Genomic DNA, 57,671 nt, shown 5'->3' with positions numbered 1-57,671 from the left:
CGCCAGTTGCGGCGCTGCCAGCGCGATGAAACCGATCGGCCCCGCCACGGCGATGCCGAAACCGGTCAGGGCGCTTGCCGTCAGCAGCGCCGTGGCCTGTGTCGCCTGTGTGGGCACCCCCAGGGCCCGCGCGCTGTCCTCGCCCATCTCCATCAGCCGCAGCCGCGGCCCCAGTCCAAGAATGAGGGGGATCAGCACGCCGGTGCCGCAGCTAACAGCGACGACCTGCGTCCAGTCGCGGCCGTTGAGGCTGCCCACGAGCCAGACTTGCGCGGTCATCGCCTCAGTCAGTTCGGCGCGTGTCATCAGGTAGTCGCGCGCCGATAGCAGCATCGCGTTGACGCCGATGCCCACCAGGATCAGCCGGTAGCCCTGCACGCCGCGTTTGAGCGCCAGCAGATAGACCAGGCCGGCCGTGCCCAACCCCCCGATGACCGCGCCGATGGAGGTCTGGGTCATGCCGCCGCCCAGCACCAGGATGGTCAGGACCGCGCCGGTGGCCGCGCCGCTGGTGAAGCCGATGATGTCGGGGCTGCCCAGGGGGTTGCGCGACAGGCTCTGGAACACTGCGCCGGCCACGCCCAGCGCCGCTCCCACCAGGATCGCCGTCAACGCGCGCGGCAGCCGCATGCCCTGCACGAAGAAGACGTCGAGCCGTTCGCCCTCCCCGGTCAGCGCCAGGAGTACCCGCGGCAGCGGGATCTCGTAGTCGCCCACCATCAGGGTTATGGCGAACACGACGAGCGTGGCCGCCACGAGTGTGCCGTAGATGAAGGTCATCCGCGTACGGAGCCGAAACGACACCGCGTCCCCGGCGAGCCGCACCACACGCACGGCGTCGCCACTGTCGCGGCGCCCCTGCCGCGTGCGGTCGGCTGCGGGGGCGGGCTGGCTCTTGGTCGTGCTCAAAGCTGGGCCATCCTGGTGCGGCGAACGAGCGCGATGAACACGGGGGCGCCGACGAGTGCCGTGATAATGCCGACCTCCAATTCCCCGCTGGGCAGCACGATCCGGCCGAGGGTGTCGGCTCCTACGAGCAAGATCGCGGCGAGCACAGCGGAGTAGGGCAACACCCAGCGTTGGTCGGGGCCGGTGATGGCGCGGGCCACGTGCGGAATGGTCAACCCCACGAACCCGATCGGGCCGGCAGCCGCCGTCGCCCCGCCACACAGCAGCACGATCGCCAGCGCCGACACCGCGCGGGTGCGGTTGATGCGCGCTCCCAGGGCGGCGGCCATGTCCTCCCCTAGGGCGATCGCGTTGAGGGAGGACCCGAGAAACAGCGCGATGGCAAGCCCGATGAGCAGGAACGGCAGCACCTGCGCGAAGATGGCCATGTCACGGCCCACCAGCGACCCGACCTGCCAGAACCGGATCTGGTCGAAGACGAAGTCGTTGACGATGACGATGCCGTTCATCAGGCCGATGAGGACGGCCGCCACGGCGGTCCCGGCCAGCGCCAGCCGCACCGGCGTCGCCCCGGTTCGCCCGCGCGATCCCAGGAAATAGACCACGAACGCTGTCACCGCGGCGCCAAGGAAACCGAACCACACATACGAGGTGAGGTCGGTCAACCCGAAGATGAAGATCGCGACGACCACTGCCATGGCGGCCCCGGCGTTGATGCCGAGCAGCCCGGGGTCGGCGATCGGGTTGCGGGTGAGCGCCTGCATGAGTGCCCCGGCCACGCCGAGGGAGGCGCCGATGGCTATTCCGAGGACAGTGCGCGGGAGCCGTAGCTCGAAGATCACGTCCTGGTTGTAGGAGCCTTGGTCGTCGATCAGCGCGTGCCACACCGTGGGGAGCGGGATGGGTTTGGCTCCCACGGAGATGCTGAGCATCACGCACAGCACCAGCACTCCGAGTCCGACGAGCAGGCCGACGACGCGTAGCAGTTGGACGCGGGTGTGCGCCGTGGTGCGCTGGTTCAGGGCCGCGCGAGCTGCCAAGGCGTCATCGGTGTTCTCGCTGTCGGCGATGGCGGAGGAGGGACGTTCCAGGGTCATCGCGCCCCACCCGGGCACCCGGGATGGGGGCGCCGAAACCGTAGATCCACCACTTCCTCCGGAGCGACGTGCATAAACTTAGTAAAGGCTAACCTACATCGTAGGATGGCGGAAGTGCGCATCTCTCACATACCCACCCCCATCACCCCACGTCGGGCCATCGATACTTGACGCATGGGAAAGCAGCGGGAGCGTCCCCGCAGCCACTGGGATGTTCCGACGTGAGCGGGTATGGTTTTCCAGTGGTGTCCTGTCCCGCCGCAAAAGCGGGGAACAGGGGAGGTTCAGGTTTCACGTTTGGGGGGCAGATCGGGGGCATGGAGGTCACCGAAGTTCTACTGCCCGGTGTGGGGATTCGCTACGAGTTCACCACCGCTGAAGGCGAACGGATCGGCATCGTGGCGCACCGTAGTGGTGACGCCGAATTGGTGCGCTACAACGGTCCCGACCCCGACGAGCCCCAGTCATTGCTCAGGCTCACCCCCGAGGAGTCCGACGCCCTCTCTGAGATCCTTGGCGCGCCCCGAGTGGCGGAGCGTTTCGCTGACCTGGCCAAAGAGATCCCGGGGCTGAGCGCAGGCCAGATGGAGTTGCCGTCGGATTCCTCTTTCGTCGGTAAGACGCTGGGGGAGACCCGTGCCCGCACCAGGACAGGTGCTTCGATCGTGGCTTTGGTGCGAGGCGAGGACGTGATCGCCTCTCCCGGCCCTGAGCAGTCCCTCCAGGCAGGTGACATCCTCGTTGTCATTGGTACGCATGAAGGTATCGCGGGTGTCCAAGCCATAATCGACGGCTGAGCGGTGATCGTGCCATGCACGTCTCCGCGACTTTGCTCATGGAACTGGGCGCGGTCTTCCTCGTGCTCAGTTTTCTCGCTGCGGTAGCGCGCCGGTGGGCGTTCTCTCCCGTCCCGCTGTACCTGCTTGCCGGGTTGGCGCTGGGGGAGGGGGGCATCGCCCCGATCCCCGCTGTAGGGGAGTTTGTCGAAACCGGCGCGGCCATCGGCGTCGTCCTGTTGCTGCTCCTGCTCGGCCTGGAGTTCTCCACCACCGAGTTCACCCACAGCCTCCGGCGTCACCTGCCTTCGGCGCTGGTCGACGGCTTGCTCAACGCCGTGCCGGGGGCGTTGCTGGGCTGGGTGCTGGGGCTGAGTTGGGGTGGGTGCCTCGCGCTGGCCGGCATCACCTGGATCTCCTCCTCCGGGATCGTGGCCCGGCTGCTGAGCGACCTGCGGCGCTTGGGTAACCGGGAGACCCCCTCAGTGCTGTCCATCCTGGTGCTGGAGGACATCGCTATGGCGATCTACCTGCCCCTCATGGGGTCGCTGGCTATCGGCGGCACCCTGGGGCAGATGTCCCTGGCGCTCGGTACGGCCCTGTGCGCTCTCGCCCTGGCGTTTTTCGTGTCGCACCGGCTGCACCACGTGTTGGGGCGCTTGGTCGACACCCAGCACTCCGAACAGTTTCTGCTTCGGGTGATGGGGTTGACGCTGCTGGTGGCTGGTCTCAGCGAGTTCGCCCGTGCTTCGGCGCCGGTGGGGGCGTTTTTGATCGGGTTGGCGTTGAGCGGGCCGCTGGCTGATCGGGCGCGCCGGGTGATCGAGCCGGTGCGGGACCTGTTCGCCCTCGTCTTCTTCCTGGCGATCGGGCTGACGATCGACCCGCGCGAGTTGGTTCCGCTGCTACCGGTGGCGCTGGCCTTGGCGGCTGTTACCGCTGTGACCAAGGTGCTCACCGGGTGGTACGCGGCGCGGCGCGAGGGGGCGGCCTTGCGTGGTCGGCTGCGTGCGGGCACCGTGCTGATCGCGCGTGGGGAGTTTTCGATCGTGATCGCGGGTCTGGCGGCGGGGATCGAGCCTTCGCTGGTCCCGTTGGCTGCGGCCTATGTGATCACGCTGGCCATCGCCGGCCCGATCGCCACCTACCTCGTCGGTGTTCTGCCGGCGCGGAAAGCGCCGCGCCGGAGGCAGTCGGAGGCCGGTGCGTGAGTGTGTCCGGGGGTGGGGCCGGTTCACGGGCTGGCCCCACCCCGCTGGACCCCCGATGGGCGGGGAAAGGCGGGAACACCCATCGGGAATTCGGTGAGGGCTCAAGCGGGTCAGTCGGAGTAGGCGACCTCGCAGCGGAAGGTGTCCTGGAGTACGAAGTTCTCAGGGGAGAGCCGGTGGGGACCGTTGACGAGGAGGTCGAACGAGACCGGTTTGTCGGGCGCGATGTCGTTGTTCCACGAGAGGCCGTCCACGTGGACGAGACCGCCGGTTTGGGCCCAGTCCACCCCCTGGGCGTCGGCGATGACCTCATCGTTGACGAAACTCCATCGCAGGACCCAGTCCTGGATCTCCTGGGGCGTGTTGTTCTTCACTGATACGGAGGCGACGTAGCGCAGGGTGGTGCTGGTTGCCCAGGTGTCGGAGACGTGGAAATCGACCTGGCAGGCGGGGGCTGCCGTGGCGTCCTCGGCGGGGGCGGCCACGGTGAGCGCGCCGAGAACAGCGGTGAGTGCGCCGAGCAGGGGGATGGTGCGTAGGAGCCGCACAGCCATGTTCCTTTCTCGCGGAATGCGCACTGGGCGCGTGGCACGAACGCGGCCCGGCCGCTAGCCGGGGAGTGGGAGGAGAGGGGCGGCTGCCGCCGAGCTCGCGTTCGCGTGGGGGATAGGCGCCGTAGAGGCGCAACCAGGCTGTTACCACCCCGCCTTCGGGTCCGCTTCTCACACACATCTTGGGAGCGCTCCCATAATGATGTGATTCTGCTCTCATGTCAACGGCTCGTGATGGCTAAATTACCTCCCGGTGAGGCTGGTTGCGTACCGCCGATGCTCACGGCAGATGGGGCACGCGGATTTCCTTCCGTGCCTCGCGCCGTTCCCGATCGACGGGGCGCGGGAACGGCCGTATAGCGGGGCGGCCCCGCCGTCGCCGGTCCACGGGAACTCAGGAACTGGCCGTGGTGGTACGCGGCGGCGTGAACACCCGAACCGGCGGGGGCTCACCCGCGTAGCGTTCGACCTCCACCAGCGCGTGTTGGCCGGTACACCCCTGGCTCAGCGACGAGGTGCCAACATCGGCGGTGAGCACGTTGGGGTTGCCGTGGACACACGTGGCCTCGCCGGCCTGCGCCCCGGAGGGGTCGTACCAGGCGCCGGTGGAGAGCTGCACCACCCCGGGACGCACGTCGTCACTGATCACGGCCCCGGCCAGACAACTCCCCCGGTCGTTGGCGACCCGCACCACGTCACCGTCCCCGATCCCCCGCACGGCGGCGTCGTCGGGGTGCAACCGGATCGGCGCGCGCTCGGCGACCTTCTGGGAGCGGCTGTGCGCGCCCATGTCCTGTTGACTGTGCAGCCGGCCACTGGGCTGGTTGGCCACCAGCAGCAGCGGCCATGTCTGGGAGCGCTGCGAGCCCAGCCGCTCCTGGGGCGCCAGCCATGTCGGATGCCCAGGGCAGTCGGAGTAGCCGAACCCGTCGATGGTGGCCGAGTACAGTTCGATCCGGCCGCTGGGAGTCTGTAGCGGCGCCGAATCGGGATCGGCCCGAAACGCGCCGAGCAGGGTCTCGTCCTCGGTGCGGCCGGGGAGGTCCACGCCCCCCGCCTCCCAGAATTCGGCGAAGTTCGGCAGTGCCTGGCGCCAGCGGCGGCGCCACTTCTCGTAGAGGTGGGCCAGCCACTGCGCCGAGGTCCGGCCTTCGGTGAAGGCCAGCTCGGCCCCCAACCTGCCGGCCAGGGCGGCGAACGTGTCGTATTCGTCGCGTGCCTCGGCGTGGGGCGGGACCGCCCGCGGCATGGCCCGCAGTCGCACGTCCCCCTGGCTTGCCGCGTAGTCGTCGCGCTCCAGCGTGGTCGTGGCGGGCAGCACGATGTCGGCGTGGCGGGCGGTGGCGGTCCAGTGCGTCTCGTGGACGACGACCGTCTCTGGCCGCCCGAACGCGCGGCTGAGCCGGGTGAGGTCCTGATGGTGGTGGAAGGGGTTGCCGCCTGACCAGTAGACCAGCCGGATGTCGGGGTAGCGTTGCCGCCGGCCGTTGAAATCGAACGGCTCGCCCGGGTGCAGCAACATGTCGCTCACGCGCGCGACCGGGATCTTCGTGGGGATCGGGTTGATGCCCTGCGGCAGCGTGGGCAGCCCGCCGGGGGTGGCGCCACCCCCGTAGTTGCCCATCGACCCGTAGCCAGTGGCGAACCCGCCGCCGGGCAGCCCCACCTGGCCTAGGCACGCGGCCAGGGCCATGCCGGCCCACAGCGGCTGTTCGCCGTAACGGGCGCGCTGCACCGACCAGCCCACGTTGACCAAGGTGCGGCCGGCCGCCGCCCGGCGGGCCAGGTCGCGCAGCGCCTCCGCGGGCAGGCCGCTGAGCGCGCCCGCCCACTCCGGTGTCTTCGCCACGCCGTCGGACTCGCCCAGCACATAGCGGCGGAGTACGTCGGCGCCGACGGTGTAGCGCTCCAGAAACTCCGTGTCGGCTCGCCCCTCCGTGAACAACACGTGCATCAGCGCCAGCAGGACGGCGGTGTCGGTGCCGGGGGAGGCGGCCAGCCACTCGGCTTTCATCTCCGCCATGGTGTCGTCGCGCAGCGGGCTGATCGAGACCACGCGCACCCCTCGCCGCGCCGCCTCGCGCATGCCCGGTTCGGCGATGTGGGCCGCCCGGCCGCCTGAGACGGTCCAGGTGTTGGAGACCCGCAGACCGCCGAAGGTGATGATGAGGTCGGTGTGTTCGGCGATAGCTCCCCAGGTGACGGGGCGGCGCAGCAGGTCGTGGGCACCCCGTGCGCCCACGACGTGTGGGAACAGCACCTCGACGGCGGCGTGGCTGTAGGTGTCACGCGAGCCGGTGTAGCCGCCGAGAGTGGTGAGGAAGCGGTGGAGTTGGCTTTGGCAGTGGTGGAACCGTCCGGCACTGCCCCAACCGTAGGACCCGCCGTAGATGGCGGCATTGCCGTAGTCGCCGCGCACCCGCTCCAGTTCACCGGCGAGCACGTCGAGGACGCTCTCCCAACACAGCTCCACATACTCGTCGTCGGGAGCGCCGCGCCGATCGTCGGCGCCGGGGCCGTTGTCGAGCCAGCGCCGCCGTACGGTCGGGCATGCGACGCGTGTGGGGTGGTGTTGGGCGTCGGGGGTGTTTTCGATGATGGGGGAGGGCGCTGGGTCGTTGGGGTCGGGTCTGACTCCCACGACCCGTCCTTGCTGCACGAGGACCTCGTAGGAGCCCCAGTGGCTGCTGGTGGGGATGGGTACTGACATTGGCGTCCTCTCCCGTGTGGATGCGGGAGATTCCTCCTGCCCCGGGGCGCGGAGCTCGTTGTGGGTTCCCGCTTCCTCGATCGGCGCCGTAACGGGGTGCCGTGTTTGTCTGGTTTGGTCAGGTTCTGGGGCTGCGCGGATTGGTGCCGGTGTTCTCCCGGTGCGTCGCTTCGACGATGCCGCTCACGTGGCGGGGAACCGTGGGGAACAGTCTGATTCGCATTATTCGGGGCGGTTTGTCCCGCTAGCGGAAAACGTTACGTCAAACATGGGCGCAGTTCACCCCAAAGTCACACTGCCGTAACGGGCGGGCAATGCTGGCGCGGCGCCGCAAGGTCGCCCCTGGTGATCTCCGCGTTGCCCTGCCCAGCTCGGCTGTGCCTGGGGAGGGCGCCAGCTTACGCGGCCTTGCTGAGCAAACCTGGGAGAGGGTGTCCACAACCGGCCGTCGGCTCGGGTGCCAGACTTGGGGCGTCGGCGGGGAGAACCGGTGAGAAGAGGTGTTCATGAGTGCGACAGTCTCGCGGTCGCGGCGGTCGGTTCTGGCGGTTCCGGGCTCGAACCCGCGGTTCATCGACAAGGCGCGCGGGCTGGCTGTGGATGCGTTCTTCCTGGACCTGGAGGACGCCGTCGCGCCGCTCGAAAAGGACGCGGCGCGTGACACGGTCGTGGCGGCGCTGAACGAGGGTGGATGGGACGGCAAGGTCCGCACCGTGCGGGTCAACGACCTCACGACCGAGTGGACCTACCGCGATGTCATCACCGTCGTCGAGGGGGCCGGAGCCGCCCTCGACTGTCTAGTGCTGCCCAAGGTGACCGAGGCGAGCCATGTGCGGTGGCTGGACCTGTTGCTCACCCAGATCGAGCGGGCCAACGGTCTGGAGGTCGGCCGGATCGGTATCGAGGCTCAGATCGAGGACGCCCGTGGGCTGGTCAACGTCGACGACATCGCTGCCGCCTCGCCCCGCGTGGAGACGCTGGTCTACGGTCCGGCCGACTTCATGGCCTCGCTCAACATGAAGACTCTCGTGGTGGGGGAGCAGCCGCCCGGCTACGAGCCCGGCGACGCCTACCACTATGTGCTGATGCGCATGCTGATGGCCGCGCGTGCCAACGACCTACAGGCCATTGATGGTCCCTACCTACAGATACGCGACGTTGAAGGGTTTCGCCGCGCCGCCGGGCGCACCGCCGCGCTGGGCTATGACGGTAAGTGGGTGCTGCACCCGAGCCAGGTGGAGGCGGGCAACGAGATCTACGCTCCCTCCCAAGAGGACTACGACCATGCCGAACTCATCCTTGACGCCTATGAGCACGCCACTACGGTGCAGCGGCGCGGCGCGGTGATGCTCGGCGACGAGATGCTCGACGAGGCGTCGCGCAAGATGGCGCTGGTCGTGGCCGGTAAAGGCCGCGCGGCCGGGCTCCGGCGCACCAAAAGCTTCGTCCCGGATGCCGCCGAGGGGTAGCCAGGACGCGAGGAAAACCGGACGTCACCCGGCCGGAGCGGGAGTCTCCCCGCCGGGTGTCAGGACAGCGGCCATGGTCTGGGCCTTGACCATGGTCTCGGTGAACTCCTCGACCGGGTCGGACAGGGCGACGATGGCCCCGCCGGTGCCGAAGCTGACCCGCTCGTCGGTGGCCACGAGGGTGCGGATGACGATGCTCAGGTCGGCCGCACCGCTGAGACCGAACCACCCCAACGCCCCCGAGTAGACCCCGCGCGGTCCCTCTTCGAGGCGGTCGATGATGGCCATGGTGCGGACCTTGGGCGCTCCGGTCATCGAGCCACCGGGGAATGCGGCGCGGACGCAGTCCACGGCCGAGGTAGCGGCCCGCAGCCGCCCCCGGACGGTCGAGATGAGTTGGTGCACCGGCGCGTAGGTCTCTACCTGGAACGACTGGGGAACGTGCACCGAACCGATCTCGCACACGGTGGCGAGGTCGTTGCGGACCAGGTCGACGATCATCAGGTTCTCGGCACGATCCTTCTCGCTGCCCAGCAGGTCCGCGCGCAGCCAGGCGTCGTGTTCCGGGCTTTGTCCGCGTGGGCGCGTGCCTTTGATGGGTTTGGACTCCACCCGGCCGGCCGCGCTGACCGACAGGAAACGCTCCGGGGAAGCGCTGAGCACGCGCAGTTCGGGGAACTCCAGCAGCGCTCCGTAGGGCACCGGGCTGAGCGTGCGCAGGTGCGCGTATGCGCGTCGGGCGTCGAGCGCGACGTTCTTCGTAGCGGTGTTGGTCAGGCAGACCTCGTAGGATTCGCCGTCGCCGATCTCGGACAGGCACTCGGCGATGCGTTTGAGGTAGTCCTCCCGGTCGTGGCGCAGTTCGACTCCCTGCCCTCTCAGCTCGGTATCGGCTCGGGGGCACGGCCTCGTCAGCGGTGTCGTGCTCGCCTGGGACGCGGGGGGCAGTGAGCGCAGCCGCTCCTCGGTGGCCTCCAGCCACGCCGTGGTCGCGGGGTCGTCGGCTCGTGGGCTCAGGCACAGCAGGTAGCTGACCCCTTCGGCGTGGTCGAGCACCAGCATCCGGTCGACGAACAGCAGCGCCGCGTCGGGTGTTTCGGCGCGGTGGGCGGCAGCGCCGCCGGTCTCGGCTTTGAGTTCGTAGCCGAGATAGCCGACGTAGCCGAGGTTGAACTCGAAGGGCAGGTCCGCGGGTGGTGCCACATGGCGCTGGCGTAGTTGGGTGTTGAGGTAATCGAAGAAGGGCTGGGGTATCCGTTCGGGCTCCCGTCCGGGGCGACGCACGGTGACGGTCCCCTCGTCGACTCGGTAGCTGACGTGCTCGGCGTGTGGACCGCTGCCGTCGCCCATGAAAGAGAACCGGGACAGCCCGTCGGCGACGAGGCTGCTGTCGAGCCAGAAACGGGTGTGGGCATCGCCGAACAGCGTCTCGTGGGCGGTTTCCGGGTCGGGGAGCAGCGGTAGCCGCCGCATCTGCACGTTGTAGGCAAGGCGCTCGGGTGAGGCCGGTGCCGCCGGCAGGGCCGGGACGCGCCGGCGTCGGGCTGGGGTGAGGTCGCGGAAACGGGCGAGCAGGTCGTGTCCGTGCTCGGTGGCGATCGACTCGGGGTGGAACTGTACGCCCCACAGCGGGGCGTGGCGGTGACGCAGCCCCATCAGCACCCCGTCGCCGGTCCAGGCGAGCCCTTGGAGTGCGGCGGGCAGCCGGGTCACGGCCAGCGAGTGGTACCGCACCGCCCTGAACGGGGAGGGCAGAGCCTCGAAGATGGTCTGGCCGGTGTGGTGGATTTCGCCGACCCGGCCGTGCATCGGCGCGGGGGCGTGGGCGACCTCGCCGCCGTACAGGTGGGCGATGCCCTGGTGTCCTAGGCAGATGCCCAGGATCGGCAGGCCGCTTTCGCGGATCGCGCGGGCACTGACCCCGACATCGTCGGCGCGCTGCGGACGGCCGGGACCGGGTGAGATCACGATGTTGTCCACCTCGCCCAGCGGTAGCTCCCGCCAGGGGGTGTCGTTGCGGACCACGGTGGGTGGCGCGCCGTTCACCTGGCCCAGGAGCTGATACAGGTTGTAGGTGAAGGAGTCGTAGTTGTCGATCAGCAGTGTGCGCATGAGGTTCGGGGTTCCTGGCTCGTCCTGTGCGGGTGAGGCTCCTCGCACGGGGCGCAGACGTGTGGCTCAGCGATCCTTTGGCGCAGCGGGCGGCCTCGTGTCCTACCTCGGTGTGTGGGGATCGCGTCGCCTCAGGGCCGGTCGTGTGCCGCCGGGGCCACCGCCCCGTGCTGCCGCTCCGGCTCCGCTGCCGCTCGGCCGCCTAGCCATGCCTGGCCGCGCCGGCCGCCGAAGGGGCGGCCATGATCGTCGCGACGTGTGGCTGCCGGCTATTCCGGGCATCGAGAATAGCCGGCAGCCATTCTTGTGGCGATACCGGGGGAGGGCCGCCTCGGCCCGGCACCTCACCGCCAGCCGGTCACCCCTGACCGGGGCGCCAGTGGGCGGCACCGCGGGCGGCGCTGCCCCCCGCGTAGCCCCCGGCGGTCAGCGCCAACGCCGCACACCCGCCCAGGAGCGCAGCCAGCGACGAGGGCGGGGGCATCGGGATATCCAGGGTCTGGCGCAGCGTGCCGCTCAGTCCGAGCGTCAGTGCCGCCGCGCAGCCTCCCGCCCCAAGCAGCGGTAAGGTCAAAAACCCCAGCGCGACTCTGATGAACAGGCCACGGCGTTCGGTGAGGGCGGTCAACGGCCCCAGTGCGCGGGCGAAGCGCAGAAATTCGGCACTGGCGCTGACCATGGCCGCTGTGGTGAGCAGGACCAGCCCACACAGGCCCAACAGCACTCCCCACTCGGCGCGCCGATCGTCGTCGACCGCCCCGAGCAGCCAGCTCTCCCCGAAACGGGTGACCGTGGCCCCCGGCGCCAGCACTGGGAGAACCCGGTTTTTGAGCTGGTCCAGCGACGGCGCCGTCGTAGGGGGACTGAGCACGACCAGTTTGGCCTGCGGGCGGTCGTTCTCGGCGGGTTCCGAATCCGCTATGGGGGCGACCCGCACGGTCACGTCACCGGCCGGCCCACCGCTCAACCAGTGCAGCAGTTCCTGAGCGCGCGTATCACCGTCCGATGCCGTCAAGACGGTGGGGGTTGGAGAACACGCCACCTCCATCTCCCGCAGTGCCGCGCACGGGCCGCGTATGGCGGTGGCTGCGCCGCTCGCGCCCGCGGCGGGGCGCACGGCCAGGAGGTGGCTCTGCTCGGGGAGTGCGTCCTCGATCGCGGCCACCCGTTCCTCGGTGAGCCGCTGCGGTTCGATCAGCAGCACGGAGTCACCTACCCGTTCCTGGGAGGCCCGTGCCCGCGCCAGACCCGAGGAGCCCGAGGCGGCGAAGTATTGGATATGCACGACGACGATGACACCGATGACCACCGGAGCGACCAACCGGGCGATGACGCCGGGGTGGGCGGCGCACCAGCGGCCCGCCACCACGACAGCGGCGTGGCCACGCCCCAACGCCGCCACGATCCGGCCCACGGCAGCGGTCAGGGCCGCGAACGCGGCGGGCAACAGTGCCGCGGTCCCGAACAGTCCCACCGCGTACACGGGGACACCGAACGGGCTCCCGGGAGGCAGGAAGGCAGCCCCCTGCGCGATGAACAGCGACAGCGCGAACAGGCCGATCCGCCATGTCCCGGAACGCCGCCCCAACGGGCGCAGCCACCTGCGTCGGCGCCCGGGCCGCGCCCGTAGCATGACGGTGGCGGTCGGCAGCGCGAGCGCCGCTGCGGTGAGAGCCAGCACCACCGCCCACCACCAGCGCCGTAGGTCGGCCGCGTAGACCGTGTAGTCGAATCCGGGCAGTGCTACACCGGCCGACAGCGACAGTGCCGCCAGCGCCGTCCCCGCGGCCAGTCCCACCGCCACCGGAAGCGCCGACTCGCCGAGAGCCACCAGCACTCGCTGCCGGTTGCCCGCGCCGAGCGCGTGCAGCAGCGCGGTGCGGCGGTCCCGGTCGTAGGCGCCGAACCGCGCGGCCACAACGCCCAGCGCCAGAGCAGGCAGCAGCACCAGCACACCGTAGGCGGCGACCATCAGTTCGGCCGCCGCTCTACCGAGCAGGGTGGCCGAGTCGCCGAACAGGATCGGAGCAGCGGAAGCGCCGAAGCCGGCGATCTCGAACACCGACGGTCGCTCGGCCCGCGCTCCCTGCTCCACCCCGACGTAGATGAGCCGTTCGCGGGAAGAGATCACTCCTGAGGAGCCGATCACGCCGACGAGCCGGCCATAGCGTGTCTCGACGGTCTGGGTGGCACCGTCGGCGACGAGCCCGGGCGAGAGATAGACCTCTCCGGGAGCCGGCCACCGGGGGAGCCCCGGTGGAGGTGGAGCTGTCTCGTCGAGTGCCGTCAGGTAGACCACGGATAGACCGGCCTCACCGATGGAGTCCCGGTGCTCCTCCCACAGCCCGACCGGGGGCCCGTCCTGCTCCGCGGAGATCACGACCGGGGAGCGAGCCTCGGCCCGCGCGCCACGGCCGTCGAAGGTGGCCACGACCGCCACCAGGCCAAGGAGAGCACACGTCAACGCCAGTGAAGCCAGCGCCAAAGCGAGAAAGCGCGTCCGGTCGCCCGGTGTGCCTTTCCCGGCCGACCACCCGATCCGCAGCAGCGCCGCGCCGAGTCCCCTTTCCCTCATCCCGCCACCTCGGCCAGGTGTCCCGCGTCCAATCGCACCCGCTGGTCTCCGTAGCCGGCGACGTGGCGATCGTGGGTGACCACGAGCAGCGCGCACCCGCGTTCGCGAGGCAATGAGAACAGGGTTTCGGCGACGTTGTCTCTGCTTTCCGGGTCGAGGGCGCCCGTGGGCTCGTCGGCCAGCAGCACGGTGGGCTCGGTGATCAACGCACGCGCTACCGCCGTGCGCTGCCGCTCGCCGCCGGAGAGGTCGTCCGTGCGCGTGTGCGCGTAGGGGACCCCAAGGTCGTCGAGGAGTCGCTGGGCGTTCGGGTAGGCGTCGCGGCGACCGCGTCCGGCGAGCAGAGCGGCCAAGGCGACGTTTTCCACCGGGCTGAGTTCGGGGAGCAGCTCCCCGTCCTGGAAAACCATGCCCATGGTCGTTCGGCGCAGCCGGGCGCGCGCCCGTGGCCACATCCGGGTGATCTCCTGGCCGTCGACGGTGATACGGCCGGCGCTGGGTTTGCAGAGCCCCAGCAGGCACATCAGCAGAGTGCTCTTACCGCTGCCGCTGGGGCCCGTCACCACGATCGATCTTCCCGGCGCCACCCGCATGTTCACGTCTTGAAACAGCGTTCGCCCGCCTAGGCGGTAACCGAGCCCCGCCACGTCGAGGGCGCTCGGCGCGTGGCCTGTCATCGTGTGCCTCGCAATATGTACTCTCGGTAGTTGTCGTGGGGTGTGGCCCGGCCTGGGACACGATCGTTCCACCGGTGTCAGCGGCTGCTATCGGCCGTCGTCAACCGGGAAGCCAGGGAGACGGGCGAAGTCTCCGCCGGTCCGGTTGCTCAGGCGACCCATGATGTGCAGCTATCGGGTGCCCAATCGCGCTCCTCGCAGACACGCAGCTTGATGACGCTAGATCCGAAACCGCTGCTGACTCTCGTTCCGCCTCCGCTGTGGTTCCAGAGGTGGCGTGTGGTGCCGGGGGAGGCCCGGCGCTGGTATTGGGCCTCCACGGAGTTTCCGTCGTTCTCGTTGTCGTAGAGGTAGACCTGGGTGTTGGCGATCGCCTTGTCCTTACCGTGGTAAACCCTGAGCGCCGCATGGGCCGTTTCGCCGAGGGCCGGCACGCTGAGTGCGGCGGCTATGGCCAAAAACGGTACGAGCCTTTTCGTTCGCATGAAAAATTCCCCAGTCTTTTCTCTTGTTCATTATGGGGATTTCGGAAGGTTTGAAGTGGTGGCTAGGCGACCCATGATGCACAGCTATCGGGTGCCCAATCGCGCTCCTCGCAGATGCGTATTTTGAACACTGTGGATGCGCGGGCGCTATAGGCGGTCGTACCGGCTCCGCTGTGGTTCCAGAGGTGGCGTGTGGTGCCGGGGGAGCCCCGGCGCTGATACTGAATCTCCACGGAGTTTCCGTCGCTCTCGTTGTCTTGGACGGCGACTCCATCGTCATGGAGGAAAGTCCACCCCGTGTCTTTGCCGTGGTGGGCCCGGAGTGCCTCGGCGGCACCGCCTCCAAGCGCGAGACTGCCTGCCGCTGCTACCGCCAGCGGAACCATAAGTTTTCTTGTGTATGTGGACATATCTCTCCCCGCGTGGTGCTCTCTTCTGGAGGGGTAGGGATGTCTTCTTGTTTTCCCATTCTATGAGAATCCGGCTCTTGGTTTTACTTTTTGTTTGATGTTTGTTCATCTCAGGTGGTCTTATTTGAGGATTGGGAATTTTGTTTACTTTGTCCTTTTGGGGAGTTTGGAGGGGTCTGTTTCTTATGGCGGCGGATGGAATCGGCCTCTGGCTGGGGCGCCGCGCGCCTGTGTGGTCGTCGGGCAACGCTGACCGTGGCCGGATTCGGTCACCGGGAACCGGCTTCTACAGTGAAGTCGTCCCCCGAGTGGATCTTCACTCACCACGCTGCTCCCCCGGCTGGATCGGCGGCGAACGGGAAACGTCGGCCTGCCGCCGTCGCTTCAGCCCTCGGTGGGAGCTTTTCGTTGTCTGGAAAGGACATAATGGTCTTCAAACGTCTCCTCGCCGCGTTCGGTGTGGGCGGCCCCAGCGTCGACACCGTTCTCGTCAACCCCCACGTGCGCCCTGGCATGCCGCTGGAAGGACACGTCGAACTCGTCGGCGGCGATCATGACACCGAGATCGAGGAGATCGTCCTCGCCCTGCTGACCAGAGTCGAGGTGGAGGTCGGTGAGGAGGAGGCCGAACCCCTCGTGGAGTTCGCGCGCATCCCGGTCGCCGGTCCCCTGGAGTTGGCGGCCGAAGAGCGCCGGTCGATTCCGTTCAGCTACATGGTGCCGTGGCAGGCCCCCCTCACGGAGGCCGGCGGTGACACGCTGCCGGGCGTCGGCGCCGCACTGCGCACTGAGGTCGCGATCGACGGCGCTCTTGACAAGAGCGACCTCGACCCCGTCTTCGTCTACCCTCTCCTGGCTCAGGACCGCATCCTTGAGGGGTTCGCCCGCTTGGGGTTCGTCGTCAAGCACGCCGGGGTTGAGGCCGGGCACCTTCCCGGAACCGCTCAGGAGCTGCCGTTCTTCCAGGAGATCGAGTTCCACCCCGCGCCGCGCTACGCCCACCAGTTCGAAGAGATCGAGGTGAGCTTCATCGCCGACGCGGAGGGCATGGACGTCGTCCTGGAGTTCGACAAGCGCGGCGGCATGTTCTCCGAGGGCCACGATCTCGCCGGCTGTTTCCGGATCACTCATTCCGAGGCGGAGACCGTCGACTGGACCACCCAGCTAGACGTCTGGCTCCACGAGGCGTTGGAGCGTCACCACCTGCTCTTCGGCGGCCACTACGACCATGGCGGCCACCACGAGCACGAGGAACACGAGGAGGACGGTGGCGGTTGGGGCGGTGTCGTCGCCGGTGCCGCCGCCGGGGTCGCCGCGGGAGTCATCGCCTCCGAGGTCGTCGACGCCTTTGACGACGACGAGGAAGAGCTGGAAGAAGAGCTGGAGGAACAGGAAGAAGAGCTGGAAGAGCTCGAAGAAGAGGTAGAGGAGGAGTAGCGGCACCGAGCCGTCTGCCGGCCCGCAAGCCCGTCGGCGGGTGCGTGTGGCGCCCTACGGTGTCGGTCGCGCGCCGGGGATGTTCCAACGCGCGGGACCGACACCGCTCGCAGCCCGACCGCCGCTTCTCTTACGTGCGGCCTTTTCGGCTTTTCTTGCCCGGATGGGCTTTTTCGCTTCTGTGGCGTCGGCACGGGCGCAGGCCGTCGATGATCAGGCTGAGGCCGATCCCGAACAGCCAACTGTCCTTGGCGAGGGCGATGCCTTGCGGGCTGGGCCGGATACCGTCCTCTAGCCGGGCGTCGGGGGCGGTGAAGTACAGGCCGAGCAGGCCGCTGCTGAACCCGGCCAGGGCGGTGCCGGCCAGCGCGCTGGGGACGATGGGCAGCAGCAGTGCCGTACCGACTCCGATCTCGGTCCTGCTCAGCGTCTTGGCGAACAGCATCGCATCCATGTCCCGCACGATCGGGTAGGCGCGCGCGGCCTCGCCGTGCAGGTAGCTTGCCGTGTCGGCATCGGCGTTACGTTTGCTGAGTCCGGAGTTGAGCAGGAAGGCTCCGGTGATGATGCGCAGCGGTAGGTGATGGGAACGCATCGGTCCTCCAACCGGGTCGTGTGGGTCGCAGCGCTGGAAACCAGCGGGCACGCTTGGGCACGTGACTACCCGTTTCACACGTCACACGTCAGGACGACCCTCGGTGAGAGGCACAGGTTTTAACCGCCGCTGACCCGGCCGGTCGCCTGTCACGCCACGCGCTTGGCCAGTCGCTTGCTCGACGGCAGCTTCGACCAGACCTCGTTGGCTTCGGCCAGGATCGCGTCGGCGTCTTGGCGTTCCAGCCCGTTGACGACCCCCAGAGTGAACAGGGTGGTCGGGCGGTCCTCTTCGGCGACCGAGGCGGCCAGCTCCGTCAGGTTGTCGGTAAGGAACTCCCGCGCCGCGACACCGTCCTGGTAGCGGCCCAGCACCTCCTGCACGTTGCGCGCGGCCTTGCGGGCGTTGCGCGCCGGCTTTCCCAGCACCGGCTCGCTGACCTCCCCGGCGTAGCGGGCGCGCTTGGCGGCCTTGCGTAGCTCATGCCATGCGGTCTCGCGTTCGGCGGCGGTGGGCGCCGTCTCGGTGTGGCGGTGGGCTTTTTCCATGCGGCGCCATGCCCGCAGCAGGTCACGGCTGAGCGGTTCGCTGCCGGCCCCTTGAGCGCCGCTGTGCAGCGGTGGGGTGGAGCGCAGTTCCTCCAGCGCGTCGAGCAGGCGGAAGTAGCGTTGCCCGTTGAGGACCTCGTGGGCATGGTCGAGTGCGGCCCGTTCCCGCGCGTCGAGTTCGTTCAGCCACGCGGTGGACAGCACGCCGTTCTCGCCGGCGTCGGGTTGGCGCGCGAGTTCGTCGGCAAAGCGTTCCCGCAACACCTCCAGGTCCCGCGCCGGGCTCAGCTCGCCGGAGAGCCAGCGCAGTTCGTTGGCCGTCTCTTCGGTGGCGTCCCGGTCGATGACGCTGCGGAAGGCGCGTAGCACGGTGCGCAGTCGGCGGGTGGCCACCCGCATCTGGTGGACCGCGTCCTCCTCGTCGAGCCGGAACCGCATGTCGTGCTTGAGGATGGTCTCTACCTGGTTCCACATGTAGGACTGCACAGCGGCCACCGCGTCCGCCGTGGGGTCGGGCGCGGTGCCTCCCGTGGGGAGGCGTTCGCCGAGCAGTCGCCGCAGTTTGGAGCCGCCGGGGTCGCGTTGGGCGCCGGCGTCGGTGAGTCGTTTCTCGACGACACTGCCTTGGCGGGGGGAGGCGCCGGCGAGCTCGACCTCGATTTCGCGCCACGACACGGTGACCAGTCCGGCGTCGTTGCCGAGAAGGACGTTTCCGGTGACGGTGTCGTCGGCCACGATGACGGCCGGGTCCTGCGCTGTCTGCGAGCCGTTCTTGCCTTTCGACGCCTTGTCCTTGCGTGGTTTCCCGACGTGCAGGACGTGCTCGACGCGTTCGGTCTTTAGCCGCGCCACGGGCCGCGGTTGCGCGCCGCGGGTGGTGGCGGTGACGAGGCGCGTCAACTCTTGAGGGGCGTGCCCTACCTCGGCGTTCAGCGGCGCGTGGAACTCTCGCTTGGCCCCTTCGCCCACGGGGACCTTCAAGTGCCATCCGGCGTCGTTGCCACCTGTGCGGCGCCGCAGCGTGATGCCGCGTGCGGCCAGTCGCAGGTCCTCGGTGTCGAAATAGAGGGCTTCGAGGTGGTGGGAACGCAGGTCGACGCGGGTGGCGGAGTCCGGTGCGGCGTCCACGAGGTCGGGTAGCCGGAAGTCGGCGGGAACACGGTGCGTCGTTTCGAGTTCGACGTGGTTGCTCACGTGTGCCTCCTGCCAGGTTCCGGCCGTTGTAAAGCCGCGAGGTTCAGAAACGGCCTTTACGTCGGGTTTCCCTGTTTTCCTACCCTGCGATGCTTTCTGTTTCACATGGGAAACAGGGGGGTCGAGGGTGCGGCTCGTCCTACCGATGATTCGTGGGGGGTCTTGGGGAGGTGGACGTGTTCTCTTACCCATTGCTAACCGGGATGAGTAACGATGGCGGGCATGAGCTCATCCAGTTCCGTGCTGATCGCTGACGACGACCGCGCTATCCGTGAGTCTTTGGAACGTGCCCTCGAACTGGAGGGCTACGAGGTGCTCACGGCTTCCGACGGTGTCGAGACGCTGGCGACGGTCCACCAGCGTTCCGTCGATCTGCTCGTGCTGGACGTGATGATGCCTGGGGTCGACGGGCTGGGCGTGTGTCAGGTGCTGCGCGCTGAAGGGGACCGCACTCCCATCCTCATGCTGACCGCCCGGGTCGAGACCTCCGACCGGGTCGCGGGACTAGACGCCGGCGCCGACGATTACCTGCCCAAACCCTTTGAACTCGACGAGTTGCTGGCCCGGCTGCGGGCGCTGCTGCGCCGCTCCACCCCGCCGGCGGAGGGCGCAACAGAACAACTGCTACACGTCGGCGACTTGCGGATTGACACCGCGGCCCGGAGGGTATGGCGCGGCGGCCGGGAGGTGGAGCTGTCCAAGACCGAGTTCGACCTGCTGGAACTGCTCGTGCGCAACGCCGGCATCGTGCTCGACCACCCCACGATCTACGACCGGATCTGGGGCTACGACTTCGGCCCTGAGTCGAAAAACCTGGCGGTCTACATCAGCTACCTGCGCCGTAAGCTCGAACCAGAGGGCACGCCCCCACTCATCCAGACAGTGCGGGGTGTGGGATACACGGTACGACCCCAATGACTGCACCACTCGACTCCGACCAGCCCCACCGCAACTCCCAGCAGGGCCGCGGCCCGTTGACGCAGCTCAATGACATGAGCCTGCGCACCAAGTTCGCCCTCATCTTCGCGCTCGCCGCCACGATCGTCATCGCCCTGGTGGGGTCGCTCGCCTACAACGCGGCGGCCACGCTGATCCGCAGCAACACCAAGCAGGAGTTCAGCTCCACCGTCGCCGGTCTCGACCACGACCTCAGCGCGCCCACGCTGGGCCCTAGCACCGTCAGTGGGTTGAGCCTGCTGGACTCGGAGACGTTCACCTTCCGCGTGTTGGGTACTGACGGCACCGTAGGAGGGCCGGCGCGCGACCGCGAGGAGATCCAGGCGCTGCCGATCACCCCGACCGATCGCGAGATCGCGCGTACCCACCAGCCCGGGGTTGTCGAGACGCGGGGCGAGAGCGTCGACGGCGACCAGTACCGTATCGCCACCCTCTCGCTGGGCAGCGCCCGCGGGGCGGTACAGATCGTGCAGCGGCTCTCGCCCACCGAACGGCTGCTCGACACGTTGGCGTGGCAGATCGTGCTCGTGGGTGGGGCGGCTTGTGTGGGCGCCGGTCTGACGGGCGCGCTCTTGGCGCGCCGGATCACCAGCCGGCTGATCCGGTTGACGGAGGCCTCGGAGTACGTCAGCTCCACCGGTCAGCTCGACCTCGTCGCGCCCGACGACGAGCAGGGGGGTCGAGACGAGGTCGGCCGGCTCGGTAAGGCGTTCAATGAGATGCTCGCCCGGCTGGCCAGCGCCAAAGAGGAGCAGCGCCGGCTGGTGCAAAACGCCTCCCACGAGCTGCGCACCCCCTTGACGAGCCTGCGCACCAACGTCAGCGTGATGAAGCGGTTCGACCAGCTTTCCCCGCAGGGGCGCGAGCGCCTCGTCGAGGACATGCAGGGGGAGACACGGGAACTCACCGAACTGGTCAACGAGCTCGTGGAGTTGGCCACCGACTCGCGCGAGGACGAGCCGCAGCAGCAGGTGACGCTGCGCGAGATCGCTGAGCGGGTCGCGGCCCGAGCGAGCCGGCGCAGCGGCCGGGAGGTCGTTGTCGACGCCGACGACACGGTGGTTCTCGGCCGCCCGCACGCTTTGGAGCGCGCCTTGTCCAACCCGGTGGAGAACGCGGTCAAATTCGATGAGGAGGGCCGCCAGCCGGTGGAGATCGTGGTGCGTTCCGGTCGGGTCGAGGTCCGCGACCGTGGCCCCGGCATAGGGGCGGAAGAGCTCACCCACATATTCGAGCGCTTCTACCGTTCGACGTCAGCGCGTAGCCTCCCCGGGTCGGGGCTGGGCCTGTCGATGGTGCGCGACATCGTTACAGCGCACAACGGTGAGGTTTTCGCCTACAACCGTGAGGACGGCGGCATGGTCGTGGGCTTCGAGCTGGCTCCCGTCTCTCCCACCGGGCCCGCGGCCTCCGGCGCCGACGGCGGGGAGCCCAACGGTTGACCGTTGAGCGCCGGCCGGCGACCTCGTGGCAGGCGGGCGAGCCGCCCTGCGCCGGCTACGGCTGTTTTCGGCCGCGCCGCTCCGTGGTGGCGCGCCGCGCTGTGGCCGCCGGCCCCGTCCGGGACGTCAGTGGGTGTGGGAATGGGAGACGTCGCGGTAGACACGTTCGTAGCGTGCCAGGGAGTTCGCCTGGTCGTGCGGTGCCGCCATCGCTCTGCTGGCCTCGCCCATACGGATACGCTCCTCGGGGGAGCTGAGGATCGTCGTGAGGTATTTGGCTAGCTCGCCGGTGTCGCCCGGCTGGTAGAGGTAGCCGTTGCGGCCGATCTCGACCAGGTGGGGCAGGGCCATGGCGTCGGCCGCGACCACCGGCAGGCCGCTGGCCATCGCCTCCAGGGTCGCGATGCTTTGCAGCTCGGCGGTGCCGGAGATGGCGTAGACGTCGGCGGCCCGGTAGACCAGCGGCAACTCCTCGTGGGAGACGAACCCCAAGAAGTGCACACGATCGGCGACGCCCTTCTCGGCTGCGAGCCGTTCCATGCGCTGCCGCTGGGAGCCCGTGCCGGCCAGCACGAGCTGAGTGTCCGCCACCAAAACCTGGGGCAACGCCTCGATCAGGTCCTCGATGTGCTTCTCTTCGTCGAGGCGGCCCACGAACACGACGGTGGGACGATCAGCCATCCCCAGCCGCGCGCGCACGCGGGAACGCGCCTCGTCCGCGCCGCCCTCGGTCGTCCCCGCGTCCCGACTGGGGTGGAACCGGCTCAGGTCGATTCCGCACGAGATCGCCTCCACCGGCCGCTGGAACCCCTTGTCCAACAGGAGTTGCGCCGCGATGCGGGTGGGGGTGGTGATGTGCTCCACATCGCGCAGCACCCGGCAGAAGTCCCGCCAGGCGAGGTCGCCGATCGCGGTACGCAGCGCCTCGGGGACGTGCAGGTAGTTGAACAGGTTCTCCGGCATGAAGTGGTTGGTGGCCACCACCGGGATGGCGTGGCGCCGCGCGGCGCTGAGCAGGAGGCGACCGACGATGAAGTGGTTCTGGATGTGGATCACGTCGGGGCGCAGCCGCCGCAGCAACTGTTCCACGTGGCCGCGCGTGCCGGCGGGGACGGTCAGCCGCAGGGTCGCGTGCACCAGAGACGGCATCGAGCGCAGCCGGTGCACGGTGACGCCGTCGCGGACCTCCACACCGGGCGGTCCCTCGTCGGACTGGCAGAGCACGTGGACGTTGACACCGCGGGCGATAAGCCCCTGAGCCAACCGTGCGGTGAAGTAGGCGGCACCGTTCACATCCGGGGGGTAGGTGTCGGTGCCGATGAGGACGCACGGCGTCCCGCCGCTCGCTCGGGCGCGCTGCGAGCGGCCGTGTCGCTCTGGTTGTCGCGTCCTCAGCAGGGAAGGGACAGTAACGGCCATCAGTCAGTTCTCCAGGCGGGCACGGGGGTTACGGTTACCGCGCCTCTCGATTGTGGTCGTTCCACGTTTCCGGGCGCCGTCCAGGCGATGAACGTGTGACCGCGCCGAGCACAGTAGTGCCGCGAAGAATACCTGGCGAACCCCTGGCACCACACGTGTTAACCCTAGTGTTGGCCACATGTCATGCCCGTGTTGGCTCGGTTTGGCCGTGCACCTTCGGTGGTGGTGACGTTGCGGCCCTCGCCGTTCCTAACCCCACACTCGGCTTGACACCCCTATAGAATCCCCGGGGCGCGCATGGAAAGCTTGCTGTTCGCTCGTGTCTCGATCGCTCCGCGATCTCAACAGCCTGGGGTGGGCTGGGGTCGATGTGGGGTGGGTCCCGTGAGGGGTGGGCTGGGTTGGGGTGGGTGCCGCAAGGGGCAGAGTGAGGCTGGGGAGTGCCGCGGCTCGACACTTTCTGGGGTGCTCTCGCCACTGCCCCGCAGAGACCGAGAGCCCACCGCTGTATCTCTCGCAACATGACACCTTGCGTGGCAGCGGGTTTCTGGGGTGCAGTGACACCTTGCGCTGGAGCGACGTTGCCCCACTCCTGTAGCCGTCCGCCTCGTTTCCGCTCGCCTCAGCCCCAGCATCCCCTTTAAGCTGCCGAGATCGCGAAGCGATCGAGGCCCGAGCGGACGAAGAACCTCCCCACCCCGCTTGACCCCCTGTGGAAACACCCCCAAACTTCGGTACCCCTCAGGCCCGGTCGGTCGTGTGCCGTGGGGCTATGGGGTTTTTCTCCTCGGGGGCGGGCAGGGAAAAGCCGGTGCCGGCCACGCACTCCCCCGCAGCGCGCGGCCGGCACCGGAGATGATCCCGCCGGGGGCGGGTTAGCCGCCGATGCTGTTGGCGGAGTCGGCCCCCAGCGTGACCTCGGTGGTCTGGGTCTGGCCGTCGCGCTCGTAGGTGACCGTCACCGTGTCGTCGGGCCGGTGTGAGCGGATCGCCGCGATCAGGACGTCGGCGTCGGAGATGGTGCGGTCCTCGACTTTGGTGATGATGTCGCCCCGTTGCAGACCGGCTTTGGCCGCCGCGCCGTTTTCGGAGACGTCGACAACCGCCGCGCCCTCACCGCGCTGGTTGTCGGTGATGGTCACGTCCATCGCCGCGTAGGTCGCCTGCCCCTGCTCGATGAGCTGTTCGGCGATGGGCTTGACCTGGTTGATCGGGATCGCGAAGCCCAAGCCGATCGAGCCGGATTGCGACCGCATCGCCCCGCCGGTGCTGGCGATGGCGGTGTTGATGCCGATGACCTCCCCGCTCATGTTCATCAGCGGCCCGCCGGAGTTGCCGGGGTTGATCGGCGCGTCGGTCTGGATGGCGTTGATGACCGTCGACGTCCTCACCTCGCCTCCGGAGCCGCCTTCCTGGTCGGGCAGGTCGAAGGGGAGGTCCTGCTGCTGGTCCTCCTCGCTTTCCACCGTGCCGGTGTTGACCGGGCGCTCCACCGCGCTGACCACACCCGAGGTCACCGTGCCCGACAGCCCTAGCGGGGAGCCGATAGCCACTACGTCGGCGCCGACTTCGACCTTGCTGGAGTCGCCGAGGGTGGCTGGGGTCAGGCCGGAGACGCCCTGCGCCTTGATGACCGCCAGATCCGAGACGGGATCGGCGCCCAGGACCTCGGCTTGGGCGGTCTCCCCGTTGTTGAACTGCACGGTCAGCTCGCCCCCGGCGGCTGAGACGACATGGTTGTTCGTCAGGATCTGGCCGTCGGAGCTGATGATGACACCGCTGCCCCCGCCGCTGCCGACCTGGATGGACACCACGCTGGGCAGGGTCTGTTGGGCCACGGTGCTCACGTCGCCGGAGCTGACCGAGCCGCTGTTTTGGCTGTCGAGGGAACGTGACGTGGTGCCGCCCTGTTCGGAGAGGGCGTAGGTGGTGACCACCGCCGCGGTCGGCCCCACGATCAAGCTGGTCACCAGCGCGGTCGCGCCGGCTACGGCCAAGATCTTGCCGCGTGTCCACGGCTTCTTTCCAGAGCCCTGCTCGGGTGGCGGCGGGCCGGGGGAGAAGGAACCGTGCGGCACAAAGGGGGGCGGACCGTAGTCACCGCCGCTGCCGGGCGCGCCGGAGCCGTGGGGGGGAGGGGTGGCGTGACCGCCGCGGTGCGCCCCGTGCTGCCCGCTGTGGGGTGGGGGCGTGCCGTATCCCCCGCTGGGGGACGTGTGGCTGAACGGGCCGGGCTGGCCCTGTCCGGGCGTGCCCGGGTCGCCACTGTGGGCGGTGTGCTGTTGCTCCCAAGGGCCGTCGGCGAAGGAGCCGCGGGCGGGACGCTGCGGCATGCTGGAGCGCTGCGGCCCGTAGGGCTCTGCCCCCGCCGGGGAACCTGCCACGGGGCCACTGTGTTCCGGCCCGTTGGGGGCCGGCTGCTGCGGCGCGGCTTCGGAGGGCGCCGGGGCGCCGGCTTCGGGATGCCCGATCGGACGTGTCGTATCCGTAGCGGTACGATCGCGTTCGGCGTCATTCGCCCCGCCCTCGGGGGCGCCGTTGGTGGGGTCGGTTGCGCTCATGGTGTCCTCCGGGCCAATCCACGTGGCGTTTCGGCGGAGGTCGTCGTCGCCCCGCCGAGGTGTCGTTCATTCCGTGCACAACAGTGCGCCGTGAAGGTTAGAAAGTGGTGAGACAGCGGATAGGCACGGTTTCGAGTGTTCAACGCGCCGGCTTGACCGCCCCCGAACGTTGCGTCCCTCGTTGCGGGCTGTGCGGCTATTGTCGGGACATAACGGCGCGTCGCTCTCGTAACAGGCAGTGTGTAGCTGAACATGGACCCGTGCCTCGCCCTCTCAGCTAGCCCACCGCGTGACCGCCCACTAACCCAAGTCCGCAGGTCACGCGGTGTTCAACAGAATAACCCGCGTGGTGTTTGCCACCGGCGGCCATCCCCTGTGCTAGAGCGGCCGTGTCTGGCCAATCCTCGCGGGGGATGCGGGTTGACCGTGGTGCTGTCGGCGTCCCTACCCTCGATGCGGCTCTTGACGCATCCGAGAGTGCGTTCACGCGGCGCCCCAAGGCCAGTGGGCGATTCTCCCCCGTCCTCGGGGGCGCGGTGCGGTGCCGTCGGCCGTACCCACCACGTTGCCGACAATCGGCGCCGGTCTGCACCGGAAGAGCGCGACCTAACCGGCGCCGGTGGTGGGATCGCCGGTTTCTGCGGGCAGTTCTGGGTCGGCGCCCCACGCGCTCCACGATCCCGGGTACAACCGAGCTCCGGCGAATCCGGCGTGTTCGAGGGCGAGCAGGTCATGGCAGGCAGTGACGCCTGAGCCGCAGTAGGCGATCGGGGGTACGGCAGTGGTGACGCCCAGTGCGGTAAAGCGGGCGCGGAGCTGTTCAGCGGAGAGCAGCCGCCCGTCGGGGGTGAGGTTGTCCTGCCATTGAGCGCTGCGCGCGCTCGGGATGTGACCGGGGCGGGCGTCGACAGCGCTGGGGCTTTCGCCGGTGAACCGGCCTCGGGCGCGGGCATCGAGCAGCACCTGGGAGTCGTCGCTGGTGGCGGCCAGCACCGTGGCGGCGTCGACGACACGCTCGGCGGGCCAGGGCAGCACGGTGCGCTCGCACGGCTGCCGAGACGCGGATTCGCGTTCCAACGGCCCTTGCCAGGCGTCCATGCCGCCGTCGAGGAGCGCCGCCGGGCAGCCCAACACGCGCAGCATCCACACCAGACGGGCCGCCACGGAGCCGCCCGCGTCGTCGTAGGCCACGACCGGCGTGTCGTCGCCGATCCCGCGCCGGCCAAGAGCACGGGCGAAGTGGTCGGGATCGGGCAAGGGGTGTCGGCCCCCTTGTGGGCTCGGCGGGGCCGCGAGGTCGTGGTCGACGTCGATCCACACCGCGCCGGGCAGGTGGCCGCCGAGATAGGCCTCATAACCCGAGGAGCCGTCAAGGTACCAGCGCACATCAGCCAACGCGACCTCGTCGAGGTGGCGGGCTAGCCAGTCGGCGTCGACGACGACAGGCAGAGTGGCCTCGTGCTGATCGGGCATGGTTGCAGCCTATATCCTTTTCACACCCACCGTTTCGCCTGGGCGTCCGCCATCATCGCGGGGGCTGGCCTGCCCATCGGCTCTCGCGGCGGTTCACATGGCCTAGCCACAGCAACCCCAGGACGGGCAACACCAAGGGGATGAACAGGTAGCCGGAGCCGAACCGCGACCAGACCGTGTCGTCGGGGAACAGGGCCGGCTCGAACACACTGGCCGTCCCCACCGCCAGTACGCCGGCCAGTTCGACCGCGCACGCGACGACCGCCACGCGGTGCGAGGTCCGTCCGGCCCGGGCGATCCCCACCGTGGCCACGATGTAAATGAGACCGGCCAGCGCCGACAGCAGGTAGGCCAACGGCGCCTCCTCGAACCGGGTCGCGATCTGTACCGCGGCGCGGGCGGTCGCCGCCAACGCGAAGATCGCGTACACGGCGACGAGGACGCGCCCCGGGCCGCTGCGGCTGGCGGGCGGCGTCGCGCCGGAGGCGGAGGGTTCAGGCAAGAGCGGGGTTCCAGATCTGGTCGAGTCGCACCATCATCACCGGCAGGATCAAACAGGCGAACGCGATGACGGCGGGCCCCCAGCGGCTGCGCTCCAGCAGTCCCCACAGCGCGCACGCCGGCGGGATGAGGACGACGGTGGCCAGGTAGGCGATGAAGGTGATGGTCTCCTCGGGGCGCTCGCCCCCGACCATGAGCACGGTCGAGACCACGACCTGGCCGATCAGCAGCAGTTCCAGGAGCGCCATGGCGACGAGGTGGCCAACCCCCATCGATCGGTCGCGAACCGTCGAGACCAGGCACCAGCCGGCCAGAAGCAGGGAGGCGATCTCGATTGTGGTGGTCAGTGCCTCGACCACGGCTGGTGTCCCCCGTCGTTCGTTGCGTGAAGCGGCCCGGTGGGGCGTGCTCGCGTCGCCCGGCGACGCACCCCACTACGACACAGGGTAGTAAGTTTGAGGTGTCCTCGCGGCACCGGTGCGGCTGGGCCCGCTGTGAATCCGACGAGGAGGCGGGTAGTTCCCGGCGTGGAAGGGACGCGCGGACCCAGCATCCGCGCGCCGCTCACGGGCGCGATGAGGAACGAGAGCGGAGGTAGCCCTGTTGAACACGACATCGCAGACCCGCTGGGTCGTCGTTGGTGTGGACGGTTCCGACTCCAGCCGATGGGCACTCGAATGGTCTGCCCACGAGGCGCACCTGCGCGGGTTGGGGGTGCGTATCGTCACCGCCGTCACCCCCTCCGAGCGCGAGGGGCCCTTCGGTGAGCTGTTCCGCCGCGACGAGTCAGCCGAGTCGCACCGCACCCAGGACGCCCGCGCGCTCGTGGAGTACGCCCGTGACTGGGTCAAGCGCCTCTACCCCGAGTTGGAGGTCGACACGCGGCTGGTCAAGCAGCGTCCCGCCGACGCGGTTTTGGAGGCCGCCGGCGAGCCCGGCGCCGCCGTCGTGATCATCGGCTCGCGGGGCATGGGCAAGCTGGGCTCGGCCTTCATCGGTTCCGTGGGGGTCGAGTTGGCCGCGCACTCACCCGTGCCGCTGGTCGTGCTGCCCAAGAAGCACGAGGAGGCCCAAGGCGTCAAAGGACGGATCATTGTGGGCGTGGACGGCTCGGAGGGCTCTCAGCGGGCTGTCGACTTCGCCTTCGCCGAAGCCGAGTACCGGGGGGCCGAGTTGGTCGCCCTTTGTGCCTGGCAGCCGGTCTCGGCGTTCACGTCGGCTATGGGGCCGCTCCCGCCCGAGGTGCTCGACGATTCGCGCATGGTCGAGGCGGCCCAGCACACCCTCGACCACGCCCTCCTCGGGCCTCGGCAGAGCTACCCCGACGTCGTCGTCACCACCCGCAAGGTGTGTGCGCACCCCGCCGTCGCGCTCCTGGAGGAGAGCACACCGGCCGATCTCATCGTGGTCGGTTCTCGCGGCAAGGGTGGTTTCGCCGGCCTGCTGTTGGGCTCGGTCAGCCAGTCCGTGCTGCACGGCGCCCACGGGCCGGTGGCGGTGCTGCGCTGAGGGGCGTGGCTCACTCCACCACCGGTGGCCGGCCCCGTGGTCGCGCTCCTGGCGTTGTGGGCCGGCGCGCCAGGGGAGCGGCCACGGCGATGATCGCCGGCAGCACTGCCAGCGCCAGCACCGGTGGCATGTAGGAGCCGGTGAGGTCATAGCCGGCCGACAGCAGGAGGGGGCCCACGGCGGTGGCGGCCACGGCGATCGTCTGGGTCAGTCCCCGCAGCGTCCCCAGGATGGCGGTGCCGTAGTAGTAGGGGAACGCCGCCGCCTCCACAGCGCGCGCTCCCGCCGCGGCTCCTCCCAGAGACGCGCCGTAGGCCACGGCCGTCACTCCGGGGCTCACCAGCGGCAGTAGCGCCAAGGTGGCCGCGTGCAGCGCCATCACGCCGCAGATGAGCAGCTTGGGCGAGAAGCGGTCGGCTGCGGAGCTGAACAGCAGGGAGGCCACTAGCCCCGCCAGGGTCTGCGGCAGGAAGTTGGCCGCCGCCTCGGTCGTGCTCAGCCCCTGCTCGCCCAGCACGGCGATCTGGTGGAAGAACACGGCCGTGGCGACCAGCCCGCTACAGGCCACGGCGCTGCTGATGACCCAGAACATCGACGTGCGCAGTACGAGCCGCAGCGGCCACGGGTTGTCGGCCGGCTCGTTGCCAGCCGTATCGGCCGCGGTCTCGGTCTGCTGGGAGGCGGTGCCCTCGTGGGGGGCGGCAGCCACGCTGCGCCGCACCCCACGCATCCCCCACCAGGCCACCGGCACCACGACCAGCCAGATCGTTCCCGCCTCGGCCAAGAAGGTCCAGCGCCAGCCGATCTCGGCGACCATGCGCTCCGACAGCAGCGGAAACAGCGAGATCCCCGCCGTGCCCACGGCGCTGGTGATGCCCAGCGCGGTGCCACGCTTGCGGGTGACGGCGATACCTACCGCCGTGGTCGCGATCATCGTCATGCCGCCCTGGCCCAAAGCGCGCGCGCCGACGAAGCCCACCGTCAGCCCCACCAGCTCTTGGGCCAGTGCCAGCACGGTCAGAAACGCCCCGAAGCCCAAGGCGACCAGCGTCAGGACCCGGCGCACGCCGAAGCGGTCCACCGCCCTGCCGATCCAAGGCAGTGCGAGCGCCCCACTGAGCGTGCCGACCATGTAGGCGGCCGAGACCGCGGAGCGGCTGACGTCGAGGTCGGCGATGATGTAGTCGACGAATACCGAGATCCCGGCGGTCTGGCCGGGGGCACTCAACGCGAACACGATCCCCGACATGGCGATCAGGGCGCTGCGCCCCGGCGCCTTGACGGCTTTGCTCGGAGACGTTGCCGGGCCGGTTACCTCTGCGGAGGACAGTTGAGGACTCCTCAAGACGGTGCCGCTAGGGCAGCGGGCGGGACCGCGCCGCGCGGCGGCGACGCCGGTGTCCGACACACGGGAACACCCTTCACGGCGCAGTGCCGTGCTGGCTGTGGGCCGGCGGGTCCTGGGGGTGGGTGGTTAGGCGTTGTCGGCGACGCCGCCGGCGAGGAGGGGTTCGAGGGCGAGGTCGGGGTTGTCGCGTTCGATGACGCGCAGCCGGTACTTGTTGTGGATCAGCACCAGCAGCTCGTTGTCGGCGCGGCGGGTGAGGACTTCGGCGCCGGAGAGGCCGTGGGCGGTGGGTGCGGAGGCGGCGTCGGTGCGCCGGGCCAGGGTGTAGTCCAGGTGGGACAGTTCGACGGGGGCGTGGAATTCTTCGGCCATGCGGTGTTTGACCACGTCGAACTGGAGCGGGCCGACCGCGGCCAGCACCGGGGCCTGCTCGCCGCGCACGTCGGAGGTCAATACCTGGACCACGCCTTCGGCGTCGAGTTGGGCGATGCCGCGCTGGAACTGCTTGTAGCGGCTGGCGTCGCGGGCCCGGGCTACGGCGAAGTGTTCGGGGGCGAAGCTGGGGATCGCGGCGAACTGCACCGTGGGGCCGGTGTAGAGGGTGTCGCCCACGCTGAGCGCGTTGGCGTTGACCAAGGCGATCACGTCGCCGGGGTAGGCGGTGTCGATGGTGGAGCGTTCGCTGCCAAACACCGCCTGGGAGTACTTGGTGGCAAACGGACGCCCGGTGCGGGCGTGGGTGAGCACCATGCCGCGCTCGAAGTGTCCCGAGGCGATGCGCACGAAGGCCATGCGGTCGCGGTGGTTTTTGTCCATGTTGGCCTGCATCTTGAATACCTGGCCGGCAAACGGTGCGCCTACCGGGCGCACCTGGCCCTGGGCATCCACCGGGTCGGCTGGGGCTGGGGCCAACTCGACCAGTGCTTGCAGGAGTTGGGAGACGCCGAAGTTGGGCAGGGCGGCGCCGAACAGCACCGGCGAGGATTCACCGGCTCTAAAGGAGGGCTCGTCGTAGTCGGCGCCGATCTCGCCGAGGAGTTCGAGTTCCTCTTGGGCCTGGGTCCACTCATCGCCTTCCATCTGGGCGGCCTGGGCGGCGTCGAGGCGTTCCTCCCGGGCGCGGGTGGCCCCGCCCGGGGCGCGGTACAGCTTGGTGTAGCAACCGTCGGTGCGGTCGATCAGGCCGCGGAAGTCGCCGGCGATGCCCACCGGCCAGTTCAAGGGGGTGGGGCGCAGGCCGATGCGCTGTTCGATCTCGTCGAGCAGTTCCAGGGGTTCGCGGCCGGGCCGGTCCCACTTGTTGACAAAGGTGATGACCGGCACGCGCCGGGCGCGGCACACGTCGAACAGTTTCAGGGTTTGGGGCTCCAGGCCCTTGGCCGAGTCCAACAGCATGATCGCGCAGTCCACCGCCGAGAGCACCCGGTAGGTGTCCTCGGAGAAGTCGGCGTGGCCGGGCGTGTCGAGCAGGTTGAGCACACAGTCGCCATAATCGATGCGTAGCGCCGCCGAGGTGATCGAGATCCCGCGGGCCTGCTCCATGCCCATCCAGTCCGAGGTCACCCCGCGCCGGTCGCCTTTGCCGTGCACCGCACCGGCTGAGGTGATCGCCGCCGCATGCAGCGCCAACGCCTCGGTCAGCGTCGACTTACCCGCATCCGGATGTGAAATCACTGCGAACGTCCGCCGACGCGCAGCCTCAGCCGCCACATCGGGGTCGGTGTGCGTCGTGGACTCGGTTGCCACAGTCACCTGGGCTTCTTCTCCTTGCCGACGTGAGTCGTGATCGTGATCCGCTCGCTGCGCAGCCGTTCGCCGAACGCCTCGGCGGCGGCCAGCTCCTCGCGGAGCGCGCTGCATCGGGCCGCGGTGGCCTCTTCGAACATCCGCAGCCGGCTCAAGAGTTCGTCGCGTTCCCGGGGGGCGGCCTCGTGGCCGGCGAGTCGGTCGAGGGTGGCCAGCAGGTCGCGCATGTCCTCCAGGCTGAAGTCGAGCGGCTTCATCCGTTTGACCAGTAGCAGCCGTTCGACGTCGGCGTCGGTGTAGAGCCGGAAACCACCACGCGAGCGTGCGGAGGGCTCGACCAAGCCGACCTCGCCGTAGTAACGGATCGTCCGCAACGACAGACCGGTCCGCTCGGCCACCTCGCCGATCTGCATGTGGGCTGTAGCCATCCACACCTCCCCTCGCAGGAATCTACCCTAACGTTAAGGTCGATCTCCCTGGTTAGGCCGTGTCCTGACAACTCGCCCCGACTCCGCTATGGCCGCGCGGCGCTCGGCCGGCGGCGGCGCGAGAGGAAGGGGAGGAAAAAGTCACGGGTGGCCGATGTGGCTCCTCCCACCGCTCAAATGTGCGGTGAGTCACTTTGAATCCTGGAAAATCTTCCCTTACGTAAGGGTAGGGTCTCCCGAGAGGCTCGTCGAACGTACGCGCCGATGTCGCGGCGCCCGGCGCCGCTTCCCCGGGCGCCGCGACCCTTGTGTTCGTTTCCCGCTTTTCCCGTTCTGGCCGGCGGCGCCGGGTGGTGCGAGGCGCGGCCGTACCTCCCCGTTGAGCGGCCGAGTGGCAACGGGTACCGGATGTGGCCAGCCGGCGCGCGGGCAGTGGCGTGGCGGCGTTTCCCTCCGGCCGCGTTTTCCGGTGGAGCCTGCGGCGACGGGTTTCGCGCGGCGCTTCGGGTGTATGGCTCCCCATCACCTTTTAGGGCGGTTGCGCACGGGAACTCCCGGCCTTCGGGGCCGGCCTGGCTCTGTCTGCCTATCGACCATGGTCCGGGGGTGCCACCGGGACCGCAGGCTCCTTGCCCCTGCACACGCGGGTCCTGGGGGTGGTGGGGGCGGAAGGGGGGCGTGTGGTGTTTTCCTGTCGCTCGTGCCTCGATCGCTGCGCGATCTCGCCAGCCCAGAGGCGGGTTGTGCCCGGTGGGTGCTTTAATCTGTCGCCGTCTGGAGAGAGCACTCCCTGCCATGGGGCGGCTATACCTGGAATGGTCAGATCAACAGGCCCAGAGGTGGGCCGTGTCTCGGGGCGTCTCGTCCTGTCGCCATGGCCGGGGAAGGCCACCCGTTGTTGTGTCCCGAGCTATAGCAGTCTCCCTTCGTCCCCGGCGGTGCCCTGCATTGTTTGCGGGGGCACCTCAACTACCTCCCCCCACACCGCTCACGCCCTAGAGCCGCCGCGTCTCTTTTAAGCTGGCGAGATCGCGCAGCGATCGAGGCACGAGCGAACGACGTAGCCTTCCCACCTCCGGCTTGACAACCCCGTAGAAACACCCGGTGTCGTAGTCGAGTTTTCCGAGTCCAGCGGCGTTGCCGGGCGTGTGTCGGTCGGGTCGGAGGGCAGGCCCCGTCGAGTGTGTCGGTGGTGCCCCTGCTGTGCGGCGCCCTTGACGAGGCTCCCTGTTTCGCGCTTCACTCATTACCGACCAGTCGGTATCTAATGGTGCGGGAGGCGGCCAGTGCGAGCACTGCGAGTCCATGAGCTGGGTGAACCAGTGGATGTCCTCACAAGTGAGGAGGTTGCGGCCCCCACTCCTGGGCCTGGCCAACTTCACGTCAAAGTCCGCGCGGCGGCGGTGAACTTCCCCGACGCCCTTTTGTGCCGCGGGATGTACCAGATCAAACCCTCCCTGCCGTTCACCCCCGGCATCGAACTGTGCGGCGAGGTCCTCGCAACCGGCGACGGCGTCACCGGGTTCGCCGTCGGCGACCGCGTCCTGGGCTCCAGCAACCTGCCCGAGGGTGCCTTCGCCGACGAAGCCCTGATGGACGGCGGCGCCGCCTTCCCCGCGCCGACCTCGCTGTCCGACGAGGCAGCCGCCTCGCTGTTCATCGCCTACCAGACGGGCTGGTTCGCCCTGCACCGGCGTGCCAACCTGCGCCAAGGCGAGACGGTCCTCGTCCACGCCGCCGCCGGTGGGGTGGGGAGCGCCGCCGTGCAGCTTGCCAAAGCCGCGGGCGCGCGCGTCATCGGTGTCGTCGGCGGCCCGGAGAAAGCCAAGATCGCCACTGACCTCGGCGCCGATGTCGTCGTCGACCGCCACTCCGAAGACTTCATCGCGGTCGTCAAGGAGGCCACCGACGGGCGGGGCGCCGACGTCATCTTCGATCCCGTGGGTGGCGACGCCTTCGCCGGCTCCACCAAGTGCGTCGCCTTTGAAGGGCGCATCGTCATCATCGGTTTCGCCAGCGGCACCATCCCCACGCCGGGCCTCAACCACGCGCTGATCAAGAACTACTCGCTCGTGGGCCTGCATTGGGGCCTGTACCGCCAGCGCGACCCCGCGCTCGTCGCCGAGGCGCACGAGAGCCTCACCGACCTGGCCGACCGTGGCCTGATCGCCCCGCTCGTCAGCGAGCGCCTCACGCTCGACCGAGCCGCCGAGGGCGTGCAGCGGGTAGCGGCGGGTGAGACGACCGGTCGCGTCGTTGTCCTTCCCTGATCCCCACGGGCGTGGCCGTCGCGAGCGCGAGGGTGCTTACAGGTCGCGCCCCATCGACGATTGCCAGCCGATCCCGGTCCCACGGGGTCACCCCACAACTCATGGAGTACCAGTCATGGCCGAACCGTTCTCCATCCCGGCTACCACAGTCGTCGTCACCGGAGGCGCCACCGGGATCGGGCGGGCGCTGGCGGAGCGGTTCCTGCGCGAGGGAGCCGCTCACGTCGTCGTCGCCGATCGTGACGCCGAACGAGCCCAAGCCACGGCCGCGGAACTGGGAGCCCGAGCGCACCCGATGCAGGTGGACGTCACCGACGAGGCGGCGGTGAACGCAACCATCACCTGGATCGAGTCCGAGATCGCCCCGATCGACCTGTGGTGCTCCAACGCCGGAGTCGGCCGGGGGCAGGGGCTCGGCCAGGATTCCGACTGGGACACCTCGTGGCGGGTGCACGTCCTCGCCCACGTCTACGTCGCCCGCGCCCTGCTGCCCCGCATGGCCCAGCGCGGTGGCGGTCACCTCCTCGTCACCGCCTCGGCGGCAGGGCTGCTCACCAACCTCGACAACGCGCCGTACTCGGTCACCAAGCACGGTGCCGTGGCCCTGGCCGAGTGGCTGGCGATCCGCCACGCCGACGAGGGCATCGACGTCTCGTGCCTGTGCCCGCAAGGGGTCAACACGGAGATGACCGCCGGCGACGCCGGGTCTGCCGCCACCCGTATGGGAGGCGAGTACCTGGAGCCGGCCGATGTCGCCGACTCGGTCGTGGCCGCGTTGCACGAGGGACGCTTCCTGATCTTGCCGCACCCCAGCGTCGCCGAGTTCGAGCGCAAACGCACCGCCGACCGGGACCGCTGGCTCGCCGGTATGCGCCGCGCCTGGAACAAGCTACGTCACGCCTCGGCGCGCTGACCCTGCACGTGCGCGTGGGGTGACCCCGGTCCGCCCCTCGGGGCCACCCCACGCTTCGTGACGAGCAGCGGCAGCGGGCCTACTCCGCGAGGCTGTGCGGAGCGCCCGGACTGCCCGGCTCGCCGGTCCTGTCGGGCTTTCCGAGGTTGCTGTGTTCCAGCCACTCCTGCCAGGAGCGTTGCCAGTACCCCCAGCCGTTGCTCACCTCAAGCTCGCGATCGGTGCCCTCGATGATCAACGGGTCGCCCTTGAGCGTGTTCTCGTAGAGCCACTTGGCGTCCTCGGTGCTCATGTTGACGCAGCCGTGGCTCTCGTTGCTCTCGCCCAGTTGGTTGTTCCACGGCGCCGCGTGCGTGAACTCGCCGCTGTCGGAGAACCGGATCGCGTACTCCACATCCACCCGGTAGTAGCCGGGGCTGCCCGGCGGGACGCCGACGCTGGCCGAGTCCATGACCATGTCCCGGTGCCGGTTCATCATCAGGTGCGTGCCGCTGGTGGTGGTGTAGCGCTGTTCTGATGCGTCCCCCATGCTGATGGGGAATTCCTTGATCCGCTCCCCGGCGCGTTCGATCACCATCTGGTGCGTCGAGTTGTCGATCGCGGCCGACTGTGCGCGTCCCACCTCGAACTCGATGCGGTGGTTCTCGATGCCGTAGCGTTCCTCGCCGCCCGGTACCCCGGCCAGGTGCAGGTCGACCCAGACGCGCTGGAGCGGTTCCCAGTACTCTTTGGGGCGGAATACGGCCATCTTGTCGCCGAACCAGTTCCACGCCCCCTCGGTGGGCTTCTCCGAGGTGACCTCCATGGCGGCTTCGACCGCGGCCTTGTTCGTCACCGGGCTGTCGAAGTTCACGATCACCGGCATGCCGATCCCGACGGTGTCGCCGCTTTGGGGAAAGTTCGACGCCACCTCCAGCCGGTTGCCGGCTTCGGCCCGCACCGTGGCGAAGGTGCTGACGGCTTCCCGGGTCTCGCCGTCGGAGTTCTCGGCGGTGGCCGCGACCGTGACGTTGCTGCCCGGCGCCATGGTCCAGTCACTGACCCATTCCGACTTGTCCGTGCTCAGCGTGCCGGTCATCCGGTCCGCCCCGGTCGCCTCGTCCGGGGAGGCCGCCGCGGCGGGCGACGCCTGCACGGCGGGAGATGCCTGCGCGGAGGCACCCGCTTGCGCTTCGCCCCGAGCCGATTGAGTGACCTGTACGTCAGTGATGGTGCCGTTGGTCGCCGTCACGGTGATCGGGGTATCGGGGGCAACGTCGGTCGCGCCGTCCTCGGGCGCGACCACGAGCTGCAACGGCCCCTGGTTGACCGCCGCCTCCTCTGCGTTGTCGGCGTCGTTGCTCGAACACCCCGCCACCAGTAGTGCCACACCTGCCAGCGCCGCGCCCGCTTTCCGAGCGTCGGTCCGTTTGAATCGTCCCCTCACGCGGTGACCTCCCCCGTTGTTGCGCCCCCGTCGACGATCCCCGCTTTTCGTCCTTTGGGGAATACTCTATGTTTTCGAGATATAACAGAGCATTAGTAGCACTAACCAGCGAAAAATGTGCAATACGCCAGAAACCTTCGTGGCCGGTAGCGGACACGCTGGGAGAAAAGCGGCACCGGTGCTGCTGCGGTTGCGGCGATCGGCAGACCGCGAGCAGGCGGTGGGGCAGCGCCGCACGGGCGGCGAGCCCGGCGACCTCGCGGGGGTTCCAGCGTCACTGCGGGGCGGTTCCCGCCGGCGGGAACCGCCCCGCAGTGTGGGGCCGGCTAGGGGCGCGGCTTCCGTGGCGCTGGTACTGCGGGCGTGCCCCGCTTCGCTGTCACGGGCCGGTGAGCAGCTCCGCGAGGGCCTCGCCTGTGGCGGGGTGGCGCGACAGCAGGGCGGCCACCTCTGGAGGGCCGGCGCTGCCGGGGGCAGCCCCCGGCTGTTCCCAGCCGCCGTCGTGTCCCAGCAGCTCGGCCACAGCGTCACAGGCCGCCGGATGCCCGGCCAGTAGTTCGGCCACCGGCCCCGCCGGGGCGGCCGGCCGCCCCGGCGCCGTCTCGGTCTGGGTGCTCGCCGACCACGGCGCCACCCAGGCGTCGAGGGCGGCCACGCTGCCGGGGAAGGTGCGGCCCGCCTCCCGGATGAGCACCGGCACCATCTCGTGGGCCTGCTCCCGCAGCGTCGTGATCAGGGTGGGCAGCCACGGCAGCAGCACGGAGTCGGGGAGGCGGGCGAAGGCCTCCGACATCACCTCCACCACGAACGCCGCCAGCCCCGGCGCCGGCGACAGCGCCTGCACGAAGCCGCTCAAATACTGCGGGAAGGCCGGCACGACTAGGGGGTTGCCCAGCAGTTCGTCGCAGCGCGCCCGGAGCTGTGAGCGCGACAGCAGCCCCAGTTCGGACTGCGCGGCCCACAGCAGCGCCACCTTCGCGGGGGTCTGCGGGGTCGACTGTTTCACAGCCAGCTCAAGCTGGCTGCGGTCGCACCCGAGCGACAGCGCGACGTTCTCCAGAGTGAACAGGAACCCCAGCATGGCCGCCACCTGGCGCACTCCGGCCTCCTCCTCGCCGAAGGAGGTCGGCAGCAGCGTGCAGTAGTGCGCATAGCCCGTGGTCACGAACGACGCGCACCAGCGCGGCAGCTCCGGCTCGGTGGCGCGGTAGTGGGCCAACAGCCGCCGGATGCGGCCCAGCACCTCCGGAGCGCCGTCCACGGTGCGTTCGGCGGCCAGCAGTTCGACGGCGCGCGCCCCCAGCTCGTCGGTGATCCGCCTGCTGCCCAGGTACACGATGGAGTCCTCGACGGCGGCGAGCGCGGTGGCGGCGGTCGCCTCGGAGCTCCACACACTGCGCCGCAGCCGCTGCTCCAGCACCTGTTCGACGGTGACGCCCTCGTAGCCCAGTTCGATGATCGCGCGCTGGTCGCGGCCGATGTAGACGTCCCAACTCTCTTGGGGCGACTGCTCGCCCAGCTTGGGCGCGCCCATGATGGGGCGCACGGTGTCGGCGGGCAGCAGGTAACGCAGCATCCACAGCAGCCGCGAGCACGGCCGCAGCTCCGGGTTGACGTCCAGGTCCAGCAGTACCCGCTGGACGGTGCGCTTGTGCAGGTCCAACCCCAGGGGCGCCAGCCGGTCGAACACGTCCTGGGCCAGCGGCGGGAGGGAGTCGTAGCCGACTTGTCCAGTCCGGTCGCCGCCGAGCAGGATCTCGCACAGCCGCCGCACGTCGCGCCGGCCGGGCACGGTGTCCTTCTCAATACAGGTGATCGCGGCGTCTTGGAAGTCGTAGGGCGTGGGGCGGGCCCGGTCGCGCATGCCGGCCAGCAGGATCGAGGTCTCGAATACCGCGATCGCGTCGGCGGTGCTGGCCAGATAGCCGTTGCGGCGGGCCAGCCGGACGATCTCCACACACCAGCCGAGCAGTTCCTCCTCGTCGAGGCGGTCCAGCGTGGGCGGGCTGGCCAGAAACCCCGACAACCGGTCGGGGACCGGGGACTGCGGGGTCGCCGCGGGGGTGGTCCGTTTGCGCGTGGAGCCCCCGCGGCCGCCTTTGGGGCCCTTCTGCCCCTTCAGCCGAAACGGGGCGACCCCGCTGCCTTTCACCGCCTTGTTCCAGGTCGCCGTGGCGATCGACACTGACCCGGCGGCCAGCCCGAACTGCCGCTCGATCGCCGAATGGCTGGAGGGGATGAGGCCGTAGAGCCATTTCGTGGCCGTGCGCGGGCTGATCTCGTAGTCCTGCTCCGCGGCGGCCAGCCCGAACTGCTCGACGTGGCTGGCCGCGTGGGAGGCGCCGCACACGTACAGGCACCGCGCCGGGTCGGCTCCGGATGCGCCGAGATGGCGGCGAATCCGGGTCCACATGTAGCGTTCGCGCTCCTCGTCGATGCGCGGCCGGTTGTCCTCGGCGGGCGCGAGCCGCCGGAACAGGCTGCCGATCATCACCATGACCTGCCGGTAGGTGTCGTAGTCGGCATTGGCCAGCGGCTGTTCGACGTACTGGTCCCACCATTCCGACCAGTGCCGGACCTTGCCGTGGTGCAGCAGGTACGCTTCGAGTTCGTTGAAACGGGGCCGCAGGTCACCGATCTCGACACCGACGGCGTCGCCGTGCAGGCCGGCTTCCTCTCCCGCGCTGTCCGTGGGGGGTGTGTCGCTCTCGGAGGGCTGCGGCGACCACTGGAAGACGTGGTCCACCGAACGGTCCACGGCCACCAGCTCCACCCCGGGGGTGTCGAGGGCGTAGGCGATCGCCTGGTATTCAGCGGAGGACTCGGTGATGGGGGCGACCACACTGAGCGGTCCCGCACTGGCCGGGAAACCGTCCAGCTCGCTGGCGAACGCTTGCAGCGCCACCGGCAGGCGGCAGTTGCGCAGCTCGTTCAGCAGCGGCGCCAGATCCTCGCACATCTCCAGGTAGATGACCGTGGGCTGCTTCTCGCGCAGCCGTCGTGCCATGGCCAGCGCCGAAGCCGGCGAGTGGTGGCACACCGGGAAGATCTCCAGCTCCTCGCCCAACGCCCGGTCGACGTCGTCGACCATCCCCGCCATGATGTCGGCGATCGGTCGTGGCGCGTCGGTGAAGGTGCTCGCGGCGTCGAGGAGCTGCTCGCGCAGTGCGGTGAAGGGGGCGCTGCTCATGACAGGGTCTCGATCGCTTGCTTGCCGCCGTCGAGGAACTCCGGCCATGCCCCGCCGTCGCGCTTGCTGCGCGGTTCGATCACCCCGTGCCAGAACTTGTTCAAAATCGCCAGGTCTTCGGGGGTGCGTCGGGCCAGGGAGCTGACCATCGACTGTGCGAGGGTCTCGGCCCGTAGCGTGCGGTCGCCGAAGAAGTGGCTGTGCAGGATGGCGTCTTCGAGGACGCCGATCTGTTCGGCGGTGGACAGCGCCGACTCCAGCTTCTCGTCGTCGCTGGTGGCCGAGGCAGCCGCGGCGCGCAGGTCGGTGAAGCTTTGCACCAGGATGTCGAGCAGGCTGGGGGGTACGTCCAGTTCGATCTGGTGGCGGTGCATCAGTTCGCTGGTGCGAAACCGCACGATCTCGCTCTCGCTGCGCTTGTTGGTCACCACTGGGACCCGCACGAAGTTGAAACGGCGCTTCAGCGCCGACGACAGGTCGTTGACGCCCTTGTCGCGGCTGTTGGCCGTCGCGATGAGCGAGAACCCGGGCTGGGCGAACACGGTGTTGTCCTCGTCGAGCTCGGGGATCGAGACGTACTTCTCCGACAGGATGGAGATCAGGGCGTCCTGCACGTCACTGGTCGAGCGGGTCAGCTCCTCGAAACGGCCGATGGCGCCGCGCTCCATCGCGGTCATGATCGGCGAGGGGATCAGCGACTCGCGGGACTGCCCCTTGGCGATCACCATGGACACGTTCCACGAGTACTTGATGTGGTCCTCGGTGGTGCCGGCGGTGCCCTGCACGACCAGAGTCGAGTCGCGGCAGATGGCCGCCGCGAGCAGTTCGGCCAGCCAACTCTTGCCGGTGCCCGGGTCGCCGATGAGCAGCAGGCCGCGGTCCGAGGCCAGCGTCACGACGCTGCGTTCCACGAAACTGCGGTCGCCGAACCATTTCTGACTGACCTCGCGGTCGAGCCCGTCGGCGGGTTCGGAGCCGAGGATGAACAACCGCACCATCTTGGGGCTGAGCCGCCACGAGAACGGGCGGGGACCGTCGTCGATCGACTCCAGCCAGTTCAGCTCGTCGGCGTATGTGACCTCGGCGGGGGCGCGCAGCATCTCGTCGGTCATCGAAAAAGGTCTCCTAGCTGAGGAAGTTCTTGAGCTCGAACACGAGTTTGCGGATATGGCCGGAGAGCACCGGGGTGCCCATGTCTTTGAAACGCTGCCTGAACCAGGGGTTGACGCTTTGTCGCCCGCTGCTGCTCACCGAGCCCACCGGGATGAAGCGGGCCCCGGAGCGGTGGATCGCCGTCATGCCCTCCAGCACGGGCTGGGCGTTCCACTCGTAGAAATCGGAGATCCACACCACTACCGTGTTGCGCGCATCGGCGATCTTGGGGCGCACCTCGGCCAGAGCGGCCGTGCCGTCCGTGCCGCCGCCCAGCCGCGTGCGCAGCAGCGTCTCGAAGGGGTCGTGCACCCACGGGGTCAGGTCCAGCGCTTGGGTGTCGTAGGCGACCAGGTGCACGTCGACTTTGGGCAGCCCGGCGAAGATCGAAGCCAGGATGGTGCAGTTGACCATCGAGTCGACCATGGACCCCGACTGGTCCACGACCACGATCAGCCGGGCCGGGGTGGTGCGTTTGGCCGTGTGCCGGTAGTACAGCCGGTCCACGTAGAGCCGCTGGTCCTCCGGGCTCCAGTTGGTCAGGTTCTTCCAGATCGTGCGTTCGATGTCGAGGTTGCGGAACACGCGCTTGGGCGGGACGGAGCGGTCGATGGTGCCCGTGCTGGTCTGCTGCACCTGGGTGCGCAGCACCTCGGCGACCTCGTCGACGAACCTGCGGATCAGTGCCTTGGCGTTGGCCAGCGCGACCCCCGACAGGTTCGCCTTGTCGCGCAGCAACTGCTCCACCAGCGACATGCTCGGTGTCAGTTGTGCGGCCAGCGCCGGATCGGCCAGCACCTCACGTAGCCGCATCCGGTTGACCAGGTCGCCCTCCAGCCCGGCCAGCACAGCGCCCAACTCGCCCTCGCGGGAGCGTGCGCGCAGCTCACCCGGCTCAGCACCCAGGCAGCGCTCCAGCCAGCCGGTGTCGGCCTGCCAATTGGCCAGTTGGGTGGCGCTGACCTCACCGGAGCCGGCCGAAAACACGTTGATCAGGAGTTTCGACAGCAGCGCGGCGCGGCGTACCTCGTCGGTGCCCACGCCGGCGGCGGTGCGACCGTCCGCGGCAGTGGGCTGTTCGGTGTCTTCGACCCGCGCGATCAGCCCGTCCAGCTCCGCGGCCAGTTCCGGGAAGCGCTGGACGACGGTGTCCACGGTCACCGTCGGGTCGAGCAGCGCCGGCGGTAGCCCCATGTCCTCGACGACGCCCATGCTGGCCCGCTCCAGCGCGGGCTGTTCCTCGGTGCCGAACAGCCGCGCCAGCAGCCGCCAGTACAGCACTTGGCGCCGGTTGGCCTCGGGGGTGGTTTCGGGTTCGTGCAACGTGTTACCCCCTCAACAGCCGGCCGGCTCGTTCTCGCAGCACGGCCACAGCGTTGTTTCTCTCCTCGACCTTGGCGACCTTGGGGTCGGTGGGCCCCAGCGCCCAGTCGCCGGTCTGCACGGTGGCCGGTTTGCGTTTCACCTTCGTGCGCACCGCCAACGGCTGGAGCGACCACTGTCCGGCGTCCCAGCGCAGCAGCCCGATACACGCTGTGGAGTCGGCCACCAGCTTCGGGGTGAGCGGACCGCAGGCGGGCAGCCGGTCGAGGTCGACGGGCAGCGTGGCGCCGCCGAGGTCGACCGTGAGACCTGAGGTGGCGTCGGTGGTGTAGCCCTCGATGAACACGGGTTCGGCTATGCGCACCGGGTGACGGTCCAAGGGCGCGACCGCGGGGGCGACGGCGTCGGCGAGGTGCAGTCGGGCGGTGGCGAAGGGGTCGACCTCCTCGCCGGCGCCGGCCCGGTCGTCGTGCCACAGCAGGTCCCCGCCCGCCAGCAGCGGCATGTCCGTGATGGTGAGGCTGCGGCGCTCGGCAAGCGCGCCGAGCAGCACCGGATGGTCGGCCAGCAGCCGCCACACCGCCGGGCCGACGATGGCGTCCACCTTGGCCGCGGTCAGGCTGGCGCACAGCAGGCGGGGCGGTCCGCCGTCGGCGGGCTCGAACACGCAGTGGACCTGCGCCTGCACCGCGGTGCCGTGTTCGTGGACGTCGACCCCAAGCGGCAGCAGCCGCCCCGAGACTTCGGTGGCGGCCTGGCAGGGGCCGTAGCGCCTGCTGTCGTGGGAGAGCAGGACCGCGCGCGCCCACAGGTCGGCCCAGCGCCGTACCGGCACCTGTTCCACCGCCGCCGCGGGGCACAGTGCCTGGAGTTCGGCCGTCAGTCCGTCCAGCAGTACCGCCAGTCGCCGCTGGGCCGGGTCCGCCAGCAGCGCCTCGATCGTCTGGTTCGCGCCGGAGGCGAGGTCACGGTCGACCCCCAGCCACCCGGTGACGGCGAGTTCGCCGAGCCAGGCGCGGCTGCCGGCCGCACCCTTGTCGTCGGCGGGCTCTGCCGGTGACGGGGCCTGCGCCGACGCCGACCAGGTGTCTCGGGTGACGCCCCGCGCGGCGTCGAGGCTGTCCACGAGGGCGTCGTGGACAGCGCCGAGCAGCGCGGTGCGTGCGCCCGCCAGCGCGGCGAGGTGGCCGTCGGCAAGAGAGCCGCTGCTCAACGCTTCGACGGCCTCGCCCACCGCTGCGCCCAGCGGCGTGCCGGCAAGGGCGCCCGCCAGACCCTCCAGGGCCGCGGCCCGGGTGGCGTCCGGCCGCGCCAGGCCGTGGGCCAGCGCGTCGTCGAAGCCGGCGACGATGTCCAGGGTTTCGCTCACCCCGGCTGGGGTGGTGTCGAGGAGTTCGGTGAGGTGCGCGGCGAGCATCAGCGGTCCGCTCCCGTGGCTGGGAACCAGTGCATCTCGGGCAGGGCGGTGGTGGTGCCCGGCACCTCCAGATAGGACAGGTAGCGCAGGAACCGCCCGAACACCACCCCCGGTGGTGTCGACTCGGGTTTGCCTTCCAGACACGCGCGCAGGGCGGCCTCCGCGGAGCGCTCCGCGTCGTCGGCTTCTCGCAGGTGGGCTGGGGCTTGCAGGTAGTCGGCGACCCGCTGCGCCCCGTACTGGAGTACGGCCTCGTTCACCAGGGAGTCCAGGTGCTTGCACGCCCCTCCCTGGGAGAGGCCGCCGCAGGGCCGGTTGTTGTTGGTGCCGCAGTTCAGGGCATGGGAGCCCGCGGTGATCGAGGAGACGTACACCCGCGCGGTGTCCGAGCCGCTCGACACCACGCCCTGTAGCCGCCCGTCCGCCAGTTCCACAAAGGGCACCTTCGCCAGTTTGCGGGCGCGGGCGGGCGGCACGACGTTCACCCCACTCCGCTGCCCGAAGTCGGCACGTTCCGTATCCACAGCGTCACCTTCCATGTAACAGTTCCTCGACATAGGCCCATCTGTACGGCTCTGTAGGGTGGAACCCGTCCAGATCGCCCCCAAAGACCCGACATTTATACTGTGGCGGTGCGACAGATTCCGCTGTACCGCGCTGCGCCGCGGGAATGTCGGTCGTTGCGTCCGGGGGAGGGGCGCTGCCGCGACCCGCGTCCACCGGCAGCCCCGTTCACGCGCCCTGGGGCGGCAGCGGCGGCGCGGGAAGCCGCCGAGGCGCTGGTTGTGGACGGGCAGCGAGGGCCGGTGGTGGGCGCACGTGGGTGAGCGTCTCCGCCGTCGCCCCGCAGGCTGCCGAGATCGCGCAGCGATCGAGGCACGAGCGGACGAAGAACACCCTCACGGCCCCCACCTCAGCCGTCCGAAAAACAGTCCCCAGGCCAAGCGCATGGGGCCGTCCCGCGTTCCCCTGTCGACGACGATCCGCGGCTCGTGTGCGCCGAGCCCTGCCGCCAACCATCGGAGTGTTCATGTCCACGCCCCACCCGCCGGTCACGAACTGGGCCGGTAACGTCACCTTCGGCTGCGCGCGAGTCCACCGGCCCGCCAGCGTCGACGAGCTGCGCCGAATCGTCCGTGACAGTGCGGGGATTCGGGCCCTCGGCAGCGGCCATTCCTTCAACCTCGTCGCCGACTCCGCTCACGACCTGGTCAGACTGGACGGGCTGCCGCCGCTGGCCGAGATCGACCCGGCGAGTTCGACCGTGACCGTGGCCGCCGGCATGACCTACGCCGAAGTCGCCCGCGCCGTGCACCAAGCCGGGTTCGCGCTGGCCAACCTGGCGTCGCTGCCCCACATCTCGGTCGCGGGCTCGTGCGCCACCGCCACCCACGGCTCCGGCGACACCCAGCGCTGCCTGGCCGCCTCCGTCACGGCACTGCAACTCGTCGGTGCGGAGGGCGATTTGGTGGAGCTGCGCCGCGACACCGACCCGCAGACCTTCCCCGGCGCGGTGGTCGCCCTCGGCGCGCTCGGTGTCGTCACGCGGCTGTCGCTCGACATCGAGCCCGCCTACGAGATGACGCAGCGGGTGCTCGTCGACGTGCCGCTCGACGAGATCGCCGAGCGCTTCGACGACGTCTTCGGCGCCGCCTCCAGCGTCAGCGCGTTCACCGACTGGCGCGCCGACACGGCCGACGTGTGGCTCAAGCACCGCACCGACCGTCCCGCCGGCTCGTGGAGCGGGGGGCGACCGGCGCGCGAGCCCAAGAATCCGGTGCCGGGCATGCCGCCGGAGTCCAGCACCGAACAGATGGGGGCTGTGGGGCCTTGGCACGAGCGGCTCCCCCATTTCCGGCCCGACCTGACGCCGAGTGCGGGCGATGAGTTGCAGTCGGAGTTCTACCTACCGCGCGAGGCGGCGCCGGCCGCCTTCGCGGCACTGCGCGAGATCGGCCACCGGGTGGCGCCGCTGCTGCACATCGCCGAGGTGCGCACCGTGTGCGCCGACGACCTGTGGCTGAGCCCCGCCTATGGGCGCGACTCCGTGACGTTCCACTTCACCTGGCGCAAGGAGCCGGAAGCCGTGCTGCCCGTGCTCGCCGCGGTCGAGGAGTGCCTGCTGCCGTTGGGCGCTCGCCCGCACTGGGGCAAGCTCACCACGGTGCCCACCGCCAAGGCCGCCGCCGGCTACGAGCGCGCGGGGGATTTCGCGCGGCTGGTGCGCACGTTCGACCCCGCCGGCAAGTTCCGTAACCCTTTCACCGAGGCTGTCCTCTCCGGCGCCTAACCTCCCCTAAGCGGCCCCCGGGGCGGAGCCACGGGGGAGCCGCTGAGATGGCGCCCGGAGTGCGGCGCGGGGTCAACGACCTCCGGAGGTCTCGCCGGGAGTGTCGAGCGGGGTGGGGAAGTGGTGTACGTCCGCTCGTGCTTCGATCGCTTCGCGATCTCGGCAGCCTGAGGGGGCGCGGTGGCCGAGGTGACCGCAACCGAGAGGGGGGCTCGCCGGGGGCGGGGAACGCGCTATAGCTGCAAGACACCACGACAGGCAAGCGCCTTCTTGGGGGCGTGGCGCCAACCTGGCGCAGCCACCTGAGATCCCGTCCCGCACATCATGGCAGGCAAGCGCCTTCTTGGGGTGTGGTGGCAGGTTGCAGAACCCAGCCCCCGGGGGTGGGGACTATAGGTGGCGCCCCCCGTTGAGTACCGTCAAATCACAGCACCCCCGACATAGTCCGCCCCCTGGGGCTGTAGGTGGCCCTTATTGGCATAGTCCGCCCCTGGGGCTATGGGTGGCCCCTGCCTGAGCACCGCCAAGCTAGGGCACCCACCCCTGGGCTGCCGAGATCGCGGAGCGATCGAGGCACGAGCGGACGAAGAACCTCCCCGCGGACCTCCACCCCGGCCGTCCGAAGAACAGAACCTAAGCGGCACCGTCCCATATCCCGCTGGACCCGCTGCCGCCGGTGGGCCGTTCATAGGCGCGCGGTGTCGGTCCCCTCCAAGGGCCCCAGGCCGGAGGCGCAGGCCGATAGCGCTCGCCGTAGTGCCGTGGTGTCCTGCGGGGTGACGTCGCGGAGCATGTGCTCCTCAAGGAGGTCGGCGCCGCGGTCGCAGGCTTCCAACGCGGCGCGCCCGTCGTCGGTCAGGTAGGCGCGCAGGACGCGACGGTTCTCCGGATCGGGGTGGCGACTGATCATCCCCTTCGTTTCGAGCGCGCCGACCATCTCGGTCATCGCCTGCGGGCTGACGAACGAGCGGCGCGACAGTTGAGCGGCGGACAGCCCCGGTTGGGCCCGGAGGACGCTCAGCGCCGTGTATTGCGGGGTGGTCAGCCCGTGTTCCCGGGTGATCTGGTCCAGTTGCGCGCGGGCGATGAGCTCTACCCGCTTGACCAGGTAGATGATGCGCGGTTCGGGGAGTCTGGGTGGGTGGTCCGGCTCCTCGGTCGCCCGGGTGGATTCCGTCATGGTTGACACGTTATCAAGGTCCTTGTTACCTATTCATCAAGGTTCCTTATATCAAGGAGGTTGAAATGGGCTCCGCAGTCGGCGCCGCGTCCGACGACACCTCCCCACCGTGGGGAGACACGGTCCTGGTCGAGTTCGAGGACGGCATCGCCTGGGTGAGGCTCAACCGGCCCGACAAGCGCAACGCGATGAACCCTCGGCTCAACGAGGAGATGGTGCGCACGCTGGACGCGCTGGAGCACGACGAGCGGTGCCGCGTGCTCGTCCTCACCGGCGCCGGCGAGGCGTGGACCGCCGGCATGGATCTCCAGGAGTACTTCCGCGACGTCGACGCCACCGGCGACCTCGCCCTGCAAAACCGGGTCCGCCGCGACGCCGCGCAGTGGCAGTGGCGGCGGCTGTCCACCTACCCCAAACCCACCATCGCCATGGTCAACGGCTGGTGCTTCGGCGGGGCGTTCACCCCGCTGGTCGCCTGCGATCTGGCCATCGCCGACGAGGACGCCCGCTTCGGCCTGTCCGAGATCAACTGGGGCATCCCACCCGGCGGGGTCGTCAGCAGGGCGCTCGCCGCGGTCGTTCCCCAACGCGACGCGCTGTACCACATCATGACCGGCGAGACATTCGACGGCCGAGCCGCCGCCCGGATGCGGCTGGTCAACGAGGCCGTGGCCGCGGCCGATCTCCACGAGCGCACCCGCGAGCTGGCCGCCCGTCTCGCCGCCATGAACCCCGTGGTGCTGCGGGCGGCGAAGATCGGCTACAAGCTCGCCGCCGAGATGCCCTGGGACCAGGCCGAAGACTACCTCTACGCCAAATTGGAGCAGTCGCAGTTCCTCGACCCGGAGCAGGGGCGCAGCCAGGGCCTGGAGCAGTTCCTCGACGCCAAGAGCTTCCGCCCTGGTCTGGGTCACTACACGCGCGACTGAACCGCCCTTTCCAGCACCTCCAGCGCCCGAGGAAGCGGGGGTCCTCGGGCCCACCCCACCACGAACCCGCACCAGGGGCACACCCCCAGAACGGAGGCCACCGTGACCGGCCCACTGCGATCCCCCACCTCCTCCGACCACCGTGAAGCCCGCAAGATCGCCCTCGCGAGCTTCATCGGCACCAGCATCGAGTGGTATGACTTCTTCCTGTACGGAGCCGCGGCGGCGCTCGTCTTCGGCCCGCAGTTCTTCCCCTCCGACAACGCCCTCGCCAGCCAGTTGGCTGCTCTCTCCACGTTCGCCGTGGGCTTCGTCGCCCGCCCGCTCGGCGGAATCGTCGCCGGCCACCTGGGCGACCGCATCGGACGCAAGCGGATGCTCGTGGTGTCGCTGCTCGTCATGGGCGTGGCCACGGTCGCGGTGGGGCTGCTGCCGACCTACGCTCAGATCGGTGTCGCCGCGCCCATCCTGCTCGTGATCCTGCGGCTGGCCCAAGGTCTTGGCGTGGGCGCCGAATGGGGCGGGGCGGCGCTCATGGCCGTCGAACACGCCCCCGAGAACCGGCGCGGACTGTACGGGGCGGCCCCGCAGCTCGGCGTGCCCGCCGGGGCGATCGCCGCGAACCTCGTCATGCTGGCCGCCTCCACCGCCACCACCGAGGCGTTCACCGCCTGGGGATGGCGGCTCGGGTTCCTCGCCAGCATCGTCCTCATCGGTGTCGGCTACGTGATTCGCCGCCGGATCAACGAGAGCCCGCTGTTCGAGGAGCAACGCGGCGAACAAGAGCCCGTCCGCACCGCGCCCCTGGTCGAGATCGTGCGCCGCCACCCGCTGGGCGTGCTGCGCGCCATGTTCGCCACAGCCGCCTCAACCGCACTCGGATACATCGTCCTGACCTACACCCTGTCCTACGGAACCACGGAGCTGTCGTACTCGCGCAACACCCTGCTGGTCGTCGTCACCCTCGCCAGCGTCGTCCAGTTGGGCGCCATCCCCGCCTGGTCGGCGCTGACCGACCGGCTCGGGCGGCGCCGTGTCTTCATCGGCGGCGGCATCGCCCAGATCGTGCTCGCGCTCCTTTTCTTCCCGATGTTCGACCGCGCGACGTTCGCTTGGGCGCTGCTCGCGTGCGGCCTCGCGGTCATCGCCCTGTCCGCCCAGTACGGCCCGCTGCCCGCGCTACTATCGGAGCTGTTCCCCACCCGGGTGCGCTACAGCGGCGTCTCCGCCGGCTACCAACTGGGCAACGTGATCGGCGGCGGGCTGGCGCCCATCGTCGCCACCGCACTGTTCGCCGCCGTGGGCGGATCGTTCGCCGTGGGCCTCTACCTCGCCGGGATGTCCCTGCTGGCGACCCTGGTGGTCGCCTTCACTCCCGAAACCTCCGCGCGCGACCTCCGACGCATCTGACCTTTCCGGTTCAAAGGAGACCGCCATGCGCAACCACGGCATCGGATCATGGCCCGCTCGGCGGCGACGCGCGGCCGGCGCGCGCCCCGCCCTCAGGCACGCCGGACGCACCCTCACCTACAGCGAACTGGAAGAACGCGCCACACGCCTGGCCCACGCCTTCGAGGCACGCGGAGTGGCGCGCGGGGACCGTGTCGCCTACCTGGGGGCGAACCGGCCCGAGTTCCTTGAGGCGATGTTCGCCGCCGCCCTGCTGGGGGCGGTCTTCACTCCACTCAACACCCGGCTGGCCCGCGCCGAGCTGGAAACCGTCGCCGCCGACAGCTCGCCCACCCTCCTCGTCGTCGACGCCGCCCGCCATGCCGACGCCGCCTGCCTGCGCGGCGCCGGCATGGTGGAGGGGGTGCTCACCGTGGGCGGCGCCGAGGACGACTTCGAAGCCGCGGTCGCGGCGGCGGGACGCGAGCCGATCGACCGGCCCGTCGAGCACGGTGACCCGTTCCTGCTGCTCTACACCTCCGGTTCCACGGGCCGCCCCAAAGGTGTTGTGCTCACCCACGGCAACGTCATCTGGAACTGCGTGAACACCGTCGTCGACACCGATTTGGCGAGCACCGACACCGCACTGGTCAGCGCGCCCATGTTCCACACGGCCGCGCTGAACATGCTGTGCCTGCCGACACTGCTCAAAGGGGGCTGCCTGCTCGTCGAGGAGCGCTTCGACCCCGACCGCACCCTTGACCTGGTGGAGCGGGAAGGGGTGACGGTGATGTTCGGGGTCCCCACCATGTACGAGCGGATCGCCCGCTCGCCCCGCTGGCGGGAAGCCGACCTGTCGGGGCTGCGGCTGCTGCTGTGCGGCGGCGCCCCTGTCCCCGCGCCGCTCATCGAGCGCTACATGCATCGCGGCTTGGCGTTCGTGCAGGGGTACGGCATGACCGAGGCCGCCCCCGGCGCGCTGCTGCTCCCCGTGGCCGACTGTCGCCGAAAGGCCGGCAGCGCCGGAGTCGCGGCGTTCTTCACCGACGTGCGCACCGCCGACGACGGCCCGGGACCCGCCGAGGTCCTGGTGGAGGGCCCCAACGTCACCCCGGGCTACTGGAACCGGCCCGAGGAGACGGCGGCGGCGCTGCGCGACGGATGGCTGCACACCGGCGACGCCGCCGAGGTCGACGAAGAAGGCTACTTCCGGATCGTGGACCGGTTGAAGGACATGTACGTCTCCGGCGGGGAGAACGTCTACCCGGCGGAGGTCGAGGCCGCCTTGGCCGCACACCCCGCGGTGCGCGAGTGCGCCGTGGTCGGCGTGCCGGACGCGACGTGGGGCGAGTCCGGGGCGGCGCTGGTCGTACCCGCCGCTGACCATCGGCCCACCCCAGACGAGCTGCGCGCCTTTCTGGCTCAGCGGCTGGCCCGCTACAAGCTGCCGACCACTGTCGTTTTCGCCGACGAGCTGCCGCGCAGCGCTGTCGGCAAAGTCGACAAGCCGGGACTGCGCAGCCGCCTTGCCGCCATAGCCGACGAGTAGCCGCGGGAGACCCCACCCCAGGCGTGAGCGTCTGGATGTCTACTGGTCACTGCTGTTGCCGACGCCTGCGTTACTGCCGGTAGGCGATCAGGAGGGCGGCTGTGGCCAGGACAGCGGCGGGTAGTGGGCCGGTCCACGGCAGGTACCGCATGAGCACCGCTTCCACGGCCGCGCCGAGGACCAGGCAGCCAAGGGCGAGGAGTTGCAGCCAGTCGAGACGCCGAAGCCAGGAGGGGTCGCCGATGGTGCTCACGATCCGGGTGAGGGCACCGGTCAGGTATGTGGTGGACAGTCCCGGCCGCCCAAGGGTGCGCACGACGATGCCTTGCAGCCCCATCGCGGCACCCGCCGCCAGGAGCAGCGCCGGGTGCCCCTCTCCGTTCGACCGGTGGGGGTCGCCGAGCCAGCCGGCGACGAACAGCCCCAGCACGAGTGTCTCCAGGGCCAGGCAGGTGGGCGGCCGGGCCGCGGGGCTGCGCCGCGCGACCATCCGGCTGCCCGCGAACACCCCCGCCGCGTAGGCTCCCGTCGAGATGGCCGCCCGCGCCGCCGGGTCGGCCACGCCGTGCACGGTGGAGACCGCCACGAGCACGAGGTTGCCTGTGACGACGCTGGCGAACACGCCGCCCAGATGCAGCAGGCACAGCGCGTCGGTCATCCCGGCAGCCAGCGACAGTAACACCACGATCACCGCACTGGCCCGGGAAGACTGGAAAGACCCGCTGGGCTCGGCAGCGCCCGGCTGCGGATCGCTGGCCACCACGCACCCCCGGCTCTTCCTGGCTAAGCTCCTCCTCAGTCTCGTTGAGTCTCTCTGATCACGGGCCGACCTGCGGTGATTCGACTCAGCAGCGAACGAGAACGGCCCGGAGAACGTGGGGCGCTCTGGCCAGTCGCAGCCTCGGCAGTGCAGGTGTTGTGGCGCCAGCGAGCCCCAGCGAGATCGAGAGGCCGGCGCAGGCGGTGGCCGCGAGCCAGTGAGCGCCCCCTAGGCTGCTGAGATCGCGGCATGAGCATTGGAGGGGTGGAGGGGGCTGTGGGGCCGCGAGCCGGTGAGTGCCCCTTGGAGGTTGCTGAGGTCGTGTTGTGGGTGTTGGAGGGGTGGAGGGGGCTGTGGGGCCGCGAGCCGGTGAGCGCCCCTAGGCTGCTGAGATCGCGGCATGAGCGTTGGAGGGTGGGGTGTGTGGCCTGGGGCTGCGAGCTGGTGGGGGCCTTGTGGGTTGTTGGGGTTGGGGTGTGAGTGTTGGAGGGTGTGGGGGTGTGGCCTGGGGCTGCGAGCTGGTGGGGGCCTTGTGGGTTGTTGGGGTTGGGGTGTGAGTGTTGGAGGGTGGGGTGTGTGGCTGGGGCCGCAAGCTGGTGAGCGCCCCTAGGCTGCTGAGATCGCGGAGCGATCGAGGCACGAGCGGACGAAGAACACTCCCACAGCCCCCACCCCAGCCCTCCGAAAACAGAACCTACTCCTCACGGTTGGCGACCGTGACCTGAGTCGCGATCCCTCTAGGGGTGATGAGTGGACCAAAGCCTGGTGGCACCCCCTCAGCCAGGAGAAAGCGTTGCGATCCCTCTAGGGGTGATGAGTGGACGCTCGCAGCCCTGCGCATGCCCGAGCGGAGCTACGAGTTGCGATCCCTCTAGGGGTGATGAGTGGACCCGAGGGTAAAGTCGCAGCTCGTGAAGGGGATCGGGAGCCTCGGGGAGCGCTGTTGTGCAGCGAGCCGCCAGTAGTGCAACACCGCAGGTCAAAACAGTATGGCACGGTCCTGTCGTTTCGGTTGTCTGCCGCTGTCAAGGCTAGGTCACTCATTGGCTGGAGGCACCTCCGGTTGCGTTACTGTCAAAGACTTGTCATGACTCTCGTTGCGGCTGCGGTGGATGGTGGATTCGGCGTTTTGCCCTGTCTAACCTGCCCCCCACTTCAGCTCTGGGGCAGGTGTGTGTGGGCGGCCGTATCCGGCCATGTGTCGCGCCGCGAGATCGCCTGCGGGGAGGAGCTTGTGGTCTCGCGGGCGTCACTGTGGCGCGGTACGATTCATCCGGGATGCTTTGGGTAAAGCACGTTGAAAGCCCCGGCGGACGCACCGCCGGGGCTTTCAACGTGGATACCGCTACAGCCGGTCGGTCTTGAGTTCATCGAGGAACGCGCGCCACTCGTCGGCCGCGAATGCCAGGTGCCCGAACTCCGGGTTCTTCGAGTCGCGCACAGCGGCGCCGGCCGGGAAGTCGGCGACCTCTACGCAGTTCTGTGTCTTCCCTTGGCTGTAGCTGGACTTGCGGAACGTCAACAGGTGGGATTGCTCTGGGGTCTGCACTTTGGGTTCCCTACTGGATCATGCTCCGCAAGAACTCCCGCGAGCTCTCGACGCTGAGCGCCGATGCCTGCGCATGGTCATAGACCATCTCGCAGTGCTCAATCTCGACAGGGTCCTCGTAGAACAGCTCTGACATCACGTTTTCTTGGTACACGACCGGCGGGTCCTCAGGGAAATCCAGGATGACGAACGATCCTGCGGTAGCCGCGTGCAATCCTGCCGCACTCGGCAAGATCTGCACACGCAGCCACGGGCGCTGCACGTCGATCAAGTAACGGACCTGCTCGTCGCGTAGCTCGACGGGTATCCGGTGGATCGCCGCTTCGTCGATCACAGCCCAGATTCGGGGAGCGTCCGAACGCATTAGGATCTGTTTCCTTGCTTCCCGCGCTTCGACGCGTCGGTCGATGGCGTGCGGATCAGTTTCGCCATGGGTCCGCACCACAGCGCGCGTATATGCCTCGGTCTGGAGTAGGCCGGGAATCACCAATGCTTCATAGGTCCGGATACGGGACGCTTCGACCTCCAGCCCGACATAGGCACCCTTTCCGAGTACGTCGGAGTAGGACACCCACCACCCACGCTGCCTCGCTTGCTTGGCTAGGGACAGATACGCCTCGCACTCATCAGCGTCTTTGACGCCGTAGATGTCGAGCAGTGTCTCGACATCCTTTGAGTTCGGCCGCGCCCATTCGTTGTTCTCGATGCGTGTGAGCTTGCCGCGTGACCACTTCCCGCCGCGCTTCTTGGCTTCGTCAGTGACGTACTCGGATGTGTAGCCGCACGCTTCCCGTAGCTCACGTAGGCGTCGCGAGAGACGGCGCCGTCGTAGGGGCGGACTGCTGGCCATAGAGAGATTGCTCCTCGGTGCGCGTTCCTGGTGGCCAGATCCTATGACGCGCCTGGGGGATTCAGACATTTAGTGCACCGCCCACGTTTTCTCTGGTTATGCAAGTAGGAAGATCACCCCGTGAGACTAATTCACAAAGCGATTTTCTGATGTGGGCATTGAGAATTTTACGTGCATGCGGCAGTATGGCAGCTACCCAAAGCTCCCGCCGGGACGTCCCATCCCGGCCTAACCCCCAGGAGGGGTATGTCATGCGATTGCTGTCTGCGCTCGGCATGCTCGTGGTGCTGTGCGTGCTGCTGCTGTCCGCCCTGGTGGCGCCTCGGTCGGTGCCGCGTGCGTGCCTGAGTTCCACCGTGGGCCGTCACTGTGTGTTTGCGCGGCAGGCGCGTTATCTGTTGTGCCGTTGCCGTGAGTGCCCGCGTGTGGTCGCGCGGGTGCGGCCCTATCTCGATCGGCCTGGCCTCATGGCCGGGGCGTTTGTGCCTGGCCCGGAGCGCGCTGTGGTGTCGGCGCCCCTCTGTGGGCGTGCGGGCGCGTCGGAGCGTGCCGAGGAGGTGGCCCGGTGAGTGCGCGGCCGGTTTCCACGGATCTGGTGTTGGCGATTCGCGATGTCCTCGACAAGCACGGCTATCGGTCGGCCGATGTCCGTTCCCTGGGGGCGGCCTCGGCAGTGGTGGCCCGGTTGGTGGAGGTCTATGAGGGCCAGGCCGAACCCGGCACGCCCCCACCGGTGGTGATGGGCGGCGATCGGCTGGCCGCGCCTGGGGCGGTACGGGTCACCACCAGCCGCTACGCCCAGAGGACGCCCAGTGAGGTGCGGCTCCACCTCGGCCCCGCCTGCCTCGTCCTCGACAGCGCGAGCGGGGTCGAGGTGGCCACCCGCATCGCCGCCGCCGGGGCGGTGGCCGGGGATCTGCTCACCATGCCCACCCCGGAGGTGAACCGGTGATGCGCGATCCCCGGGAAGATGAGCAGGTGTGCCACCTGCGTCGGGTGGCCGACGCGCTGGTGGTGGGCACCCAGGAGCGGGCCTTGTGGCTGGGTGAGGTGCGCCAGACCTCGCTGGCGCTGTTGACCCACCTGGCCGACCAGTACGGCAACGCCTGCACCCACCCCCGCCCCGACGCGACCCCTGCCCGCGGGTGGCCCGGCACGCCCCGAGGCCACACCCAGGCGTGGCCGTGTATCCGCCCCGAAGGCCACAGTGGCATCCACGTGGATGCCACCGGCCACGCCTGGCAGCCCTGCCAGAAGGGAGAGACCTCATGAGCCCGCTGGAGGCGACCGTGGCCCGCCTACACCGCCGCTTCCCCGGCGCCACCATCTGGCACGGCTCGCATACCCGTCAATGGTGGGCACTGCTGCCCGGCCACCCACGCCTCATGGAAGCAGCCACCCCCGAAGCACTGGAACAACTGATCACCGCCGTAGGCGCCACCGGCCATCGCGACCAGCCCCACGGGAGGCACCCCCGCACCCGTGAACAGCCCGGCGGCCAGCGCCCCCAGAGGCGCGAGCAGCCCCACGGGTGGCACACCCACGAGCAGTACGCCCATGAGCGGTCCCGCGAGCGGCATACCCGCGAGCAGTACGCCCGCGAGTGGTCGGGTGAGCGGCCCGGTGCGGGGTGGGTGCCGCCTCGGCCGGCCCGGCCGCGTCGCCCCGACCCTCCGGCCAGAGGCGCCGACAGCACCACAACCGCGCCCATGGCCGCGGTTTCCGCGGGGCGGCGGCCGGTTCGGCCGCGGCATCGCCGGCGCCGCGACACCGCCCCCTCCTGACAGGGGCCGGTGCCGCTACACCCGGCCGCGCGGGGCACAGCACCCGCCACCGCGCGGCCCCTGCGGGGCCCGGCCATGGAGGGGGCCGGGCCCCGCCCACGAGCCCATGATCATCGCGAGTGTTGCCGCTCGGCGACACGGGACGGTTGAGAGCGACGAACCCCAACACCCGTGATGATCATGGCGAAACGAAAAGCCACACACCGGACATGCCACGCCCCGCCCCCTCCTCAAAGCCGGCGGGAGCACGATCCACCAGGGCCGCGCTGGAGCACACCCCCGACCAGCGCGGCCCCTCCCCAAAAGGGGGTGTCCGGCCACGGAGGAGGCCGGGCACCCCCACCCCCATATGTCGCACCGGGGCGAAAAGGGCAGACCCACCGGTCAGGCTGACTCCTCCCCGCCACAGGGGGTGAGGAGGCGACAAAGGAACTTTCGAAGCGAGGAGCTCAAAGCCCCTCTCCCACCGCTCGTGCCTCGATCGCTGCGCGATCTCAGCAGCCAGGGGGTGGGCGCCCCCTCCAGGAAGTCTTTCGGGGAGGGGTGCTAGGCAAGGGGGTGTTTCTTTCAGGGGGTCTTTCGGGGAGGGTGCTCCCTTCAGGCACCCTCCCCCGAGGGGGCAGGAGGCGGGCGGGGAACTGTTGTGCCTGGAGGGGTTTCAGCACGGTTCGTCCACCGGGCCTACCACGCCTGAGCACCGTCGAACCACAGCACTACCTGCCACCCCGGCCTCGGCTCGCCCCTCCTCACCCCTCGGCCTCCCCTGGGCTGTCGAGATCGCGAAGCGATCGAGACACGAGCGAACAACGCCCCCTCCAACACACGCCCCCCACGGTCACCACCCAAAACAGCCACCCCACAACCACCCCTCACACGGGCCCCACCCCAACAAAGGCCCCCGAGGGGGCCTTATCCCCCGCTCCCGGCCGCCCCTCTCTCGCCCGGTCCTGCTCGACACGCCTCGACACGCCGCTATACAGCCACCCACCCCAGCCGGGGTGTTCAGCCCCCGCGCCCAGGAAAGGTCCGCCCGATGCCCACCACCGCCACACTGCTGGTCGATCTCGCCCACAGGTTGGCCGACCTCATCGAGAACTACGAGCCCCAGCCGGTGCCGGCCAGTTGGGAACACGGCGAAGAACTCCGCACCCACCCACCCGCCCTGATGTGCACCCCCGACCAGATCCACACCGCCCTGAAACCCATCACCGCCTGCCTACGCGACTTCCAAAACGTGCTGGCCGCCATCGACGCCGTCACCCTCACCCCCCACGACCTGCTCACCCTGCACGCCCGGTGTGCCACCCCCGACCTACTGGCCGAAATGATCCCCACCCACCTCGAAGAACGCCGCCACACCGCCGCCGACCACGCCGGCTACACCCCCGGCCTGGTTTCCGCCCTCACCCAGGGCAACCTCCCCCTCCACCACGCCGACACCCCACACGGCCCCGAATTCCTCATCGCCTGGACCACCCTGCACCACCCACCCATCGGCCCCCGCGCCGAACTACTCGACCACGCCATAACCACCTACCAACACCCCACCCCCCACCGCAC

The 57,671-nt window shown here is 69.4% G+C and carries 45 protein-coding genes and 1 pseudogene (1 of these 46 running past the window's edge); 18 read left to right on the top strand and 28 right to left on the bottom strand.

The window, feature by feature from the left end; translation table 11 throughout:
• Together ABD848_RS16460 and ABD848_RS16455 are read right to left on the bottom strand one after the other, a co-directional pair.
• A protein-coding gene (locus ABD848_RS16460; protein WP_425567575.1) for a FecCD family ABC transporter permease crosses the window boundary here: on the bottom strand, positions 1-834 show its 5' portion. Its footprint begins 198 nt before the window's first position; only the first 834 of its 1,032 coding nucleotides appear in the window; it begins with the start codon at positions 832-834; its stop codon lies beyond the left edge, outside the window.
• A 71-nt stretch (positions 835-905) separates the two neighbouring features.
• A complete protein-coding gene (locus tag ABD848_RS16455; RefSeq protein WP_344972876.1) occupies positions 906-2,006 on the bottom strand; it encodes a FecCD family ABC transporter permease in 1,101 nt (366 codons plus the stop codon).
• A gap of 317 nt (positions 2,007-2,323) precedes the next feature.
• Here ABD848_RS16455 and ABD848_RS16450 point away from each other — a divergent pair, with 317 nt between their 5' ends.
• Both ABD848_RS16450 and ABD848_RS16445 read left to right on the top strand, forming a co-directional pair.
• Positions 2,324-2,803 carry a cation:proton antiporter regulatory subunit gene (locus tag ABD848_RS16450; RefSeq protein WP_344972874.1) on the top strand — a complete coding sequence of 160 codons (480 nt, stop codon included), beginning with the start codon at positions 2,324-2,326 and terminating at the stop codon, positions 2,801-2,803.
• Positions 2,804-2,817: 14 nt separating this feature from the next.
• Positions 2,818-3,993 (top strand): cation:proton antiporter, encoded by a 1,176-nt coding sequence (locus ABD848_RS16445; protein WP_344972872.1) that lies wholly within the window; start codon positions 2,818-2,820, stop codon positions 3,991-3,993.
• 110 nt (positions 3,994-4,103) lie between these two features.
• On the opposite strand, the gene ABD848_RS16440 is transcribed toward ABD848_RS16445, so the two are convergent.
• Positions 4,104-4,541, bottom strand: a complete 438-nt coding sequence (locus ABD848_RS16440) for a cellulose binding domain-containing protein (protein WP_344972870.1) — start codon at positions 4,539-4,541, stop codon at positions 4,104-4,106.
• 397 nt (positions 4,542-4,938) lie between these two features.
• Positions 4,939-7,254 (bottom strand): molybdopterin-dependent oxidoreductase, encoded by a 2,316-nt coding sequence (locus tag ABD848_RS16435; RefSeq protein WP_344972868.1) that lies wholly within the window; start codon positions 7,252-7,254, stop codon positions 4,939-4,941.
• Positions 7,255-7,760: 506 nt separating this feature from the next.
• Here ABD848_RS16435 and ABD848_RS16430 point away from each other — a divergent pair.
• Positions 7,761-8,723 (top strand): HpcH/HpaI aldolase/citrate lyase family protein, encoded by a 963-nt coding sequence (locus ABD848_RS16430; protein ID WP_344972866.1) that lies wholly within the window; start codon positions 7,761-7,763, stop codon positions 8,721-8,723.
• A 24-nt stretch (positions 8,724-8,747) separates the two neighbouring features.
• Here ABD848_RS16430 and pabB read toward each other — a convergent pair whose 3' ends face one another.
• The 4 genes from pabB to ABD848_RS16410 form a co-directional block, all read right to left on the bottom strand.
• Positions 8,748-10,835: an aminodeoxychorismate synthase component I gene (pabB, locus tag ABD848_RS16425; protein WP_344972864.1), complete on the bottom strand. Its 2,088-nt coding sequence runs from the start codon at positions 10,833-10,835 to the stop codon at positions 8,748-8,750.
• Between the two features lie 358 nt (positions 10,836-11,193).
• Positions 11,194-13,410: an FtsX-like permease family protein gene (locus ABD848_RS16420; protein WP_344972862.1), complete on the bottom strand. Its 2,217-nt coding sequence runs from the start codon at positions 13,408-13,410 to the stop codon at positions 11,194-11,196.
• Positions 13,407-14,087, bottom strand: a complete 681-nt coding sequence (locus ABD848_RS16415; RefSeq protein ID WP_344972860.1) for an ABC transporter ATP-binding protein — start codon at positions 14,085-14,087, stop codon at positions 13,407-13,409. The genes ABD848_RS16420 and ABD848_RS16415 overlap by 4 nt, the downstream gene beginning before the upstream one ends.
• Before the next feature lie 149 nt (positions 14,088-14,236).
• Entirely contained in the window at positions 14,237-14,572 is a 336-nt protein-coding gene (locus tag ABD848_RS16410; protein ID WP_344972858.1) for a hypothetical protein, read from the bottom strand.
• 836 nt (positions 14,573-15,408) lie between these two features.
• On the opposite strand from ABD848_RS16410, the gene ABD848_RS16405 reads away from it, so the two are divergent.
• Entirely contained in the window at positions 15,409-16,419 is a 1,011-nt protein-coding gene (locus ABD848_RS16405) for a sporulation protein (protein WP_344972856.1), read from the top strand.
• A 130-nt stretch (positions 16,420-16,549) separates the two neighbouring features.
• On the opposite strand, the gene ABD848_RS16400 is transcribed toward ABD848_RS16405, so the two are convergent.
• Together ABD848_RS16400 and ABD848_RS16395 are read right to left on the bottom strand one after the other, a co-directional pair.
• Positions 16,550-17,014 (bottom strand): hypothetical protein, encoded by a 465-nt coding sequence (locus ABD848_RS16400; RefSeq protein WP_344972854.1) that lies wholly within the window; start codon positions 17,012-17,014, stop codon positions 16,550-16,552.
• Between the two features lie 149 nt (positions 17,015-17,163).
• The gene (locus ABD848_RS16395) at positions 17,164-18,756 is read right to left on the bottom strand and encodes a CYTH and CHAD domain-containing protein (RefSeq protein WP_344972852.1); all 1,593 of its coding nucleotides are present in this window, start codon (positions 18,754-18,756) and stop codon (positions 17,164-17,166) included.
• 222 nt (positions 18,757-18,978) lie between these two features.
• On the opposite strand from ABD848_RS16395, the gene ABD848_RS16390 reads away from it, so the two are divergent.
• On the top strand, positions 18,979-19,674 hold the full coding sequence (locus ABD848_RS16390; protein ID WP_344972850.1) for a response regulator transcription factor: 696 nt from the start codon (positions 18,979-18,981) through the stop codon (positions 19,672-19,674).
• Entirely contained in the window at positions 19,671-21,155 is a 1,485-nt protein-coding gene (locus ABD848_RS16385) for a sensor histidine kinase (RefSeq protein ID WP_344972848.1), read from the top strand. The genes ABD848_RS16390 and ABD848_RS16385 overlap by 4 nt, the downstream gene beginning before the upstream one ends.
• Positions 21,156-21,281: 126 nt before the next feature.
• Here the strand turns inward: ABD848_RS16385 and ABD848_RS16380 are convergent, their stop codons facing one another.
• The 5 genes from ABD848_RS16380 to ABD848_RS16360 all read right to left on the bottom strand — a co-directional run bounded on the left by ABD848_RS16380 (position 21,282) and on the right by ABD848_RS16360 (position 27,468).
• A complete protein-coding gene (locus ABD848_RS16380) occupies positions 21,282-22,574 on the bottom strand; it encodes a glycosyltransferase (protein ID WP_344972846.1) in 1,293 nt (430 codons plus the stop codon).
• An 875-nt stretch (positions 22,575-23,449) separates the two neighbouring features.
• Positions 23,450-25,135, bottom strand: a complete 1,686-nt coding sequence (locus ABD848_RS16375) for a S1C family serine protease (RefSeq protein ID WP_344972844.1) — start codon at positions 25,133-25,135, stop codon at positions 23,450-23,452.
• A gap of 606 nt (positions 25,136-25,741) precedes the next feature.
• Positions 25,742-26,608 carry a sulfurtransferase gene (locus tag ABD848_RS16370; protein ID WP_344972842.1) on the bottom strand — a complete coding sequence of 289 codons (867 nt, stop codon included), beginning with the start codon at positions 26,606-26,608 and terminating at the stop codon, positions 25,742-25,744.
• 52 nt (positions 26,609-26,660) lie between these two features.
• Positions 26,661-27,110 (bottom strand): hypothetical protein, encoded by a 450-nt coding sequence (locus ABD848_RS16365; RefSeq protein ID WP_344972840.1) that lies wholly within the window; start codon positions 27,108-27,110, stop codon positions 26,661-26,663.
• Positions 27,103-27,468: a hypothetical protein gene (locus ABD848_RS16360; RefSeq protein WP_344972838.1), complete on the bottom strand. Its 366-nt coding sequence runs from the start codon at positions 27,466-27,468 to the stop codon at positions 27,103-27,105. The genes ABD848_RS16365 and ABD848_RS16360 overlap by 8 nt, the downstream gene beginning before the upstream one ends.
• Before the next feature lie 244 nt (positions 27,469-27,712).
• Between ABD848_RS16360 and ABD848_RS16355 the strand changes: the two genes are divergently transcribed.
• On the top strand, positions 27,713-28,618 hold the full coding sequence (locus tag ABD848_RS16355) for a universal stress protein (protein ID WP_344972836.1): 906 nt from the start codon (positions 27,713-27,715) through the stop codon (positions 28,616-28,618).
• 10 nt (positions 28,619-28,628) lie between these two features.
• Here ABD848_RS16355 and ABD848_RS16350 read toward each other — a convergent pair whose 3' ends face one another.
• From ABD848_RS16350 to ABD848_RS16340, 3 genes are all read right to left on the bottom strand, one after another.
• Positions 28,629-29,867, bottom strand: coding sequence for an MFS transporter (locus ABD848_RS16350; RefSeq protein ID WP_344972967.1), 1,239 nt, complete (start codon positions 29,865-29,867; stop codon positions 28,629-28,631).
• Between the two features lie 225 nt (positions 29,868-30,092).
• A complete protein-coding gene (locus tag ABD848_RS16345) occupies positions 30,093-31,718 on the bottom strand; it encodes a peptide chain release factor 3 (RefSeq protein ID WP_344972834.1) in 1,626 nt (541 codons plus the stop codon).
• Positions 31,715-32,140: a MerR family transcriptional regulator gene (locus ABD848_RS16340; RefSeq protein ID WP_344972832.1), complete on the bottom strand. Its 426-nt coding sequence runs from the start codon at positions 32,138-32,140 to the stop codon at positions 31,715-31,717. Before ABD848_RS16340 ends, ABD848_RS16345 begins: the two co-directional genes overlap by 4 nt.
• Before the next feature lie 1,322 nt (positions 32,141-33,462).
• Here ABD848_RS16340 and ABD848_RS16335 point away from each other — a divergent pair.
• Positions 33,463-34,410, top strand: a complete 948-nt coding sequence (locus tag ABD848_RS16335; RefSeq protein WP_344972830.1) for an NADPH:quinone oxidoreductase family protein — start codon at positions 33,463-33,465, stop codon at positions 34,408-34,410.
• Positions 34,411-34,525: 115 nt separating this feature from the next.
• Positions 34,526-35,323 (top strand): SDR family oxidoreductase, encoded by a 798-nt coding sequence (locus ABD848_RS16330; protein WP_344972828.1) that lies wholly within the window; start codon positions 34,526-34,528, stop codon positions 35,321-35,323.
• A gap of 79 nt (positions 35,324-35,402) precedes the next feature.
• On the opposite strand, the gene ABD848_RS16325 is transcribed toward ABD848_RS16330, so the two are convergent.
• The 6 genes from ABD848_RS16325 to ABD848_RS16300 form a co-directional block, all read right to left on the bottom strand.
• Positions 35,403-36,749 carry a L,D-transpeptidase gene (locus tag ABD848_RS16325; protein WP_344972826.1) on the bottom strand — a complete coding sequence of 449 codons (1,347 nt, stop codon included), beginning with the start codon at positions 36,747-36,749 and terminating at the stop codon, positions 35,403-35,405.
• Between the two features lie 379 nt (positions 36,750-37,128).
• Complete coding sequence (locus tag ABD848_RS16320) at positions 37,129-39,939, bottom strand: DUF5682 family protein (protein WP_344972823.1); 2,811 nt, start codon at positions 39,937-39,939, stop codon at positions 37,129-37,131.
• Positions 39,936-41,051: an ATP-binding protein gene (locus ABD848_RS16315; RefSeq protein WP_344972821.1), complete on the bottom strand. Its 1,116-nt coding sequence runs from the start codon at positions 41,049-41,051 to the stop codon at positions 39,936-39,938. Before ABD848_RS16315 ends, ABD848_RS16320 begins: the two co-directional genes overlap by 4 nt.
• Before the next feature lie 13 nt (positions 41,052-41,064).
• On the bottom strand, positions 41,065-42,414 hold the full coding sequence (locus tag ABD848_RS16310; protein ID WP_344972819.1) for a VWA domain-containing protein: 1,350 nt from the start codon (positions 42,412-42,414) through the stop codon (positions 41,065-41,067).
• Between the two features lie 4 nt (positions 42,415-42,418).
• Positions 42,419-43,831, bottom strand: a complete 1,413-nt coding sequence (locus ABD848_RS16305; protein ID WP_344972817.1) for a hypothetical protein — start codon at positions 43,829-43,831, stop codon at positions 42,419-42,421.
• On the bottom strand, positions 43,831-44,370 hold the full coding sequence (locus ABD848_RS16300) for a hypothetical protein (protein ID WP_425567567.1): 540 nt from the start codon (positions 44,368-44,370) through the stop codon (positions 43,831-43,833). The genes ABD848_RS16305 and ABD848_RS16300 overlap by 1 nt, the downstream gene beginning before the upstream one ends.
• Positions 44,371-44,861: 491 nt before the next feature.
• On the opposite strand from ABD848_RS16300, the gene ABD848_RS16295 reads away from it, so the two are divergent.
• Positions 44,862-46,121: a D-arabinono-1,4-lactone oxidase gene (locus ABD848_RS16295; RefSeq protein WP_344972813.1), complete on the top strand. Its 1,260-nt coding sequence runs from the start codon at positions 44,862-44,864 to the stop codon at positions 46,119-46,121.
• A 685-nt stretch (positions 46,122-46,806) separates the two neighbouring features.
• On the opposite strand, the gene ABD848_RS16290 is transcribed toward ABD848_RS16295, so the two are convergent.
• The gene (locus tag ABD848_RS16290; protein ID WP_344972811.1) at positions 46,807-47,301 is read right to left on the bottom strand and encodes a MarR family winged helix-turn-helix transcriptional regulator; all 495 of its coding nucleotides are present in this window, start codon (positions 47,299-47,301) and stop codon (positions 46,807-46,809) included.
• Between the two features lie 65 nt (positions 47,302-47,366).
• Here ABD848_RS16290 and ABD848_RS16285 point away from each other — a divergent pair, with 65 nt between their 5' ends.
• From ABD848_RS16285 to ABD848_RS16275, 3 genes are all read left to right on the top strand, one after another.
• Complete coding sequence (locus ABD848_RS16285) at positions 47,367-48,230, top strand: p-hydroxycinnamoyl CoA hydratase/lyase (protein WP_344972809.1); 864 nt, start codon at positions 47,367-47,369, stop codon at positions 48,228-48,230.
• 102 nt (positions 48,231-48,332) lie between these two features.
• Positions 48,333-49,640 carry an MFS transporter gene (locus ABD848_RS16280; RefSeq protein WP_344972807.1) on the top strand — a complete coding sequence of 436 codons (1,308 nt, stop codon included), beginning with the start codon at positions 48,333-48,335 and terminating at the stop codon, positions 49,638-49,640.
• 25 nt (positions 49,641-49,665) lie between these two features.
• Positions 49,666-51,168 (top strand): acyl-CoA synthetase, encoded by a 1,503-nt coding sequence (locus tag ABD848_RS16275; protein WP_344972805.1) that lies wholly within the window; start codon positions 49,666-49,668, stop codon positions 51,166-51,168.
• A gap of 70 nt (positions 51,169-51,238) precedes the next feature.
• Here the strand turns inward: ABD848_RS16275 and ABD848_RS16270 are convergent, their stop codons facing one another.
• From ABD848_RS16270 to ABD848_RS16260, 3 genes are all read right to left on the bottom strand, one after another.
• Positions 51,239-51,928: a YoaK family protein gene (locus tag ABD848_RS16270; protein WP_344972803.1), complete on the bottom strand. Its 690-nt coding sequence runs from the start codon at positions 51,926-51,928 to the stop codon at positions 51,239-51,241.
• A 1,345-nt stretch (positions 51,929-53,273) separates the two neighbouring features.
• Positions 53,274-53,477, bottom strand: a complete 204-nt coding sequence (locus ABD848_RS16265; RefSeq protein WP_344972800.1) for a DUF397 domain-containing protein — start codon at positions 53,475-53,477, stop codon at positions 53,274-53,276.
• Positions 53,478-53,487: 10 nt separating this feature from the next.
• Positions 53,488-54,327, bottom strand: coding sequence for a DUF5753 domain-containing protein (locus tag ABD848_RS16260; RefSeq protein WP_344972797.1), 840 nt, complete (start codon positions 54,325-54,327; stop codon positions 53,488-53,490).
• A 251-nt stretch (positions 54,328-54,578) separates the two neighbouring features.
• On the opposite strand from ABD848_RS16260, the gene ABD848_RS16255 reads away from it, so the two are divergent.
• From ABD848_RS16255 to ABD848_RS16235, 5 genes and pseudogenes are all read left to right on the top strand, one after another.
• Entirely contained in the window at positions 54,579-54,896 is a 318-nt protein-coding gene (locus ABD848_RS16255) for a hypothetical protein (RefSeq protein WP_344972795.1), read from the top strand.
• Positions 54,893-55,279 carry a hypothetical protein gene (locus ABD848_RS16250; RefSeq protein ID WP_344972791.1) on the top strand — a complete coding sequence of 129 codons (387 nt, stop codon included), beginning with the start codon at positions 54,893-54,895 and terminating at the stop codon, positions 55,277-55,279. The genes ABD848_RS16255 and ABD848_RS16250 overlap by 4 nt, the downstream gene beginning before the upstream one ends.
• Positions 55,279-55,599 (top strand): hypothetical protein, encoded by a 321-nt coding sequence (locus ABD848_RS16245; RefSeq protein WP_344972788.1) that lies wholly within the window; start codon positions 55,279-55,281, stop codon positions 55,597-55,599. Before ABD848_RS16250 ends, ABD848_RS16245 begins: the two co-directional genes overlap by 1 nt.
• Positions 55,596-56,111 carry a hypothetical protein gene (locus tag ABD848_RS16240; RefSeq protein WP_344972786.1) on the top strand — a complete coding sequence of 172 codons (516 nt, stop codon included), beginning with the start codon at positions 55,596-55,598 and terminating at the stop codon, positions 56,109-56,111. Before ABD848_RS16245 ends, ABD848_RS16240 begins: the two co-directional genes overlap by 4 nt.
• 1,033 nt (positions 56,112-57,144) lie before the next feature.
• Positions 57,145-57,671, top strand: a pseudogene (locus ABD848_RS16235) (hypothetical protein); the annotation flags it as partial.

The organism is Salinactinospora qingdaonensis (genome assembly GCF_039539445.1).
Lineage (GTDB): Bacteria > Actinomycetota > Actinomycetes > Streptosporangiales > Streptosporangiaceae > Salinactinospora > Salinactinospora qingdaonensis.
The sequence above is the reverse complement of the archived record's forward strand: the minus strand, read 5'-3'. Positions and strand labels throughout refer to the sequence as shown.

Excerpts from the sequence above, each read along its gene's own strand:
- ABD848_RS16455 (WP_344972876.1), bottom strand. The coding sequence starts at position 2,006 with ATGACCCTGGAACGTCCCTCCTCCGCCATCGCCGACAGCGAGAACACC.
- ABD848_RS16450 (WP_344972874.1), top strand. The coding sequence starts at position 2,324 with ATGGAGGTCACCGAAGTTCTACTGCCCGGTGTGGGGATTCGCTACGAG.
- ABD848_RS16445 (WP_344972872.1), top strand. The coding sequence starts at position 2,818 with ATGCACGTCTCCGCGACTTTGCTCATGGAACTGGGCGCGGTCTTCCTC.
- ABD848_RS16435 (WP_344972868.1), bottom strand. The coding sequence starts at position 7,254 with ATGTCAGTACCCATCCCCACCAGCAGCCACTGGGGCTCCTACGAGGTC.
- ABD848_RS16430 (WP_344972866.1), top strand. The coding sequence starts at position 7,761 with ATGAGTGCGACAGTCTCGCGGTCGCGGCGGTCGGTTCTGGCGGTTCCG.
- pabB (WP_344972864.1), bottom strand. The coding sequence starts at position 10,835 with ATGCGCACACTGCTGATCGACAACTACGACTCCTTCACCTACAACCTG.
- ABD848_RS16420 (WP_344972862.1), bottom strand. The coding sequence starts at position 13,410 with ATGAGGGAAAGGGGACTCGGCGCGGCGCTGCTGCGGATCGGGTGGTCG.
- ABD848_RS16415 (WP_344972860.1), bottom strand. The coding sequence starts at position 14,087 with ATGACAGGCCACGCGCCGAGCGCCCTCGACGTGGCGGGGCTCGGTTAC.
- ABD848_RS16410 (WP_344972858.1), bottom strand. The coding sequence starts at position 14,572 with ATGCGAACGAAAAGGCTCGTACCGTTTTTGGCCATAGCCGCCGCACTC.
- ABD848_RS16405 (WP_344972856.1), top strand. The coding sequence starts at position 15,409 with ATGGTCTTCAAACGTCTCCTCGCCGCGTTCGGTGTGGGCGGCCCCAGC.
- ABD848_RS16400 (WP_344972854.1), bottom strand. The coding sequence starts at position 17,014 with ATGCGTTCCCATCACCTACCGCTGCGCATCATCACCGGAGCCTTCCTG.
- ABD848_RS16390 (WP_344972850.1), top strand. The coding sequence starts at position 18,979 with ATGAGCTCATCCAGTTCCGTGCTGATCGCTGACGACGACCGCGCTATC.
- ABD848_RS16385 (WP_344972848.1), top strand. The coding sequence starts at position 19,671 with ATGACTGCACCACTCGACTCCGACCAGCCCCACCGCAACTCCCAGCAG.
- ABD848_RS16380 (WP_344972846.1), bottom strand. The coding sequence starts at position 22,574 with ATGGCCGTTACTGTCCCTTCCCTGCTGAGGACGCGACAACCAGAGCGA.
- ABD848_RS16375 (WP_344972844.1), bottom strand. The coding sequence starts at position 25,135 with ATGAGCGCAACCGACCCCACCAACGGCGCCCCCGAGGGCGGGGCGAAT.
- ABD848_RS16370 (WP_344972842.1), bottom strand. The coding sequence starts at position 26,608 with ATGCCCGATCAGCACGAGGCCACTCTGCCTGTCGTCGTCGACGCCGAC.
- ABD848_RS16350 (WP_344972967.1), bottom strand. The coding sequence starts at position 29,867 with ATGTCGGGGATCGTGTTCGCGTTGAGTGCCCCCGGCCAGACCGCCGGG.
- ABD848_RS16340 (WP_344972832.1), bottom strand. The coding sequence starts at position 32,140 with ATGGCTACAGCCCACATGCAGATCGGCGAGGTGGCCGAGCGGACCGGT.
- ABD848_RS16330 (WP_344972828.1), top strand. The coding sequence starts at position 34,526 with ATGGCCGAACCGTTCTCCATCCCGGCTACCACAGTCGTCGTCACCGGA.
- ABD848_RS16320 (WP_344972823.1), bottom strand. The coding sequence starts at position 39,939 with ATGAGCAGCGCCCCCTTCACCGCACTGCGCGAGCAGCTCCTCGACGCC.
- ABD848_RS16315 (WP_344972821.1), bottom strand. The coding sequence starts at position 41,051 with ATGACCGACGAGATGCTGCGCGCCCCCGCCGAGGTCACATACGCCGAC.
- ABD848_RS16305 (WP_344972817.1), bottom strand. The coding sequence starts at position 43,831 with ATGCTCGCCGCGCACCTCACCGAACTCCTCGACACCACCCCAGCCGGG.
- ABD848_RS16300 (WP_425567567.1), bottom strand. The coding sequence starts at position 44,370 with ATGGAAGGTGACGCTGTGGATACGGAACGTGCCGACTTCGGGCAGCGG.
- ABD848_RS16295 (WP_344972813.1), top strand. The coding sequence starts at position 44,862 with ATGTCCACGCCCCACCCGCCGGTCACGAACTGGGCCGGTAACGTCACC.
- ABD848_RS16290 (WP_344972811.1), bottom strand. The coding sequence starts at position 47,301 with ATGACGGAATCCACCCGGGCGACCGAGGAGCCGGACCACCCACCCAGA.
- ABD848_RS16285 (WP_344972809.1), top strand. The coding sequence starts at position 47,367 with ATGGGCTCCGCAGTCGGCGCCGCGTCCGACGACACCTCCCCACCGTGG.
- ABD848_RS16275 (WP_344972805.1), top strand. The coding sequence starts at position 49,666 with ATGCGCAACCACGGCATCGGATCATGGCCCGCTCGGCGGCGACGCGCG.
- ABD848_RS16260 (WP_344972797.1), bottom strand. The coding sequence starts at position 54,327 with ATGGCCAGCAGTCCGCCCCTACGACGGCGCCGTCTCTCGCGACGCCTA.
- ABD848_RS16255 (WP_344972795.1), top strand. The coding sequence starts at position 54,579 with ATGCGATTGCTGTCTGCGCTCGGCATGCTCGTGGTGCTGTGCGTGCTG.
- ABD848_RS16245 (WP_344972788.1), top strand. The coding sequence starts at position 55,279 with ATGCGCGATCCCCGGGAAGATGAGCAGGTGTGCCACCTGCGTCGGGTG.
- ABD848_RS16240 (WP_344972786.1), top strand. The coding sequence starts at position 55,596 with ATGAGCCCGCTGGAGGCGACCGTGGCCCGCCTACACCGCCGCTTCCCC.